This is a genomic window from Aestuariivivens sediminis, assembly GCF_022662105.1.
GTDB lineage: Bacteria > Bacteroidota > Bacteroidia > Flavobacteriales > Flavobacteriaceae > Aestuariivivens > Aestuariivivens sediminis.
In genome coordinates, this window is record NZ_JAKMCP010000001.1 from 749,729 (window position 1) to 807,399 (window position 57,671).

At 35.9% G+C, this 57,671-nt stretch carries 60 protein-coding genes (2 of these 60 running past the window's edge); 22 read left to right on the forward strand and 38 right to left on the reverse strand.

Annotated elements, in window-relative coordinates:
- From MR054_RS03170 to MR054_RS03180, 3 genes are all read right to left on the reverse strand, one after another.
- Window positions 1-411, reverse strand: the 5' portion of a protein-coding gene (locus MR054_RS03170; RefSeq protein ID WP_242156140.1) for a zinc metallopeptidase. 285 nt of this gene lie to the left of the window's left edge; the window shows 411 of its 696 coding nt (coding positions 1-411); its start codon is at window positions 409-411; its stop codon lies off the left edge, out of view.
- Window positions 412-487: 76 nt separating this feature from the next.
- Window positions 488-748 (reverse strand): SemiSWEET family sugar transporter, encoded by a 261-nt coding sequence (locus MR054_RS03175; RefSeq protein ID WP_242156142.1) that lies wholly within the window; start codon window positions 746-748, stop codon window positions 488-490.
- Window positions 749-797: 49 nt separating this feature from the next.
- Window positions 798-3,752 (reverse strand): leucine--tRNA ligase, encoded by a 2,955-nt coding sequence (locus tag MR054_RS03180; protein ID WP_242156143.1) that lies wholly within the window; start codon window positions 3,750-3,752, stop codon window positions 798-800.
- Between the two features lie 152 nt (window positions 3,753-3,904).
- On the opposite strand from MR054_RS03180, the gene MR054_RS03185 reads away from it, so the two are divergent.
- The 3 genes from MR054_RS03185 to MR054_RS03195 all read left to right on the forward strand — a co-directional run bounded on the left by MR054_RS03185 (window position 3,905) and on the right by MR054_RS03195 (window position 6,180).
- Complete coding sequence (locus MR054_RS03185; protein WP_242156145.1) at window positions 3,905-4,822, forward strand: DMT family transporter; 918 nt, start codon at window positions 3,905-3,907, stop codon at window positions 4,820-4,822.
- Window positions 4,823-4,909: 87 nt separating this feature from the next.
- Window positions 4,910-5,788 carry a cell division protein FtsX gene (locus tag MR054_RS03190; protein ID WP_242156147.1) on the forward strand — a complete coding sequence of 293 codons (879 nt, stop codon included), beginning with the start codon at window positions 4,910-4,912 and terminating at the stop codon, window positions 5,786-5,788.
- 137 nt (window positions 5,789-5,925) lie between these two features.
- On the forward strand, window positions 5,926-6,180 hold the full coding sequence (locus tag MR054_RS03195; protein WP_242156149.1) for a DUF3098 domain-containing protein: 255 nt from the start codon (window positions 5,926-5,928) through the stop codon (window positions 6,178-6,180).
- A 125-nt stretch (window positions 6,181-6,305) separates the two neighbouring features.
- Here the strand turns inward: MR054_RS03195 and MR054_RS03200 are convergent, their stop codons facing one another.
- Window positions 6,306-7,430 (reverse strand): glycerate kinase, encoded by a 1,125-nt coding sequence (locus MR054_RS03200; protein ID WP_242156151.1) that lies wholly within the window; start codon window positions 7,428-7,430, stop codon window positions 6,306-6,308.
- A gap of 45 nt (window positions 7,431-7,475) precedes the next feature.
- Between MR054_RS03200 and MR054_RS03205 the strand changes: the two genes are divergently transcribed.
- From MR054_RS03205 to MR054_RS03220, 4 genes are read left to right on the forward strand one after another with little or no spacing between them, the layout of a single operon-like run.
- A complete protein-coding gene (locus MR054_RS03205; protein ID WP_242156153.1) occupies window positions 7,476-8,810 on the forward strand; it encodes a GntP family permease in 1,335 nt (444 codons plus the stop codon).
- Between the two features lie 57 nt (window positions 8,811-8,867).
- The gene (locus MR054_RS03210) at window positions 8,868-9,662 is read left to right on the forward strand and encodes an undecaprenyl-diphosphate phosphatase (protein ID WP_242156155.1); all 795 of its coding nucleotides are present in this window, start codon (window positions 8,868-8,870) and stop codon (window positions 9,660-9,662) included.
- Window positions 9,663-9,677: 15 nt separating this feature from the next.
- Window positions 9,678-10,394: a tRNA pseudouridine(55) synthase TruB gene (gene truB / locus MR054_RS03215; protein WP_242156157.1), complete on the forward strand. Its 717-nt coding sequence runs from the start codon at window positions 9,678-9,680 to the stop codon at window positions 10,392-10,394.
- Between the two features lie 53 nt (window positions 10,395-10,447).
- Window positions 10,448-11,164, forward strand: a complete 717-nt coding sequence (locus MR054_RS03220; RefSeq protein ID WP_242156159.1) for a hypothetical protein — start codon at window positions 10,448-10,450, stop codon at window positions 11,162-11,164.
- On the opposite strand, the gene MR054_RS03225 is transcribed toward MR054_RS03220, so the two are convergent.
- A complete protein-coding gene (locus MR054_RS03225) occupies window positions 11,148-11,765 on the reverse strand; it encodes a thioredoxin family protein (RefSeq protein WP_242156161.1) in 618 nt (205 codons plus the stop codon). The genes MR054_RS03220 and MR054_RS03225 overlap by 17 nt on opposite strands.
- Before the next feature lie 93 nt (window positions 11,766-11,858).
- On the opposite strand from MR054_RS03225, the gene MR054_RS03230 reads away from it, so the two are divergent.
- Window positions 11,859-12,425: a DNA-3-methyladenine glycosylase I gene (locus MR054_RS03230; RefSeq protein WP_242156162.1), complete on the forward strand. Its 567-nt coding sequence runs from the start codon at window positions 11,859-11,861 to the stop codon at window positions 12,423-12,425.
- 8 nt (window positions 12,426-12,433) lie between these two features.
- Here MR054_RS03230 and MR054_RS03235 read toward each other — a convergent pair whose 3' ends face one another.
- The 6 genes from MR054_RS03235 to MR054_RS03255 all read right to left on the reverse strand — a co-directional run bounded on the left by MR054_RS03235 (window position 12,434) and on the right by MR054_RS03255 (window position 16,582).
- Window positions 12,434-13,534: a Gfo/Idh/MocA family protein gene (locus tag MR054_RS03235; protein WP_242156164.1), complete on the reverse strand. Its 1,101-nt coding sequence runs from the start codon at window positions 13,532-13,534 to the stop codon at window positions 12,434-12,436.
- Window positions 13,535-13,626: 92 nt separating this feature from the next.
- Window positions 13,627-13,893, reverse strand: coding sequence for a family 16 glycosylhydrolase (locus MR054_RS16780; protein WP_420868310.1), 267 nt, complete (start codon window positions 13,891-13,893; stop codon window positions 13,627-13,629).
- Window positions 13,872-14,276, reverse strand: coding sequence for a LamG domain-containing protein (locus MR054_RS16690; protein ID WP_276520138.1), 405 nt, complete (start codon window positions 14,274-14,276; stop codon window positions 13,872-13,874). The genes MR054_RS16780 and MR054_RS16690 overlap by 22 nt, the downstream gene beginning before the upstream one ends.
- 315 nt (window positions 14,277-14,591) lie before the next feature.
- Window positions 14,592-15,215, reverse strand: coding sequence for a leucyl/phenylalanyl-tRNA--protein transferase (gene aat / locus MR054_RS03245; protein ID WP_242156167.1), 624 nt, complete (start codon window positions 15,213-15,215; stop codon window positions 14,592-14,594).
- Between the two features lie 87 nt (window positions 15,216-15,302).
- Window positions 15,303-15,680, reverse strand: coding sequence for a DUF3127 domain-containing protein (locus tag MR054_RS03250; protein ID WP_242084501.1), 378 nt, complete (start codon window positions 15,678-15,680; stop codon window positions 15,303-15,305).
- A 32-nt stretch (window positions 15,681-15,712) separates the two neighbouring features.
- Window positions 15,713-16,582: a flavin reductase family protein gene (locus MR054_RS03255; RefSeq protein WP_242156359.1), complete on the reverse strand. Its 870-nt coding sequence runs from the start codon at window positions 16,580-16,582 to the stop codon at window positions 15,713-15,715.
- Window positions 16,583-16,712: 130 nt separating this feature from the next.
- Between MR054_RS03255 and MR054_RS03260 the strand changes: the two genes are divergently transcribed.
- Entirely contained in the window at window positions 16,713-17,864 is a 1,152-nt protein-coding gene (locus MR054_RS03260) for a sensor histidine kinase (protein WP_242156168.1), read from the forward strand.
- Window positions 17,865-18,210: 346 nt separating this feature from the next.
- On the opposite strand, the gene MR054_RS03265 is transcribed toward MR054_RS03260, so the two are convergent.
- Both MR054_RS03265 and greA read right to left on the reverse strand, forming a co-directional pair.
- Window positions 18,211-18,600: an HIT family protein gene (locus MR054_RS03265; RefSeq protein ID WP_242084057.1), complete on the reverse strand. Its 390-nt coding sequence runs from the start codon at window positions 18,598-18,600 to the stop codon at window positions 18,211-18,213.
- Between the two features lie 124 nt (window positions 18,601-18,724).
- Complete coding sequence (gene greA, locus MR054_RS03270; protein ID WP_242084055.1) at window positions 18,725-19,198, reverse strand: transcription elongation factor GreA; 474 nt, start codon at window positions 19,196-19,198, stop codon at window positions 18,725-18,727.
- 259 nt (window positions 19,199-19,457) lie between these two features.
- On the opposite strand from greA, the gene MR054_RS03275 reads away from it, so the two are divergent.
- Window positions 19,458-19,880 carry a hypothetical protein gene (locus MR054_RS03275; protein WP_242084053.1) on the forward strand — a complete coding sequence of 141 codons (423 nt, stop codon included), beginning with the start codon at window positions 19,458-19,460 and terminating at the stop codon, window positions 19,878-19,880.
- Between the two features lie 37 nt (window positions 19,881-19,917).
- Here the strand turns inward: MR054_RS03275 and MR054_RS03280 are convergent, their stop codons facing one another.
- The 8 genes from MR054_RS03280 to MR054_RS03315 form a co-directional block, all read right to left on the reverse strand.
- On the reverse strand, window positions 19,918-22,065 hold the full coding sequence (locus MR054_RS03280) for a TonB-dependent receptor (protein ID WP_242156169.1): 2,148 nt from the start codon (window positions 22,063-22,065) through the stop codon (window positions 19,918-19,920).
- A gap of 353 nt (window positions 22,066-22,418) precedes the next feature.
- A complete protein-coding gene (arfB, locus tag MR054_RS03285; RefSeq protein WP_242156170.1) occupies window positions 22,419-22,829 on the reverse strand; it encodes an alternative ribosome rescue aminoacyl-tRNA hydrolase ArfB in 411 nt (136 codons plus the stop codon).
- 76 nt (window positions 22,830-22,905) lie between these two features.
- Window positions 22,906-24,459, reverse strand: coding sequence for a DUF4301 family protein (locus MR054_RS03290; protein WP_242156171.1), 1,554 nt, complete (start codon window positions 24,457-24,459; stop codon window positions 22,906-22,908).
- Window positions 24,446-25,036: an AAA family ATPase gene (locus MR054_RS03295; protein WP_242156172.1), complete on the reverse strand. Its 591-nt coding sequence runs from the start codon at window positions 25,034-25,036 to the stop codon at window positions 24,446-24,448. Before MR054_RS03295 ends, MR054_RS03290 begins: the two co-directional genes overlap by 14 nt.
- Window positions 24,988-25,629 (reverse strand): nicotinamide riboside transporter PnuC, encoded by a 642-nt coding sequence (pnuC, locus tag MR054_RS03300; RefSeq protein WP_242084047.1) that lies wholly within the window; start codon window positions 25,627-25,629, stop codon window positions 24,988-24,990. The genes MR054_RS03295 and pnuC overlap by 49 nt, the downstream gene beginning before the upstream one ends.
- Window positions 25,613-25,873, reverse strand: coding sequence for a thiamine-binding protein (locus MR054_RS03305; RefSeq protein ID WP_242156173.1), 261 nt, complete (start codon window positions 25,871-25,873; stop codon window positions 25,613-25,615). The genes pnuC and MR054_RS03305 overlap by 17 nt, the downstream gene beginning before the upstream one ends.
- A gap of 83 nt (window positions 25,874-25,956) precedes the next feature.
- Window positions 25,957-26,691, reverse strand: a complete 735-nt coding sequence (locus tag MR054_RS03310; RefSeq protein ID WP_338081497.1) for a phosphoglycerol geranylgeranyltransferase — start codon at window positions 26,689-26,691, stop codon at window positions 25,957-25,959.
- An 8-nt stretch (window positions 26,692-26,699) separates the two neighbouring features.
- On the reverse strand, window positions 26,700-27,332 hold the full coding sequence (locus tag MR054_RS03315) for a 4'-phosphopantetheinyl transferase family protein (RefSeq protein ID WP_242084045.1): 633 nt from the start codon (window positions 27,330-27,332) through the stop codon (window positions 26,700-26,702).
- 132 nt (window positions 27,333-27,464) lie between these two features.
- On the opposite strand from MR054_RS03315, the gene ahcY reads away from it, so the two are divergent.
- Window positions 27,465-28,781 (forward strand): adenosylhomocysteinase, encoded by a 1,317-nt coding sequence (gene ahcY, locus MR054_RS03320; RefSeq protein ID WP_242084044.1) that lies wholly within the window; start codon window positions 27,465-27,467, stop codon window positions 28,779-28,781.
- Between the two features lie 148 nt (window positions 28,782-28,929).
- Window positions 28,930-29,394 carry a DUF1569 domain-containing protein gene (locus MR054_RS03325; protein ID WP_242156174.1) on the forward strand — a complete coding sequence of 155 codons (465 nt, stop codon included), beginning with the start codon at window positions 28,930-28,932 and terminating at the stop codon, window positions 29,392-29,394.
- 291 nt (window positions 29,395-29,685) lie between these two features.
- Here the strand turns inward: MR054_RS03325 and rpmA are convergent, their stop codons facing one another.
- From rpmA to MR054_RS03340, 3 genes are all read right to left on the reverse strand, one after another.
- Window positions 29,686-29,946 carry a 50S ribosomal protein L27 gene (gene rpmA, locus MR054_RS03330; protein ID WP_242084040.1) on the reverse strand — a complete coding sequence of 87 codons (261 nt, stop codon included), beginning with the start codon at window positions 29,944-29,946 and terminating at the stop codon, window positions 29,686-29,688.
- Window positions 29,947-29,971: 25 nt separating this feature from the next.
- Window positions 29,972-30,517 carry a 50S ribosomal protein L21 gene (gene rplU, locus MR054_RS03335; RefSeq protein ID WP_242084039.1) on the reverse strand — a complete coding sequence of 182 codons (546 nt, stop codon included), beginning with the start codon at window positions 30,515-30,517 and terminating at the stop codon, window positions 29,972-29,974.
- A 100-nt stretch (window positions 30,518-30,617) separates the two neighbouring features.
- Window positions 30,618-31,067 carry a DUF4199 domain-containing protein gene (locus MR054_RS03340; protein WP_242084038.1) on the reverse strand — a complete coding sequence of 150 codons (450 nt, stop codon included), beginning with the start codon at window positions 31,065-31,067 and terminating at the stop codon, window positions 30,618-30,620.
- A 263-nt stretch (window positions 31,068-31,330) separates the two neighbouring features.
- On the opposite strand from MR054_RS03340, the gene MR054_RS03345 reads away from it, so the two are divergent.
- Window positions 31,331-31,711: a heavy-metal-associated domain-containing protein gene (locus tag MR054_RS03345; protein ID WP_242156175.1), complete on the forward strand. Its 381-nt coding sequence runs from the start codon at window positions 31,331-31,333 to the stop codon at window positions 31,709-31,711.
- 103 nt (window positions 31,712-31,814) lie between these two features.
- On the opposite strand, the gene gldD is transcribed toward MR054_RS03345, so the two are convergent.
- The 4 genes from gldD to mutY form a co-directional block, all read right to left on the reverse strand.
- A complete protein-coding gene (gene gldD, locus MR054_RS03350; RefSeq protein WP_242156176.1) occupies window positions 31,815-32,405 on the reverse strand; it encodes a gliding motility lipoprotein GldD in 591 nt (196 codons plus the stop codon).
- Window positions 32,406-32,460: 55 nt separating this feature from the next.
- Window positions 32,461-33,789, reverse strand: coding sequence for a gliding motility-associated protein GldE (locus MR054_RS03355; protein ID WP_242084036.1), 1,329 nt, complete (start codon window positions 33,787-33,789; stop codon window positions 32,461-32,463).
- A 38-nt stretch (window positions 33,790-33,827) separates the two neighbouring features.
- Window positions 33,828-34,274 (reverse strand): single-stranded DNA-binding protein, encoded by a 447-nt coding sequence (locus MR054_RS03360; RefSeq protein ID WP_242084035.1) that lies wholly within the window; start codon window positions 34,272-34,274, stop codon window positions 33,828-33,830.
- Window positions 34,275-34,470: 196 nt separating this feature from the next.
- Window positions 34,471-35,511: an A/G-specific adenine glycosylase gene (mutY, locus tag MR054_RS03365; RefSeq protein ID WP_242156177.1), complete on the reverse strand. Its 1,041-nt coding sequence runs from the start codon at window positions 35,509-35,511 to the stop codon at window positions 34,471-34,473.
- Window positions 35,512-35,634: 123 nt separating this feature from the next.
- Here mutY and MR054_RS03370 point away from each other — a divergent pair, with 123 nt between their 5' ends.
- Entirely contained in the window at window positions 35,635-35,943 is a 309-nt protein-coding gene (locus MR054_RS03370) for an HU family DNA-binding protein (protein WP_338081509.1), read from the forward strand.
- A 385-nt stretch (window positions 35,944-36,328) separates the two neighbouring features.
- Window positions 36,329-37,873, forward strand: a complete 1,545-nt coding sequence (locus tag MR054_RS03375; RefSeq protein WP_242156178.1) for an Rne/Rng family ribonuclease — start codon at window positions 36,329-36,331, stop codon at window positions 37,871-37,873.
- 56 nt (window positions 37,874-37,929) lie between these two features.
- Here the strand turns inward: MR054_RS03375 and MR054_RS03380 are convergent, their stop codons facing one another.
- The 4 genes from MR054_RS03380 to MR054_RS03395 form a co-directional block, all read right to left on the reverse strand.
- Window positions 37,930-38,694 (reverse strand): carbonic anhydrase, encoded by a 765-nt coding sequence (locus MR054_RS03380; protein WP_242156179.1) that lies wholly within the window; start codon window positions 38,692-38,694, stop codon window positions 37,930-37,932.
- A 230-nt stretch (window positions 38,695-38,924) separates the two neighbouring features.
- Complete coding sequence (locus tag MR054_RS03385; protein ID WP_242156180.1) at window positions 38,925-39,965, reverse strand: NADP(H)-dependent aldo-keto reductase; 1,041 nt, start codon at window positions 39,963-39,965, stop codon at window positions 38,925-38,927.
- Between the two features lie 240 nt (window positions 39,966-40,205).
- Window positions 40,206-41,165, reverse strand: coding sequence for an OmpA/MotB family protein (locus MR054_RS03390; RefSeq protein ID WP_242084028.1), 960 nt, complete (start codon window positions 41,163-41,165; stop codon window positions 40,206-40,208).
- 32 nt (window positions 41,166-41,197) lie between these two features.
- Window positions 41,198-41,983 (reverse strand): exodeoxyribonuclease III, encoded by a 786-nt coding sequence (locus tag MR054_RS03395; RefSeq protein ID WP_242084027.1) that lies wholly within the window; start codon window positions 41,981-41,983, stop codon window positions 41,198-41,200.
- Between the two features lie 177 nt (window positions 41,984-42,160).
- Between MR054_RS03395 and MR054_RS03400 the strand changes: the two genes are divergently transcribed.
- Entirely contained in the window at window positions 42,161-45,583 is a 3,423-nt protein-coding gene (locus tag MR054_RS03400; protein WP_242156181.1) for a hypothetical protein, read from the forward strand.
- On the opposite strand, the gene MR054_RS03405 is transcribed toward MR054_RS03400, so the two are convergent.
- The 4 genes from MR054_RS03405 to MR054_RS03420 form a co-directional block, all read right to left on the reverse strand.
- Window positions 45,580-46,503, reverse strand: a complete 924-nt coding sequence (locus tag MR054_RS03405) for a M28 family peptidase (RefSeq protein WP_242156182.1) — start codon at window positions 46,501-46,503, stop codon at window positions 45,580-45,582. The genes MR054_RS03400 and MR054_RS03405 overlap by 4 nt on opposite strands.
- Before the next feature lie 82 nt (window positions 46,504-46,585).
- Window positions 46,586-47,326 (reverse strand): succinate dehydrogenase/fumarate reductase iron-sulfur subunit, encoded by a 741-nt coding sequence (locus MR054_RS03410; RefSeq protein WP_242156183.1) that lies wholly within the window; start codon window positions 47,324-47,326, stop codon window positions 46,586-46,588.
- Between the two features lie 8 nt (window positions 47,327-47,334).
- Window positions 47,335-49,347: a fumarate reductase/succinate dehydrogenase flavoprotein subunit gene (locus MR054_RS03415; protein WP_242156184.1), complete on the reverse strand. Its 2,013-nt coding sequence runs from the start codon at window positions 49,345-49,347 to the stop codon at window positions 47,335-47,337.
- An 11-nt stretch (window positions 49,348-49,358) separates the two neighbouring features.
- A complete protein-coding gene (locus tag MR054_RS03420) occupies window positions 49,359-50,021 on the reverse strand; it encodes a succinate dehydrogenase cytochrome b subunit (protein WP_242084022.1) in 663 nt (220 codons plus the stop codon).
- A 180-nt stretch (window positions 50,022-50,201) separates the two neighbouring features.
- On the opposite strand from MR054_RS03420, the gene MR054_RS03425 reads away from it, so the two are divergent.
- Window positions 50,202-51,494, forward strand: a complete 1,293-nt coding sequence (locus tag MR054_RS03425) for an aminopeptidase P family protein (protein WP_242156185.1) — start codon at window positions 50,202-50,204, stop codon at window positions 51,492-51,494.
- A 76-nt stretch (window positions 51,495-51,570) separates the two neighbouring features.
- Here MR054_RS03425 and MR054_RS03430 read toward each other — a convergent pair whose 3' ends face one another.
- Window positions 51,571-52,893: an aspartate kinase gene (locus MR054_RS03430; protein ID WP_242156186.1), complete on the reverse strand. Its 1,323-nt coding sequence runs from the start codon at window positions 52,891-52,893 to the stop codon at window positions 51,571-51,573.
- 182 nt (window positions 52,894-53,075) lie between these two features.
- Between MR054_RS03430 and MR054_RS03435 the strand changes: the two genes are divergently transcribed.
- The 3 genes from MR054_RS03435 to MR054_RS03445 all read left to right on the forward strand — a co-directional run bounded on the left by MR054_RS03435 (window position 53,076) and on the right by MR054_RS03445 (window position 54,834).
- Window positions 53,076-53,732 (forward strand): hypothetical protein, encoded by a 657-nt coding sequence (locus MR054_RS03435; RefSeq protein WP_242084019.1) that lies wholly within the window; start codon window positions 53,076-53,078, stop codon window positions 53,730-53,732.
- The gene (locus MR054_RS03440; protein ID WP_242156187.1) at window positions 53,729-54,505 is read left to right on the forward strand and encodes an alpha/beta fold hydrolase; all 777 of its coding nucleotides are present in this window, start codon (window positions 53,729-53,731) and stop codon (window positions 54,503-54,505) included. Before MR054_RS03435 ends, MR054_RS03440 begins: the two co-directional genes overlap by 4 nt.
- Before the next feature lie 62 nt (window positions 54,506-54,567).
- Window positions 54,568-54,834 carry a hypothetical protein gene (locus tag MR054_RS03445; protein WP_242156188.1) on the forward strand — a complete coding sequence of 89 codons (267 nt, stop codon included), beginning with the start codon at window positions 54,568-54,570 and terminating at the stop codon, window positions 54,832-54,834.
- 292 nt (window positions 54,835-55,126) lie between these two features.
- Here the strand turns inward: MR054_RS03445 and thiL are convergent, their stop codons facing one another.
- Entirely contained in the window at window positions 55,127-56,173 is a 1,047-nt protein-coding gene (gene thiL, locus MR054_RS03450) for a thiamine-phosphate kinase (RefSeq protein ID WP_242084016.1), read from the reverse strand.
- Between the two features lie 166 nt (window positions 56,174-56,339).
- On the opposite strand from thiL, the gene MR054_RS03455 reads away from it, so the two are divergent.
- Complete coding sequence (locus MR054_RS03455) at window positions 56,340-57,596, forward strand: choice-of-anchor B family protein (RefSeq protein WP_242156189.1); 1,257 nt, start codon at window positions 56,340-56,342, stop codon at window positions 57,594-57,596.
- A gap of 8 nt (window positions 57,597-57,604) precedes the next feature.
- Window positions 57,605-57,671: the beginning of an autotransporter outer membrane beta-barrel domain-containing protein gene (locus MR054_RS03460; RefSeq protein WP_242156190.1), read on the forward strand. Its footprint extends 1,274 nt past the window's final position; only the first 67 of its 1,341 coding nucleotides appear in the window; its start codon is at window positions 57,605-57,607; the stop codon falls past the right edge of the window.

The window sequence follows — 57,671 nt, forward strand, 5'->3', positions numbered from 1 at the left end:
TACCAAACCCCCTATAATCAACCATTGGGACATACCGGAAGACACACTAACCACAGGTACTAAAGTAGACCGCATTTGCAGCCAGCTATAAGCTTTAGCATGTTGCACTGCATGACCACATTCGTGTGCTGCAACTGCTGCTGCCGCAGCATTTCGCTGATTATAAACTGCTTCACTTAAATTCACGGTCTTATTTTTCGGGTTATAATGATCCGTTAATCGACCCGGTGTCGAAATAACCTCAACATCATATATCCCGTGATCGGATAACATTTTTTCTGCAATTTCGCGACCATTCATTCCGTTGCGTAAATGAATTTTTGAGTATTTTTCGAATTTTCGTTTTAACTTACTGCTAACAGCCCAACTTACTAGGGCGATGGCTCCAATTATGATATAATATCCTAACATATTTCTTAATTTTAAACTGTATTCATAATAACAATAACCGCACCAATAAAAAAGGGTGAAAGTTTGTCAGTACTTTTTATTTATTACTATACCTTATTTTGAAATAAATCAATAAAAATGATGACATTAATGTTATCCCATTAGCAAATATCATGGCTAAACTTGGTTTTAAAATACCGTAAACCAACCATGCCATTATACCAATAAAAAACAGGAACAACATAGGCAAGGACAAACCACTAACGTCTTTGGTTATCCATGTTTTGTACACTTGAGGTAAAAAAGCAGAGGTGGCTAACACGGCTGCAATAAATCCGATAATTTCTATATCATTCATGGATGATTTAACTTTTCCTTACAATCCTTTGGTGATTAATTAAAAACCCTTAACCTACTATATTAACAATTTTTCCGGGAACAACAATCACTTTTTTAGGGGTACGCCCATTGAGTTGTTCCTGTGTCTTTTCATTTGCTAAAACGACTTCTTCAATGGCCTCTTTACTCATGTCCAATGGCAATTCCATAGTAAAGCGCATTTTTCCATTAAATGAAATCGGGTAATTTTTAGTGCTTTCCATTACATGGCTTTCATCAAATTTTGGAAAAAGGGCCGTTGAAATAGACTCTTTATGACTAAGAGCCTCCCATAATTCTTCAGCTATATGTGGTGCATACGGTGAAATTAATATCAGTAATGGTTCCAAAATGTCTTTACTGTTACACTTTTGGGCAGTCAGTTCATTAACAGCAATCATGAAGGTGGATACTGTAGTGTTAAACGAAAAATTCTCGATATCTTCCTGTACCTTTTTAATGGTTTTATGGAGCGTCTTCAAACTCGCTTTTGATGGTTCTCTATCTTTTACTTTAAATCCCTGGTCATCGAAATATAATTTCCATAGTTTTTTTAGAAAACTGTGCACCCCTGAAATCCCTGCCGTGTTCCATGGTTTATATTGCTCTAACGGTCCCAAGAACATCTCATATAAGCGTAGGCTATCTGCTCCATATTGTTCACATATTTCATCCGGATTAACAACATTATATTTGGACTTGGACATTTTTTCCACGTCTCGCTTTACTTTAAATGTCCCATCTTCTTCAGTAATAAAATCTGCATTTTTGAATTCTGGTCGCCAGATTTTAAAAGCCTCAATATCCAGCTCATCCGAAGCATTTACTAAAGAAACATCAACATGCATTTCATATAAATCAAGAAACTTTGCATCTTTCAAGTTAGTATCACCAAGATGTTTTTCAACTATCTCCTTATAGTTAACAACATCTTTTTCCTGAATTGCAACATAAAATTTTTGATTTAATTCAGGTGAACTAATAATAGTGTAATGCACAAATGCACTCGTTCCCAAAATCATCCCTTGATTAATCAGTTTTTTGGCATATTCATCGTGTGGGACTAACCCTAAATCAAACATAAACTTTTGCCAAAATCGGGAATACAATAAATGTCCCGTGGCATGTTCACTCCCTCCAATATATAAATCGACCTGCCGCCAATAGTTAACGGCCTCCTGCGAGAAGATTTCCTGCTCATTATGAGGGTCCATATAACGGTTAAAATATTGTGAACTTCCTGCCCATCCCGGCATAGTGTTCAACTCCAAAGGATAAACACCGTTATGCGACTCCATGTCAGGCGCTCCTCCCTTTGTTGAAATGATAAGATCATTAGAAACAACTTTGTTGTTTTTAGTGTCCCAGGACCAAAATGTCGCATTCCCTAGTGGGGGTTCTCCCGTTTCAGTAGGGAGATACTTTTCAACTTCAGGTAAGGTTAATGGTAAGTATTGCTCATCTATCATTTGCGGCATGCCATTGACGTAATACACAGGAAAGGGTTCACCCCAGTACCGCTGACGGCTAAATACGGCATCACGCAATCGATAATTGATTTTGCCTTCTCCATGCCCTATCTTTTCAAGTTCTTCAATCACTTTTCGGGTTGCCTCTTTAAAATTTAAACCGTTTAGGAAACCACTATTGGCTATAATGGTACGCTCTTTATCTGCAAATGCTTCTTCAGAAATATCGATATCCTTAAAAATATTGGGTATTGGAATATTAAAATGCTTTGCAAAATCATAATCCCGTTGATCACCACATGGTACACTCATGACCGCTCCGGTTCCATAACCCGCCAATACATAATCCCCAATCCAAATGGGAATGGGTTCCTTTGTAAAGGGGTGTTCGGCATAAGCGCCTGTAAATACCCCTGTTATGGTCTTCACATCGGCCATTCTATCACGCTCACTGCGTTTTGCTGTTGCCTCAATATAGGCCTCAACTTCAACTTTCTGTTCAGGAGTAGTTATCTGGGAAACAAGTTCATGCTCTGGTGCCAAGGTCATAAAGCTCACGCCAAAAATAGTATCAGGTCTCGTAGTGAATACCGCTATTTTATGAGAGCCATTGATTGGGTGCCGAGTAGCATTTGGAATGACATTAAACGTCACACTCGCACCAACTGATTTCCCAATCCAATTCCGCTGACTTTCTTTTAGAGAATCGGTCCAGTCTATAGTTTCCAACCCTTGAAGCAACCGTTCAGCATAGGCCGAAATACGCATGCTCCATTGGGTCATTTTTTTACGGATAACAGGATGCCCACCACGCTCGGAAACACCATTGACAATTTCATCATTTGCCAATACAGTTCCCAAAGCAGGACACCAGTTTACTTCAGTTTCCGCTAAATAAGTCAATCGGTATTGTAATAATATTCGCTGCTGTTCTTCAGAGGAAAAAGCTTTCCAATCTTTAGCGGTAAACAATGGCACATTATCATCGCAAGCAGCTTTAACAGTAATATTACCTTCTGACTCGAAAATGTTGATCAATTCTGAAATATTCTCAGCTTTATCATGCGCCTTATTATACCATGAATTGAACAATTGAATGAAAATCCATTGAGTCCATTTATAATATTTAGGATCTGAGGTCCGTACTTCACGTGACCAATCGAACGAAAAACCGATCTGGTCCAATTGCCTACGATATGTTTTAATGTTTTCTTCGGTGGTAATAGCAGGATGCTGTCCTGTTTGTATGGCATACTGCTCCGCAGGGAGACCAAAACTATCATAACCCTGTGGATGCAACACATTAAAACCTTGATGGCGCTTATAACGAGCATATATATCGGAAGCAATGTATCCCAAAGGATGTCCTACGTGCAATCCTGCTCCACTCGGATAAGGGAACATATCTAATACGTAATATTTAGGTTTATCGGAATTATTTTCAGCTTTAAACGTTTGGTTTTTAGCCCAGTAATCTTGCCATTTCTGCTCGATTGTGTTAAAATCGTATTTCATCCCTTGTGTTTATACTTTTTGAAAGCGCAAATTTAAGGTTTAAATACCAACTGGAAAACCTTTGGTTTTATTTAATGGATCGATTGTATGGTTAAAACTCAATTTATTCAAGAATAGCACTATTTTTGCTTTATCTTAAAACCCTAATCCTGTTGATTTCTAAGACCCACAAAGCTCATATGGCCCTGTTTGGCGCCAATCTTATTTACGGTATTAACTATATTGTCGCCAAGGGTATTATGCCCGATAAAATTGGCCCCTCAGCTTTTGTATTTATTCGTCTTTTTTGTGGTACAATCCTGTTTTGGATCGTTAAATCATTTATAAAAGAAAAAGTCGATCAAAAAGATATGCTTCGCCTCGTAGTTTGCGGTTTTTTGGGAGCCGCGACTAATCAACTGTTATTTTTTAATGGCCTAAGCCTTACCTCGCCGGTGGACGCTTCTATAATCATGACCTCGACACCAATATTGGTCTTAATATTTAGTGTTCTTGTTTTAAATGAAAAAATTACTTCCGTAAAATTATGGGGAACCGCTTTAGCTGCCACAGGTGCTATAGTATTAATTCTGTATGGGAGCCGTCCTCCTGGAACTGGTTCTCTTTTAGGCAATATTCTTGTGTTTTTAAATACAATGGCTTATGCTCTCTATTTGGTAATCGTTAAACCTCTTATAACAAAGTACAACCCTTTAACCTTAATAAGTTGGATATTTCTATTCGGTTTTATTTTTATGCTTCCGTTTGGCTTACATGAATTTATCTCAACAGATGTTAATGCGTTTACCTTGAACACCTTTTTAGCTATTGGATTTGTGGTTATCTTCACAACTTTTTTTGCATATCTTTTCAATATTTATGCTCTTAAATTTGTGTCGCCCTCAGTGAATAGCAGTTATATCTATTTACAGCCTGTAGTAAATTTTGTCATTGTGAGTTTATCTTCCTTCCTATTGGTCGATAACACTTATGCACAAGACATCAATTTAGTTAAAATCCTAAGCTGTATTTTGGTTATTTCCGGTGTCTATTTAGTCAGTAAAACTAAAACAGCCGAAACATCACATTAGGTAATTACAACAATTCTAAAAGTTTAGACGTTGTAACATGAAAGAAATTGGAAACTTTATTACTTTTACGCACAAACGCAACATTTTATGAGTTCATCTTTTGAAAGACACCAAAAGCGTCGACTTATTTCTTCCTATTTTTCTGTAGTGTTGAGTATTGCTCTGGTTCTATTTTTATTGGGTTTGTTGGGCATGTTAGTATTGAATGCCAAAAAAGTGTCAGATCATTTTAAAGAACAGGTGGTGGTGACTATATATTTAAAAGATACGGCCAGAGAGGTAGAAACCAATCAGCTTGAAAAAAGTTTGGCAATGGCAGAATATGTAAAATCAACCGAATATGTTTCCAAGGAGCAGGCCGCCGAATTTATGAAAGCTGAAAATGGGGAGGATTTTATGGATTTTGTAGGCTATAATCCGTTGCAAAATTCGATAGATGTGCATTTGAAAGCCGATTATGTCACTTCTGAACATCTTGAGATTATAGCAAATGACGCCCTAAGTAAAAATTTTGTTGATGAAGTAACTTATGATAACGATTTGGTTAATTTAATGAACAATAATGTTAAAAAAATTAGTTTTTGGGTTTTGGTGATCAGTAGTGTTTTTACTTTAATAGCGGTTTTATTGATTAACAGTTCCATCAGGCTTTCTGTATATTCCAAACGTTTTACCATAAAAACGATGCAAATGGTTGGGGCCACCAAACAATTCATTCGTAGACCTTTTGTTTGGAAAAGTGTTCGCCTGGGTATCATTGGTGCTTTTTTGGCTTTATTGGGAATGGGAATTGTGCTTTACTATTTAAACAGAACTTTTACCGAATTAGGGTTATTAAACAACCCCATATTGGTGGGATTACTTTTTATCCTCATTTTTATATTGGGAATTATAATCACCTGGGTGAGTACACACTTTGCCACACAACGTTTTTTGAATTTAAAGACAGATGACCTTTATTATTAGTTTTTGTCAATACATTCACAGGATAGGCCTTCCAAAGGAATTATCGAGGTAAAGTTCAATTTTTTAAATATTCTAAGCCCATTAACACTTCTATTATAAATAAATCTGTTAATTTGCAAGCCTAGTCATATAAAACTATGGGAGAAAAAAAACGTAAGGAACACTCAAAACCAGCATTTGTATTTGGTAAGAAGAATTACAGATTCATGTTTATTGGTTTGGCCTGTATTGCCCTGGGATTTATTTTAATGTCTGGCGGTGGTAGCGACGATCCCAACGTTTTTAATCCTGAAATTTTCTCCTGGCGTCGCATCCGTCTCGCCCCTACTTTAGTACTTATTGGGTTTGGGATTCAGGTTTATACCATTCTTTTGAATCCGGATAAAAAATAGAGCTTTCCCTTTATGATCATGTTGAAGTGCGGTCCAATTTAGACCGCTAAAAATTGGGATGCCTTTTTGTTCTTTAATGCTGTTTGACATGAAGGCTTCGACTATATTTCAAAAGATAATTCAACTTAAAATACCTTTTTTGCAAACTCACTTGCCATTTGTTTTATATAATAATAAGTGTTTTCCATGGCATCATCTAGATTTTTGGCATAATTCATTACTGCATCAATATAGTGTATTCCAAGATGTTTTGTGGCCATGCGATTTAATTCTACGACACCACAAAATGCAGCAAGTTTAATTTGTTTCGAATTTGCCGACGTCCTTACCCCCTGTATGGTTTTTCCCGATAAGGTTTGTAAATCTAACTTGCCTTCACCCGTAATAATCCAATCGGCATCTTTTATGGACTCATCAAAACATGCGAGGTCCTTTATCAGTTCAATTCCCGATTGTAAAGTGCCATTTAAAAAAACTTTTGACGCCACGCCCATGCCTCCAGCCGCTCCGGCACCTTCAATAGATTGGACGTCCACATTAAATTGTCGCTTTAGAACCCTGGAAAACTGTTGCAGGCCGTGATCCAACATTTTAACCTCATCTAAGGTTGCCCCTTTTTGTTTCGCATAAACTTTTGCCGCACCATATTCACCATATAGCGGATTGGTAACATCACAAGCTATTTTAAAGTTAATTGTATGTAATTTTGAGTCTACATTAGTTGAATCAACTTTGTTAACCAAGAATAAGTTAGCTCCTATTGGCTTAAGTTCATTATTAGATTTATCCAGAAAACGATAACCTAATGCCATTGCCATTCCCATACCGCAATCGTTGGTTGCACTTCCCCCTATTCCCAACAGAATTTTGTTTGCCCCTCGTTCCATGGCATCCCGTATCAATTCCCCCGTTCCAAGAGAGGTAGCATTTTTACAGTCAAATTCTTCCGGCTTTAGAATCTTCAACCCCGATGCTTCGGCCATTTCAATAAAGGCTGTGTTTGTTTTTTCTGCATACAGATAGGATGCCGTAACCGGTTGAAAAAAAGGATTGTTTACCTGAACCTGTATGGGTTCACCTTTTAAATAATAATTCACGACTTCAATAGTACCATCACCTCCATCAGCTAGAGGCAATTTTATAACATCGACATCTGAAATCACAGTACGAATACCATCTTCAACAGCTTCACAAAATTGAAGTCCTGTTATAGAGCCTTTAAACTTATCGGGAGCCAGTACAAATCGCATTGATCATATTTATTAGTACTTTTAGTCCTGTCAAATATAGGAAATATGAAGATCTTAATTGCATTAGTGATGGTTGTAATAGTGATGGTGGTGGCAGCCTCAAAGTACAAATTTCATCCGTTCTTGTCGTTATTGTTAGCTGCCATCGTCATGGGATTTGTTGGTGGACTAAACGAAGAAGAAATAATAACTTCCATAACGTCGGGTTTTGGTAAAACTTTAGGAAGCATAGGCATTATCATTGCTTTTGGATCCATTATTGGTGCTTATTTAGAAAAAAGTGGAAGTGCCAAAACCATGGCGCATTGGGTATTAAAAACCATTGGAAAAAGTCGCTCGATTTTAGCCATGAATATCACTGGCTTTATTGTTTCGATACCCGTCTATTGCGATTCTGGATTTATCATTTTGTCTTCATTAAACAAAGCGATAAGTAAACACACCAAAATACCTGTTATAGTTTTAGGGGTTTCATTGGCTGCAGGTTTGTATACAGCACATGTTTTTGTGCCTCCAACACCAGGTCCACTAGCCGCCACTGCCGCATTAAATGCGAATTTAGGTTTGGTTATTCTTTTGGGACTTATTGTGGCGTTTCCGGTATCATTAGTCGGTTACTTTTGGGCTAAATATGTGCAGAAACACTTCATAGACATTCCTGATGATGCGGATAAAAATAATACGCTTTCAAACTCTAAAACAGAAAACTCATCTCATACGATACCCGCATTTTTACCAATACTAATCCCGATCATTTTAATTGCTTTAAAATCGCTTTCGGAATTACCGGCACAGCCGTTTGGTGAGGGTATGGTTTCAAAACTTGTGAACTTTTTAGGGAATCCTTTAATGGCTTTATTAATTGGGGTCTTTCTTTCCTTTAAATTAAAACCTAAGGTAAAAGAAGCTACTCATTACCATTGGGTGACAAGTGGTTTAAAAGAAGCAGGTATTATTATCTTAATTACTGGTGCTGGTGGTGCTTTTGGTGCTGTTTTACAAGCAACTGCCATTGGTGATATTATTGGAAATACTTTTTCTGATTTTAATTTAGGGCTCTTTTTGCCCTTTTTAATTGCTGCGGTTTTAAAGACATCACAGGGATCTTCGACTGTTTCTATAATTACTACCGCTGCCATTATGGCTCCCATATTAGAATCGTTTGGGCTAAATTCCTCATTAGGAAGAGCATTAACCGTACTCGCTATAGGTGCAGGATCAATGACCGTGTCTCATTTAAATGATAGCTTTTTTTGGGTAGTCGCACAATTTTCAGGAATGGACACCTCAACCGCATTAAAAACGCAAACCATTTCTACCCTGTTTTTGGGTGTTTTTGGAATTTTTATAATTATGATCATCGGTTGGATTTTCATTTGATCCCATTTTTATAATTTCTCATTATGTTTACAAAACCTTATTAGCTATTTTTGCGCCATGGATATAATTGATTCGATCATTCTCGGTATTTTACAAGGACTAACGGAATTTTTACCCGTCTCATCTAGTGGACATTTAGAGCTTGGTAAGGCCATTTTGGGGGATCAATCGGTCCCGGAAGAAAGTTTACTTTTCACGGTGGTATTGCATTTCGCAACAGCTCTAAGTACCATTGTTGTGTTTAGAAAAGATATTTATCAACTTATAAGAGGTGCCTTAAATTTTAATTGGAACGCCGATTTAAAATTTTTTGTAAAGATTGCTGTTTCAATGATTCCTGCTGTAGTTGTGGGTCTTTTTTTTGAAAATCAATTAGAGCAGCTTTTTGGTGGAAATATCTTTCTGGTTGGCTGGATGCTAATGGTAACAGCCATGCTTTTATTTTTGGCCGATAAAGCTAAAAACACCAACAAACCGGTATCCTTTAAAAATGCTTTTGTAATTGGAGTTTCGCAAGCTGTTGCCATGCTTCCCGGAATTTCAAGATCTGGGGCAACAATATCAACCTCCGTGCTATTGGGTAATGACAAAACCAAAGCTGCCCGTTTTTCATTTTTAATGGTAGTTCCACTCATATTTGGTAAGATTGCAAAAGATATTTTGAGTGGAGATATTTCAACCGAAAGTCAAAATTTCACCGCCCTGTCCATTGGCTTTATTGCTGCGTTTATTTCTGGGCTTTTTGCGTGTACCTGGATGATAGCCTTAGTTAAAAAAAGTAAACTAAGTTACTTTGCGGCATATTGTCTTGTTGTCGGTTTAATTGCTGTTTGGATTTCATGGATAAACTGATATAGATCTTGTTTTATGCTTACTAAAGACGACTACCTTTCTGGACAACTAGTGCTTATCGATAAGCCGTTGAACTGGACCTCCTTTCAAGTAGTCAATAAATTACGTTGGGAAATTAAGCACGCCTTCAACCTTAAAAAACTAAAAGTGGGACATGCAGGAACTTTAGATCCTCTTGCCACCGGACTTTTACTGATTTGTACTGGTAAGATGACCAAGCAAATTTATGTATTTCAATCTCAAGTAAAAGAATACACAGGCACCTTTACCATAGGCAGTACAACGCCATCATTCGATTTAGAGACCGGTATAAATAAAAACTTTCCCACCTCACATATTACAGAAGAATTGATTCATAAAACCGCAGAGCAATTTGTTGGAGACATAGAACAATTGCCTCCGGTGTATTCTGCCGTGAAAAAAGATGGTAAACGCTTGTACGAATTTGCAAGAGCCAATGAAGCCGTAGAAATCAATCCGCGAATAGTCAACATTTCAGCATTTGATATTCTAAACATTGATAGACATACCGGACTCAATACTGCCGCATTGAATGTCGATTTTAGAGTAGTATGCAGCAAAGGTACTTATATACGTTCACTTGCGAATGACTTTGGTAAAGCCTTAGAATCTGGAGCACATTTATCGGCTTTACGACGTACCAAAATAGGTGATTTTAAAGTGGAGGAAGCGGCCCCGATAAATGTGTTTATAGATACCCTAAAAGGCTAAAATGCATTATTTTACGTATATTGGCTTACAAAACCAAATCATAATAATGCGATTTGCACCTAACAGATCAACATAAAGCCCTGCTTATAACGTTTCTTATTTCTGGAACCGTTGTCCTCTCTGTCTTCAATTTGAGCCTTAAAAAACAAAATGAACGTGTGGCTGAAAGTTATTATATGATTGAACCTGAGGAAGAACTTACTGAAGAAGAAATTAAAATCCTTGAAGCTATTGAAAGGCTTAATGCTTCTAAAGCCGAAACCAATCAGGCCTTTAATGAATCCCAAGAAAGTAAACAGTTTGCACAGGCCTATAAACCTATTGCTCCACCCGAAGATTACGTGCCCAAAACCAACAGTCACACCGAAGGCCCTAACACAGCTTCTAAAAACTATGAGGAAACTGAAGACTCAAAATTAAAGGATGAGGAGATTTCAAAATTCAGTAAGGTGAAAGACCTCCTCAAACAACAACAGGATAATAGTAACAATGCAAAAAGCACTATTAGTTTTTCGTTAAAAGACCGCAGTAAAGTTTACATCCCAATACCGGTATACTTATGTGAAGTTGATGGTAAAATTGTAGTAAATATTACCGTTAACGCTGAAGGGAACGTAACTGATACCTACGTTAATTCCTCTTCGAATTCAAGCAATCAATGTCTAATTGATCACGCAATAGAATATGCTAAAGAATCCATATTTAGTGCCGATCCCAATAAAGCGTCCCAAATAGGCTCTATTACTTTTTATTTTATAGGCAAAAATTAGAGGAAGTTTCACAAAGCATTTCTGTAATATCATCCAAGATATTTTTACCCTTGTCTTTATTATACCAATGCTGTAAATCTTCTTTAAAATCGGGTGTTAGCTTACCGTTTTTGGAAATAAATCGATTAACAAAATAAGTTGCTTCACTTGGTCGAGGACCATAGGTACTTAACACCTTGCCTGAAGCATCGTCAATCATTATAAGTTTAGGAATAGATCTGTTTCCATAGGTTAAAAAAGCATCCATAAGCTCTGGATTCTCATCTCTCAAAACAAACCTTAAATCAATGTTATTATTTATCTGTGCTATTTTATTTAATACCGGATTAATATGAGCCGAATCCCCACACCAGCTTTCACTTATAACTAACCAGGTCACTTTTTCCTGAAATGAATTGATACGTTCAATGGTCTCTTCTGAAAGTTCAATGGTTTTATCCCAACGTTTCATTCGCCTATCATTAAGCTTAGTGAATTGGATATTAGATTCTGTTTTTTGAAGTCCACTTGTTGAATTATCTATTGCCAATTGTCTCACTAAATCCCTGTAGGTTTCGTAAGACATACTCTTACCTAGGCTTTTTGCTAATAGTGCATCCATTATTTTTTGAATTGATTAAAACAAATTTAATATCTTGCCCTAACCTATAAGATGATATTTATCATGCTTTAAGCATTTACATCACTAAATTCTATGAGTTCAAAACACAAATGCGGCTGGTGCCTCGGAGACCCGCTATATGAAGCATACCATGATAAAGAATGGGGCGTTCCCGTATTCGATGATTCAACATTGTTCGAATTTTTAACTTTGGAAACCTTTCAGGCAGGTTTAAGTTGGATTACTGTTTTACGCAAACGGGAAAACTTTAGAGAAGCTTTTGATGGTTTTAATTACAAAATAATTGCCGGATATAAACCTCCCAAAATAGATGCTTTGTTACTTAATCCAAACATCATAAGAAACAAACTTAAAATACAAGCTACGGTTACCAATGCTCAGGCTTTTTTAAAAATTCAAGAGGAATTTGGTAGCTTTAGTGATTATATTTGGGGATTTATAGATGGGAAGCCCATAAAAAATGTTTTAAAAAGCCATAAAGATGCGCCTGCCAACACGCCTCTGAGTGACACTATTAGCAAAGATTTAAAACAACGGGGTTTCAAATTTGTTGGAACCACTGTAGTTTATGCCCATATGCAAGCCACGGGTATGGTAAATGATCATGAAATAGGATGTTTTAGATATAATGAGGTGTGATTGTTTCATTATTTTATCTTTATCGTTTTTCCCAATTTTGCACTTTTAACGGCTGCATCTAATATTTCTACAACAATAACATTATTTTCAAGTGATGTTAAAGCATACGGATCTAATTTTACTTTCCCCCTGACTACTGACTCCAATAAGGCAAATGGGTCATTAAAGGGTGAAGGACGATCTTCTAGTGTAAAAGTCTCTTGCTCGAATTCATCATACCCTCTTGAATATTTAAGTCGAAGATCGTATTTGTTATCTGCATAAATAACACCATCCAAACCATAAATTTCCATGTCCTTTCTCCCTATGGGCCAATTCCAGGACCCTTGTATAATGGCATTAACATTATTATATGTTAAAATGATAATGGCATCATCATCTACATTAGGATTATTTTCAGGTTGTTGTTGTTGCGTTATGGCAGTTATGGTGTTAGGGCTTTTCCCTTTCATCAACCAAGTTACCAAATTTGCTCCGTAACAGCCAAAATCAGTAATCGCTCCACCACCATTTTGGACTGGATCGGTTAGCCATTCCAAAAATTCCTTATTGACCCCTATTTTTTTAGGTCCTTTATGCCCATCTCGTACAATCACTTTACGCAGAGCTCCGACTCGATTTTCTTGGAGCATTTCATAAGCCTTGTGGTTGGTTGGATACCATGTTGTTTCATAATTAGTAAGTAGCTGAATTTTATGTTTTTGAGCCAGTTTTTCCATCTTCTTAGCATGTTGTAAGTTTACAGCCATTGGTTTTTCTACCATCACGTGTATGCCCTTGGGAGCACAAACCTCAACAACATGTAAATGTTCATATATAGACCCAAAAGCCACAACCGCTTCAGGCTGCATTTGCGCAATCATTTCCTCCAAAGTATCGTATACCATCGACATGGGATAACCATATTGTTCTGAATAGCGCTTAGCGAGTTCTTGGTTGGATTCTGATATCCCCACAATTTTAATGTCATTTCGATTTAAATCAGAAAGTAAACCATGAACATGGGAGTGACTCAATCCCGCTATTCCAATTTTTAAAGGGGGTTCCTGGGCAAATCCCCTTAGCATCATAAGTAGAATAAGTCCGGTAATGCTAATCTTTTTTATCATTTTAATTTGTTTATTAGTCTTGCACAATACGCTCAGATTAGTAAGGTCGAATATGGGAAAATTTTCCAGGAGTTATTTTTTAAACATTTATCTTATTTGGTAAAAAGTTTAATGTTGTCAATCCTCAAATAATTTTGCCATTTAGTTATACCCTCTGGCGATTCCGAGCGTGTGCCATTATTAAGTACAAGATACATATTTTTTGAAGGCCAATCTACAATACCTTTTGCGTCCAAACGACGAACCTCCTTACCATCGATAAACCAAACCGCATATTCCGAAGTCCATAAAAACCCAGATATGTGCCACTCTCGGGCCTTATATTTTTTATTGAAATCTATAATAAATCGGATTTCCACTTATGTTCTGGCCATGAAGAATAGCATAAATGCATGCCCATAAGATCCTGCCCTAAATCACTGCGACAACCAAAGTATTCGAACAAATCCCATTCGGGACACCAACTTAAATCTTCTGGGATTAACCATATGGCTGGCCATACTTTTGTACCAATAGGAAATTTCGCCTTGAGCTCTAAATAGTCGGTATTAAAATAGATTTTATGCATGGACATGACACAACCGGAACTGTAGAGGAATGTTTCTTGTGGACTGGTTCCCACTATTTTACGCTTTTGATTTCGCAATACTAATTCTCCCTCTTCGATATAAACATCTTCATGGGTGAAATAGGCGTCATAGTTACGATTTAGCAGATAGCGCCCTTCTGCCCCGGGAACCATATCTCCAGAAAGTGAATCTTTTCATCCAACTGTCCAATTCATAGGGCTTAATGTGCTAAATGGGTCCTCCCATTTTAGTTTATAGCCTAGATCTGTTACCGCATTAGGTAGCATGGTGGCAGAAAAACTTGTAACTGTTTTATTGGTTTTGCATCCTAGAATGAAACAAAAACAGACTGTAAGAATTCCTAATCCAATACGATTGAACACATGAATTCTTCATTTTGATTAAGTAATTCAAATAATTTCATAGTGGCTTTTACGATCTTAATTTAAGGAATTTTCAAGGGAGTTGATCCCTTTTATAAAGCCAAATTACAGGTATTCCATATAAGCTTCTCTGGATATTTCTTCGGCTCCTAAACTTTCAAGATGACTGGTGTATACCTGACAGTCGATTAGTTTGTACCTGGTGTTTTGAATAAATGTAATAAAGCCTATTTTACTGGCATTGTTTTCTTTAGTGAACATGCTTTCACCGCAAAAAATACCATTATTTAAATCAACTCCATAAAACCCTCCTACTAAATTAGCATTATCCCATACCTCAATTGATTTGGCATAGCCCAATTGGTGTAGATTAATATAGGCATCAATCATACTATTCGTTATCCAGGTACCGGTTTGCCCACTTCGTTTCACTTTAGAACATTCCTTAATTACAACACTGAAGGCTTTATTAATGGTTACCTTGTAAGCGGTTTTTCTCATAACATGTTTCATGCTCCTAGAAACTTTCAACCTGTTTGGGTACAAAACAAATCTGGGATTCGGCGACCACCATAATATGGGATTACCAGCTTCAAACCAAGGGAAAATGCCCGATCTATAGGCCAATACCAATCGTTCAGTCGACAAATCTCCACCAACGGCCAATAGTCCTTCCCGAGTTGCCTCGTTTACTGGAGGGAACCATAGTTCATTGGTTAAATAGGTCATTTTAATTTTTCAAAAAAAAACCTCATAGTTATACTAAACAATGAGGTTAGGTCCATAAAATCACTTCTATCAAAGGTACGACAAATACTAAAATGGTAAATCGTCGTGATCGTCATCATTTAAGTCTTCCACAGGCTCAAAGGCATCAGCCGGCGGAACAGGGGGTAAATTATCGCCAACAGATTCAGGTTGTAATGCCTCTATGCGCCAGCCCTGAATAGAATTAAAATATTTAGTTTCCCCTTGTGGATTTATCCATTCCCTTCCGCGCAAATTAATATTGATTTTTACTTGCTGCCCTACTTGATAATCGTTGAGCAAGTCGGTTTTATCTTGGATAAATTCGATCAATATGTGCTGTGGATATTGCTCTTCTGTGGTTAGTACTATTTCCCTTTTTCTAAACCCATTGGTTCCAAATGTTTGGGTTTCGCCAATCATTTTAATTCTTCCTTGAACTTCCATCATTTAATATTTATATAATTATTTATTTGTTTTTAACTTAATAAGATATTCCAGGCACTTTCTACATCACCATAGCTCAAATAATTTTGTGCCAATTTGTGTTTTTCCACTCTCGTTGCATTCTTGAGGTTAGGATAACGGCGTAACTTATCGGTCATAAACGCTTCCACTTGAGCCTGACTTGGTATACGCTCAACATTGGCTAACATGCCTAAATCGTTACCTGTTAACACCGTGCTTTTTTTTATTTCATCGGGTAATTTATCAACCCCTATTCCCATGGTTGAAAGTGGTTTGGGAATCTGAAAAAATCCTATTTTAGCTCTGCTATAATAATTCCCCCCAGCCCTGGATACCAGATCCAATTTTTCCTGATTTATTGTCAAATCCTCATTTAACACCTCATCATTAATATGAAACTTAACCACCTCACAAATAATCAAATTTCCAGCACCTCCATGTTCTCCTAAAGGAATAATCTCATTTACTTTGCACTCAAATTGTACGGGGGATTCCGCCACTCTATATGGTTTAACTATATCGGACTTCAACATGGTTAAACCGGCCTTTTCAAACTCATTGACACCTTGTGCATATTCAGTACTACTCAATGACATTTGATGAACAATATTGTAATTAACCACATTAATAACGACTTCTTTAGTTGCCTCGGCATTTAGCAGGGTGTGCTTTACAGTATTATCCCTAACACGGCGTGAAGGCGAAAACACCATTATTGGCGGGTTAGCACTAAAGACGTTAAAGAAACTAAATGGTGACAGATTAGGTTTGCCTTGAGCATCAACAGTACTAGCAAATGCAATGGGTCTTGGTGCCACGGCACTCAACAAATAACTGTGTACTTTTTTTGTTTCTAACGTATTGGGGTCAAATGAGGTGATCAATTGTTCCGATGTTCCGAGTTTCAACAAAAGTAACCAATCTGTCATGTAACTAAAAACAGATTTACTAACAACTTGCACAATAATATTAACAGAATTGCATTATATTACATGTTTATAAGCATAGTTAATGATTTTTACCAAGTACAAAAACTCATTGCGCTGGATAATGATAATTGCATCATTTGTCATTGTCTCATTGATTCTTTGGAACACTTATGTTTTTTTTCAAAATTTTAAAGCTGAAGAGCGAAGTAAAATGGAAATTTGGGCCAAAGCTCAAAAGGAATTAAGCAAGAGTACAAACCTTAACGAAGACATCGGAGAACTTTCCATTGAAATTTTACAAAGCAATAAAACAACTCCAATGATTATCGTTAATCAAGACGGAAGTTTTGATTCTAATAACATTTCCCATGAAAAAAGTACCGACACGCTTTACATTAATAAACTTATTTCAAGGTTTCAAAATGAATACCAGCCTATTGAAGTTATTTATAATAATGAGGTCCTTTCGACCATTTATTACGGGAATTCTCCGCTTTTAAACAAATTAAAATATTATCCATTAGCCCTGTTGCTTATTATTATTCTGTTCAGTGCTGTGGTTTATTTCTTTTATCGAAGCAATAAAAATGCAAGTCAAAACAAGTTATGGTCCGGAATGGCCAAAGAAACAGCCCATCAAATAGGCACGCCATTATCGTCCTTAATTGGCTGGGCAGAACTTTTAAAAACCGAACAAGTCAATCCGAGTTATATTACTGAAATTGAAAAAGATGTTGATCGCTTAAAGACCATTACGGAACGATTTAGTAAAATAGGGTCGGTTCCGGCTTTGGAAATTGCCGATATTATTGAAGAAACTACCAATTCTTTTGATTACCTTAAGGTACGGTCTTCTAATCTTGTAGAGTTTGATATGAACATCCCTGACCATGAAATTCCTGTATTTTTAAACAAGCAACTATACAGTTGGGCCATCGAAAATCTCGTGAAAAATGCCATTGATGCCATGAAAGGCAGAGGGAAACTCACTATAGAAATTTCACAAATTGAAAATAATATAAGAATAAAAGTTCGGGATACAGGGAAAGGAATTTTAAAAAAAGATTATAACAAAATATTCGAACCAGGTTACACCACGAAAAAAAGAGGTTGGGGTTTGGGGTTATCGCTCACTAAACGTATAATTGAAGATTTCCATAATGGAAAAATTAAGGTGTTACACTCCGAAATTGGAAAAGGCACAACCATACAGATTTCGTTAAAACAGGCTTAATATGAAAGACCATTTTATACAAATTAAAGAAGTTCCCATTAAAAACAACTGTCCAATTTGCTATAATAATGATGGATTATTTTTAACCTTTAAGCAACGTATTATTCATACTGATCTTTATAAACATATAACTTCTGAGATTAGTCATGATCTCAAATGTAAAACGTGCAATAGTGCTATTTACCCAGTGCAATGGACTGATGAATTCGAACAGGTTTTTGAATATCACAAAAAAGCATTAACGCCATATAAATCTTCCGTAAAATTAAAAAGAGCGTCATGGATTCTGTTGACAGCCTTGCTCCTAGTGATCGTTTCAATACTAACTTTAACGATTTACCATAGACTATAAGTGTGATTTTATGGCATTGGCTGTCTCCTCAAAAGCCTCAGGTGTTAAAGCCGTCTTATTTATAAACCGGGCATCTTCCATAGTATGAAGCGGTATTAAATGCACATGCACATGGGGTACTTCCAATCCAATCACACTAACGCCAATGCGTTTACACGGTATGGCCTTTTCAATTGCTTTGGCAATTCGACGTGAAAATGACATTAATCCGTTGTAAGTGGCTTCATCTAAATCAAAAATCTTATCAACTTCTTGCTTTGTAACACATAAGGTATGACCTCTACTATTGGGATTAATATCCAAAAATGCAAAAAACTGATCGGTTTCAGCAATTTTATAGCACGGAATTTCACCATTAATTATCTTGGTAAAAATTGAAGCCATATTTTTTAAAATGTTTTCGTGAGTGTTGTAAATATAAAAAGATTACCAATTAAAACTCAAGATTCATAGGTAATAATAGCAATAGGTGTTACTCCTCCTTTATATAGTACATGATTAAGGCGAATTATCTTGAAATTTCTATAATATCAAACTTCATAACGCCATTAGGGACTTTAATTTCGGCAACATCACCAACAGATTTTCCCAGAAGTCCTTTTCCAATCGGTGAACTAACGGATATCTTACCAGAAGCCAAATCTGCTTCACTTTCGGCTACTAAGGTATAAACCATCTCCATACCATTAGTTTGGTTCTTTATTTTTACTTTAGACAGCACCAATACTTTGGAGGTATCTAACTGCGATTCGTCTATTAATCGTGCATTGGCCAAAGTTTCTTCCAACTTTGAAATTTTCATTTCTAAAAGTCCTTGTGCCTCCTTAGCAGCATCGTATTCAGCATTTTCACTTAAATCTCCCTTATCCCTGGCTTCGGCAATAGCTTGTGAAGCCTTCGGGCGCTCAACATCTTTAAGTTGATTTAACTCATGTCTTAATTTTTTTAATCCTTCGGCTGTGTAATAAGATACTTTACTCATAACTTCATTGTTTTCATAATAAAAGATGCTGAAACCTATTTCGACTATAATGAGCACAGGAGTTCAGCATATAAAAAAATCTCGTATATACGAGACTGTCTTACAAAAATACAAAATTTAATTATATAACGTATACATGCCACCAAGTACTTTATCCTAGACCTGATATAAAAAATAAAAATAACCTGAGGAAAAATACATAATATTTATAGTAATTTGCGTTTTATAATTAATTACGATTTAATCCCCAAAAGGTATTATGAGATTGTCAATTTCGGTATTGGTGTTTTTCTTATTCGGTTGTAGTGTTTCCAAAGAAAATGAAAACTGCAATTTTTTGTTGGATATTGGTGTTAACGAATCCATAAACTTGAGCTACCCTACTTACAGTCTTCTGCAGTTTGCCGGTAACTCGGTTTATGTCCCCGGCATTGGAAATGGAGGAATAATCATTGCAAGCACTGGAGCTGACTTTTATGCATGGGATGCCAGTGACCCCAATCATATTCAAAGCAGTTGTTCCATTCTTGTTAATTCAGGATTGAACGCTACCTGCGGCTGTGATGATAAGAATGAATATAGCTTAGTTAATGGGCAACCCTTAAATAACGGCGCTCTGTTATGTGGTTTACGAAATTATCGCGTGGAACAAAGTGGTAATACATTAAGAATATATAATTGACCCTGACAGACTATTATAGGCCTGTCAGGTATTTTGATTAAAATTTCAATGTAGCTCCCAACAAGAAGTTGGTGGTAGCTTGAGGGTAATATCCGGTGCCTTCTATCGTGATTACTTGATTTGGATTAGACCACGTATCCTCATAAGTATAATAATACCCATTTGAAACATACTTCTTATTGAATATGTTATTAACTAATCCGGAAATCATGATCGACTTAAACAATGCATTTGGTTTAATTTCGTATGAAATATTAAAATCATTTACAAAATAACTATCTAACTTAGATATGTTAGAATCTACATTACTCATATACTGTTCACCTACATATTTACTTAAAAGAGAAAGCTGTAAGTATTTTACAGGTTCAACGTTAATTATATTTCCTATAACCACTGCCGGTGAAAATGAAATATTTGTATTTCCTAAATCTACCAATTCTCCATCAATTGAAGCTCTAAAATTTTTATTCTTATTACTGCTTAACGCGAGATTGGTTGATGTATTTAAGACATCGTTAAATCGAATACGGGCATCAACTTCAAGCCCAATTCTATAACTTTTTCCACTTGTATCTCGTATTGGACTTCCAACATCATCAAGTTCACCGGTTAAAACCAACTGGTTTTGATAAAACATATAATATACATTAGTATTCAAAGCCAGTTTACCGGAATGGTATCGCCATCCCAATTCAATATCATTTAGCGTTTCGTTTTCTGTAACACCAGCCTTAAAATCATCACGATTGGGCTCCCGATTAGCTCTGGCATAGGATCCATAAAAGCTAGACGCCTTAGAAAATTTATAGGTTAATCCAATCTTTGGATTGAAAAAATCAAACCTGGCATCTGTTACAAAATTAACCCTGTCAGAATTTATTCCATTTGTTTTATATCGTACAAAGCGACCCTGTAAATCTATAAACCCATTTAGTTTATTGGCCAACTTAATAGTTGCTTTGGAAAATACACTAAAATCATTTTTATTAGAATCGCCTGAATAATACCGATCCCTAATGTTGGTGTTTGGCTCTAAATTGCTCCCCCAAATGACTTCACCAAAATGATCGCCGGTATAATTACTTAAGGACAATCCAGTAATGATTTCAAAACCATCCTTTTTATAGGTCATATTTATATTGGCTACATAATAGTTGTTGTCCAACCATCGGCGCACAATAACATCCGATCCATCTACTATCAAATTATTAAAATCTTCGGCGGATTCACCTGGTTTAAATTGTTCAAAAAAACCTCTGCCTTTAGTATAATTAAGGCCGACATTAGCAGACCATAATTTGCTTAATCGCTCATTCCAATGCAATTGGTAATGGTCTTGCCAATAATTATCAGTTTCATTTTCATAGGTGTATGGATTTTGGCGCCGATCTTCTTGAAGTTGCTCGGTGGTTAATCCATACCATGCCTGGTAGGTTTGTTCTTTATTTCCAAAGCTTAACGCTTTTATTAAGGTGTTATCATCCTTATAAACTCCCTGAAGGAAATATGATTTTAAGTCAGTAAATGCACGATCTACATACCCGTCGGAATAAATTTTTGAAAAACGTCCGGAAAATTCAATGCTTCTACCTTCCTCATCATTCAAAATGGAACCAGAACTCATTTTTAAGGTATGTTTTCGCGTATTGTAACTGCCAAAACTATTTGAAATTTCGGCATAAGCCTTCTCAGAGAAGGCATCAGTTAACAGGTTCAAACTTGCACCGAAAGCTCCGGATCCATTAGTTGAAGTACCAACACCCCGCTGTAACTGTAAATTCTCTGTGGATGATGCAAAATCTCCTAAGTTTACCCAAAACGTACCCTGACTTTCCGGGTCGTTATATGGAATTCCATTAATAGTAACATTAACTCGGGTCGCATCCGTACCACGAACACGAATTCCAGTATATCCTATTCCCGATCCAGCATCGCTGGTGGTTACTACCGATGGCAGATAGTTTAATAAAATTGGTAAGTCTTGCCCCAAATTACGCTTTGTCAATTCTTCTTTGGTCACGTTTGAATGCGTAATAGGTGAATCGGCACTTACTCGTATGGCATTTACCAGTACGGCATCCAATTTTTCTGTTTTTGTCGAATCTTGCTGTACTTGACTAGGTTGTGCCTTAGCACTAATTGATAGCACCAGAAGTGTTAAAAAAAGAAATAAATTTTTCATTTCGAAATAAATTAAATTTAGATCGAATAAAAAGAGGTAATTATTCTTTTGTTGTTAATAATAGATTTTGATAAATATGGTTTAGAAGACCTTTCGACTGGCTCAAGGTAACAATCTAAATCATGTAACATATCTTAATGGCGGATACCGCCTTCCTTAGCAGCATTACCCGCTCAGGTTCAATGGGTATGATCTCAGCCTTTTGGAAGTTACAAGTAAAAAGTTCACGGTTAAAAGTCCAAGGGCCGTTAACCGAAACTTAATGCCTACTAACTTTTTTAAGCACCCCTTTGTGAGAACGGAACAAAAGTAATTAACACTTATCAATTGACCATGAAGATTTGAAAATAATTCTAAGAAAGTTCCGGTGGTTTTCTGTTTGCTTTTTTATCTGAAAGTTGACGCTTACCTTTTAATCGTTTTTCAATAGCAGCTTTTGGTACTTTGGTAGAAACTCTTTTTTTTGGAACTTGTAATGCATTTTGTATTAATTCCAAAAAGCGATTAATGACCAATGCTTTGTTATCATGTTGACTTCTGCTGTCATCACATTGTAAAATCAATACCCTTTCCTTAGTTAATCTGTTTTTAAGTTTTTTTAAAAGCTGTGCTCGTTGTTTCTCGTTGAAAGCCAAGGAAGCCTCCAGATTAAAGCTCAATTCAACTTTTGAGGATACCTTGTTAACATGCTGTCCACCACTTCCAGAGCTTCTAATAAACTTAAAAGCTAATTCTTGCAAAACGATTTGTTGCCATAAATCCACAATTATTAATTTAAGTATTTCCTATTAATACACTTTGCGGTCAAATAGATTTAAATATACGATTAAACCAAACCGTTTATCGATACTGATGTGGTGCTTTTAATAAATCATTAACCGTTTTAACCGGGTTAAACGTTATTAGGGGTACTTCAATAAAAATAGAATTCCAATGGGCCATACTTCCATTCCATAGTCCCGGTCGTTCTAATACCTTAATTTCTTCATCAAATCTCGATTTAACGGTAACAAAATAAGTGTCATTGTCTACAAAATTCTTGAGATCAAACACCTCCCCTTTATAGTTTTTAATGCCACAAACAAAATCCGTTGGATTAAAATGTGTTGCATTTTTAACAATCTCTTTTTGCGTATTATCTTTCAAGTCTATTTGGGCAAATTCAACTATTTGTAACGTAATATCTCCACTTTTATCTTTCACCCAAAATGGACCACCTCCCGGCTCCTTTTCATTCTTTACTATACCTCCAACACGTATGGGGCGATTCAGTCTGTTTTTTAATAACGCTATTTTATTGATCGTCGAAAGACTGGAATATTGATGACTTATTTTTTGATTAAAGGTTTTTGTTAAAAATTCAACTATCTCGACACAAGTTTCATTATCGGCATGCCCTTCATCAATGGCACGTAAAAACTCAAAAGTCTTGTTTTGGGTTTCAACCAAAACCCCAGCTAAAACCTTTTTATATTTTGCCAATTCCTCATGATGTTTTGATACCGTAACATTATCAATATTTTTAATAAATATAATATCGTAATCTAAAGCATTTAAATTTTCCAAAAGAGCGCCATGTCCTGATGCTCTAAATAACAGTTTACCATTAGGGTCCCTGTAAAGCTCATCGCGTAAAGTCAGGGTAATGGTGTCTGTCAATATTTTTTGATTGGAGAAGGATACGTTGAATTTTGTTTTTGTTTGCTCTTCAACATCTTCCTCTATAAACTTAAATTCATCATCGAACCGCTTATTATGATTGGGTGAAATTGTAAAATGTACATTCGCCAATTCTTTTGAAGCCGCATACAAGGATGCCTCAAACAAATGTTCCTCAAAAGCTGTGGCGACATGTTGCTCGTACCTATGAAAAGGCAGCAGTCCCTTGGGATAAGCACTATAATTTAACCGGTCTTCACTAAGCATGGTTTTAATAAATTCCAAACGTTTTTCATCATAAGACAGGTCATTAAAATTAGAAATATACTCGTGTAATTTATGGACTACTTCCTCAAAGAAAGGCAACTTTTCCAATCCTGCAAAAAAAATGGCGAGGCCTGAGTTTTTATGTTTGTTGATATAAGCATTTATAGTGTCGTTTTCTGGATCGAAATTTTTTAAAAACTGAAATAAGACTTTAAACATTCTTGTCGCTGCACCCGATGCCGGAACAAATTTAACGATCGACAAATTATTAAGATGATCCTCATAAACTTCTACGAAATGATTCTGTTCTTTCGTTGATAATCTTATGATCCCATTACCAACAGTCGCCGCTTCAACCAAGTTTGTATAAGAAATACCTTTTTTAATTATATCACTTTGGTGTTTAACTTGCTCAACGGTTAAACCGTTTTCTCGGATTTGAACTAAGTCTTTATCAGTCAATTTCAATACCTCGTCTTTTTAATAACACATCAATATGTTTTATGGCTTCGTTTAAGCGCTTTTTCTTATCCCCTTTGAGAAGAACATACGGTCTATTTTGCCGGATCAGTTCATCTTGAAATGCCTTAAACATGGCCATTCTATGATTCGGTTTATCTCTTAAATCATCCGCTTCCCAAGGGGTGTCAATATATGTTAAAAAATATAAATCATAAGTGTTTTCCAATGCATATTTTTCCAGTATTGGATCGCAGCTACCCAGATAATAGGCTTCAGAATAGACCTTGGTTTCTAATAAATCAGTATCGCAAATCAAAACGGTGTCTGTTTTTTTGGCTAATTTGTTTTCCAATCGCATTTGGCCTTTTGCAATTGGCAATAGATCCTTAGCTTCACAGGTTTGGCGTTCGTTGTTCCATTTGTTTTGAAGATACTCACGTGCATATTCCGGCACCCAAACCGAATTGTAATGTCTTGCCAATTGTCTGGACAGTGTTGTTTTTCCTGTCGATTCAGGTCCAAATAAAACCACCTTTAAGCAGTTTGCCTCAATGTCTCTTGATTGTTTAAGTTCCTCTTCCATGCTAAATACCCTTGTATGGCCAATATTGTAAAAATAAGATACTGTAAAGATAACATTCCCCAACCCCTATAAGCATAAAGAGGTATTGTAATAATGTCTGCTAATATCCAAAGTGTCCAGTTTTCCAATTTTTTATTGGCCATGAACCACATGGCTGTAAAAAATATGCCTGACGTAAAAATATCTATGTAATTTGATGCGGTGATAACTGTTCCGTAGGCCCTATAAACAAGATAGGTCACGATCATTGTTAATAAGAACATCCCAAACCCTATAATTTTTTCTTTCGTATTTGTTCTAGAAATTGGCACTACAAATTTATCTTCCTTCTTTCTTGACCAATTCCACCAACCATAAATACTCATAACCGAATAATAAAAATTCATCATCATATCTCCCATTAATTCGTCCTTAAAAAAAATATAAACAGTTATTATTGTAGCAACAAGCCCTGTTGGATAAACTAAAATATTTGCTCGCTTTGCATAAACGACACTTGCTATACCAAAGAAAAATGCTATGGATTCCAACACGATTAAATGCGGGGATCTGTTATAGTAGGGTTCTAAAAAAAAATCAAAAATGGGGTTCATAATCGCGTCGGTCAGATTTTACAATTTTCATATACAAAAGCCCGCCTTCAATAAGCTCGAAGACCTCCTTTATCTCTGTAGTTAGAAGTTGCATAACCTCATCATAATCCCCGTAAATTTGCGTGCTTAATGGATTTTCCAGAATTTTTAAGTTAGATGATCTTAGTTTTTTAATAAAATGAATAATTGCTGGTTCAAAATCATCCTGCAATGGTGTTAAAGTTAATTCTACTGATATTTTCATTCTCTTCTGAAGCTCCTCAAAAAAATGAGATGCTGTTTTAAATTTAAATTTATTCTTTGCTAAAGCCCTTTCAGCATGATGAACTATTTGCGCAATTCATAAAAAAACGATTCATTTTCCTCAAAGGCCGTACCAATAACAACCATATCGGCTCCAGCATTTAAGGCCTTTTCAAGTTGATCTTTATTTCGAACACCCCCACCCACAATGAGTGGAATATTTAATTCATTTTTTACTGCTGAAATAAGATCCGGAGGCAATGGTTGCTCCGCTCCACTTCCAGCTTCCAAATACATGAATTTCATGCCTAAAAGCTCTCCTGCCCTTGCCGTATTAATTATAAGCTGTAGGTTACTTCTTGATAACGGCTTGGTCTTGGTCACTTGTTCAACCGCCGTTATTTTTCCGCTCGAAATCAAAATATATCCCGTCGGGACAATCTCTAAATCGACTTCCTTTAATCTTGAAACAGCATCGACATGTTTACCGATCAAATACTCCGGATTTCTTCCTGAAATTAATGACAAAAACAACAATGCATCAGCCTTTTCTGAAATCTGCGCGATATCTCCTGGAAATGAGATTACTGGTAAACTTGTATTCTGTTTAATCGCTTCAACAACGCTATCTGTAACTTTATCTTCAACAGTACTGCCTCCAACAAAAACATGAGTAACAATAGATGCCTCTACCTTTTCGAAAAAAGACTTCGTGTTTGCGATATTAAACTTGTCTGGGTCTATTAAAACCGCCAGAAGTTTTTCTTTCGCATAAACAGATTTTATTATATTTTGATAAGTGAAGTCTTTTATAGCCACAAATATTTTTACTTACTTTTTAGAGCATATGCACAAGTAAAACCCTCAAACTCTACATAATGCGTCACATATTTACATTTCCTTCCATTAAAATCTATCCAGGCCGTTGTAAAATCCTCGTCATCCGAAAACGGAATGACCAAACAATGGCTTTTGAAACTTAACCCGGGAGTAGCAAAAAGTTTGTATAATGATTCCTTAACGCACCACAATATGGTTAATTTTTTAATATAGTCCACGGCGCTTTCATTCAAATAATCAAACTCATAATCAACAAACTTGTGTGCTATTAACGATATTTTATCCCGTTGTTTCTCAATATCAATCCCTACCTTCTCATCACTAATAATTACCGCTGAAAACTGAAAGGAATGCGTTATTGAAATGAATTTACCATCCATGAGATGTGGTTTCCCATTGGTATCATAATACAAATCGACATCTGAATATCCTAATGACCTAAGCAAACATCTTACACTTAAAAACCCGCGTTGGTGAATCTCACTCTTCATTCCAGAGACCCTTATTTCATTTTCTGGTTTTAACTGTATCGCATTTTTTAAATCCTTATAAGATTCTGTAATCTTCCAGATTTTAACAGTAGTTTGTGAGTTTACAGCAATAGTTTTAAATAGAGGCATTTAATTATCTGAAAGTTATTGGTTATCTTTGCGTCCACTAAAAGCAGATACTTTTGGTAAGCGAATTTAATTATTTAAATGCAAAACCCAAAAGGGTTTTACTCTTATAAAACCTAAAAAACAAAAATTACTATGAGTACTAAAACTGTAGCATACATGCCCAACAAAGTAAAGGATATATCGCTTGCAGCATGGGGAAGAAAGGAAATAGAACTCGCCGAAGCCGAAATGCCGGGATTAATGAGTTTACGTGAAGAATATGGCGCAATAAAACCATTAAAAGGCGCAAGGATTGCAGGGTGTTTACATATGACCATTCAAACAGCGGTTTTAATTGAAACCTTGCAGGCATTAGGTGCTGAAGTGACTTGGAGTTCTTGTAACATTTTCTCTACTCAAGACCACGCCGCTGCTGCCATAGCCGCCTCAGGAACAGCTGTTTATGCCTGGAAAGACATGACCGAAGCTGAATTCGATTGGTGTATCGAACAGACTTTATTTTTTGGAGAAGACAGAAAACCTCTTAACATGATTTTGGATGATGGCGGTGACTTAACCAATATGGTGTTGGATAAATACCCAGAACTTGCATTGGGAATTAAAGGCTTGAGTGAAGAAACCACAACAGGGGTACACAGACTCTATGAGCGTGTTAAAAATGGAACTTTACCAATGCCCGCCATAAATGTCAACGACAGTGTAACTAAAAGCAAATTTGATAATAAATATGGATGTCGCGAAAGTGCTGTAGATGCCATTCGTAGAGCGACCGATATCATGCTTGCAGGAAAACGTGTTGTAGTTTGTGGTTATGGTGATGTGGGTAAGGGGACAGCGGCTTCATTTAAGGGAGCTGGAAGTATAGTTACCGTTACTGAAATCGATCCTATTTGTGCTCTGCAAGCAGCCATGGATGGCTTTGAGGTTAAAAAACTTGAAACCGTTGCGCCACATGCCGATATTGTGATTACTACAACAGGAAATAAGGATATTGTTACAAGCGAACATTTTAAAGCTTTAAAAGACAAGGCTATTGTATGTAATATTGGGCATTTCGATAATGAAATTGATATGGCATGGTTAAACAAAAATTATGGACATACCAAAAACACCATTAAGCCACAAGTCGATAAATACACTTTGAATGGTAAAGATATTATTGTTCTGGCAGAAGGCAGGTTAGTAAACCTGGGGTGCGCTACTGGTCATCCAAGTTTTGTTATGAGCAACTCATTTACCAATCAAACCCTGGCTCAAATTGAACTTTGGAAACATAATGACAAATATGACAATCAAGTGTATATGCTCCCCAAGCATTTGGATGAAAAAGTAGCCAAATTACACTTGGCTAAAATTGGCGTAGAATTGACCGAGCTTCGCGATGATCAGGCGGAATATATTGGCGTTAAAGTTGAAGGCCCATTTAAACCAGAATATTACAGATACTAAAATGTTGTACTACTCAGAGGCTCTATAAGTGAAATTCAACATGTATGCATAATTAAAATCCCACACAGGAATGTTTGGGTTTTTTTGTAAATTTAATTTTCTAAAATAGACTACAATCCCCCTTAAAATGTCAAACTCCATTAAACGGATGAATACCTTAAATCTGCTTTTAGATCAACTGGAGGCCTACATTTCACTTAAGGACAAAAGAAATGAAATGGTTTCAAAGGCCTCTGTAGGTTGGCAGATAGATCACTCATTAAAAGTTTTTATTGCCGTTTGCAATTGGATTGAAAATTCTAATCCTGCCGATTACAAAAAACAGTTTAATTTTTGGCGACTTATATTATTCCCGTTAGGGTATATTCCAAGAGGTAAAGCCAGATCGCCCAAATCGGTATTGCCTCCTGAGGTTATTACAACAGAGGACTTAATTAATCAATTAAAAATTGCAAGACACCATGCTAAACGATTAAAATCTCTTCCGCAAAACGCTTATTTTAAACACTTTATTTTTGGCATGTTAACCTCAAAACAAACTCTTCGATTTTTAGAAATGCATACTAATCATCATTTAAAAATTATAAAGGATATTTTAAAGCCTGAAAGGTGATTCATATTTTTCTAAGCTAAAACTTATAATTACTCTACAATCCGCATCAAGATAGATAACTTAGGCACTCATCCCATGACCAATAACATGTCGACTTGAATGATATCTTTACTTAAAGCAGTTGTGACTTTTGAAGTCCCCTGTGACCAACTCCTGGGGATAAAATCCTCTTTTTAAACAAGTGGTGTTTCTGAATATCATTGGATATATCCTGATTGCAGTTAAAGGGGGTGAAAACAAAAAACCCTTACTGAAACAGTAAGGGTTTTTTGTTAAGAGAAGAATCGTTTCTTAAGCCTCAAAAGGCTCAATTGAAACATATGATTTATTGTCTTTTTTCTTAGTAAATTTTACGATGCCATCTATTTTAGCATGTAATGTATGGTCTTTACCAGCGTATACGTTTTCTCCTGGATGATGCGTATTGCCTCTTTGTCTCACGATAATGTTTCCTGCTATAGCAGCTTGACCACCAAAAATCTTAACCCCTAAGCGTTTCGATTCTGATTCTCTACCGTTTTTCGAACTTCCAACTCCTTTTTTATGTGCCATTGTATTTCGATTTTATAATTTTATATTAACTTAAAGCAGCTATTAATTCAGCTTTCTTCATGGAAGAATACCCTGATATTTCCTTTTCTTTTGCCAGTTCTCTCAATTTAGCAACAGTTAGTTGACTCAAATCTTGATGCGTGTCTTCCTTTTTGGGCATCTCTGCTTTTGACTCTGATTTCACTGTAGCAGAGGTTGTTGAAACATCGGCTTTTGAAGCAGCCGCTTTGGTGTCTTTGCTTGAAGAAGGTTTAGCTCCGGAAGCAACAATACTTTCAATTACAATTTCAGTTAATGCTTGACGATGACCATTCTTAACACGGTAACCTTTACGTCTTTTCTTTTTGAAAACAATAACCTTATCACCTCTAAGGTGCTTTAGGACTTTTGCACTAACTTGTGCTCCGTCTATAGCTGGGGCGCCTACAGTTACCTTGTTATCATCACTAACCAAAAGAACATTATCGAAAGCTACTTTCTTACCTTCTTCTGAGTGTAAACGATTAACAAAAACTTTTTGGTCTTTTTTAACTTTAAATTGTTGCCCTGCTATCTCTACAATTGCGTACATAGCGTAACGTTTTTATTAATTAAGTATATTAAAATTGAGCCTGCCTATCGGAAGGCGGGTGCAAATATACTGCTAATTAATTAATCTACAAACGTTTTCTTTATTTTGGAATGATGTTTTTACTTTTTTTGAAAAGTTGCATAATGGTAAGTGTACAAATTACTGTTGTTGCAAAACCCATAATAGCAACAACAGCTGTGACCATGCCTACATTAGTATCAAACCCCCCCTTGATTGTTTTTAACAATTGAGGGATAAAATCGGTATTTAATTCACTGGCATATAACAGGAAAAAAGCCGTGAATGACACTGTAGCTACGCCACCAGTTATTAGTCCTGTTTTAAACCCTTCGCCATACGAAAATGCCTCTAAATATTGTAACTTATAAACCCTAATCGCCTCAAAAATACCAAACGCCGTAATAACCGCATTGAAAAAGCTAAAAACCGGATTGACATGTTTATGCAATAAGGACAATAATAAAAAATAAGCAATTAAAACTGCACTTGTAACTAAGCCAAAACGAATAGGAAGGGTTAATTGTTTCATCTTTTATTTTTATTATTTAATAAGTCAAATTTAATTTTAAACGAATCCTTTCGATTGGTATGGAAATTTTGCAATCACAATCATTTCAAATTTAAATCGAATTAATCCATTTAAATTTCGTGAAAAATCATGAATAAAACAATTTTTAAAATGGACATTGTATTTTCACTTAATTTTGAAATCCTAAAATTTAACTTAGAAAACAACCTAATATCAATAGTATTTATTTAGTAACTTTGTTTAAAATTGAATCAAAATAGTCTATGAAAACTTTTAAAAACATAATTATTTGTACTGTTTTAACCCTTTTATTCGCAAATTGTAAACATGAAGCTAAACCTGAAGTCAAAACTGTTACCACAGAAACTGTAAGTGCTTTGGACCAAAATATGAGATATGCTAAGGCTGAATTTACCGTCGAAGGTATGACCTGTGCTATAGGATGCGCTGCAACTATTGAAAAAAAAATAGCCAAAATGAATGGTGTTACTTATGCAAAGGTTGATTTTGAAAAAAAATTAGCTATGGTAGAGTTTAACGAATCTCTCGTAAACCTAGATTTAATAGAAAAAACGGTAACCAGTGTTGCGGATGCCTATAAAGTCACTGATATGAAAACTGTTGGTCATTTTTCAGTCAAATAACCATGAAGTTTTTTTTTGATAAAGCTGAGGATGTCGAAGGGTTATAGGAAAAGCATAAATGCTTTATTCAGGAACCTGTCATATTTGAATTCTGATGGTGTTTTTATTTCCACCTCACTGTTTCCATAATGTGCTTAATATCTTGTTTCAAATAGTGCGCTGCTGGAAGAATGGAATCATAATTAGGTTTTGCATAAAAATAAAGGGAACCTGTTAAAAAATGATCGGTACTATCCGTCACGTAAAATTGGGACTGAGAGGCGGCATTCCCCCCAACTTCATATAGCGTACCATAGACTTTTCTCGAATTATCAACAAATGCCTGTTCTTTAATTTCATCTGCTTTTATGGTATGCTTTTGAGTAAAGTTTTGGGCATCTTTCAAAAAAGCAATCAAATTTTCCCTGCTGCCTTCAATCGCTTTATAGGTTAAATAAATCGTGCCTTTCATAGTCGGGTAGCCCAAATCAATACCATAACTTGGGGTGGTCCCTTCCACCTTTCTTACGTGTTGTTTTGTTGACAGATTATTTTTTTCAAATGTAAAAGGCAAATCAATCTCAGCTTTAATATATTTGGCTTCAGGATATTCTAAGCGCAAATAGGCTCTTGGTTTGGGAACAGCATTTTCTCCACAAGATATGAATACCAAGCTATTTATGATTAACAGTCCTTTAGACAAATGGTGACACATTATTTTTATAAACATAGAAATTAAATGTTCCTGTTTCAGTTGTACTATCTGTGCGCTAATTTATAGTGAATTTCAAAAGTTTAATACGCTTTTTATCTAAAGCCTCTATAGTAAAAACGTAATTTCCAAAATTTATTTTGCTATTCAGTTTTGGGAAACTCCCCGAAATCTCCAGTACAAAACCGGCAATAGTCTCAGCCTCTCCTTTATGATTCTCAAAAATTGATTCATCCTCAATTTTTATAACCTTATAAAAATCTTTCAGAGCTGTTTTACCATCAAAAACAAAATTATGGTCATCAAGTTTAGAATAAGTCAGATCCTCATCATCAAACTCATCACTTATGTCTCCTACAATTTCTTCAATAATGTCTTCCAATGAAATTAAACCGGAAGTGCCTCCATACTCATCAACAACAACTGCCAGATGCACTTTCTTCTCTTGAAATTCCGCCATAAGGTCATCGAGCTTTTTATTTTCCGGCACAAAAAAGGGTTCCCTAATTAACTTTGCCCAATCAAACTGCTTTCTATCAATATACGGAAGTAAGTCTTTAACATAGAGTATCCCCTTAATGTTATCCATATTATCTTCAAATACTGGAATTCTGGAATATCCGTTTTCGATTATTTCAGGCATAATCTCGGTGTATTTTGACTCAATATTTAAGGCAAAAATATCTATACGAGGTCTCATGACCTGTTTCGTATCCGTATTACCAAACGACACGATCCCTTTTAAAATTTTTTGCTCCTCTTTAGTCGTATCATCTTCACTAGTAAGCTCCAAGGCTTGCGACAACTGATCCACGCTCAAGTTGGACTTCTTTTTTCCAAACTTATTATGAATTGCCAGAGTTGTACTTCTCATGGGTAAACTAATTGGAGAAAAAAACACATCTAACACACGGAGTGGATAAGCCATAAAACAGGCAAATTTAAGCTTATTTCTACTGGCATAAATTTTAGGTAAAATCTCTCCGAATAAAAGGATTAAAAACGTTACTAGAAGGACTTCCAAAAGAAATTTTAAACTTATATTTACGAGAACCAAGTCAAAAATTAAATCAACTTCACTAAAAATGGTCTCTCCTAAATAGGCAAATAATATAACAATGGCTATATTGATAAAATTGTTGGCCACTAAAACGGTAGCTAAAAGCTTTTTGGGACGTTCTAAAAGACCGGCAATTATTTGAATGCGTTTGGGGTTGTCTTCCATGCCTGCATCAAGGTCTGTTCGATTAAGAGAAAACAGAGCCACTTCGGCACCAGAAATCAAAGCAGAACAGATTAACAAGACAATTAACAATAGAAAACCAACTGCCATGGAAAAATCAATGGCTAAGAACAATGGCAAACAACTCGAAGGATCGGGATCCAAACAAACAAGATATTAGTTAAACAATAAATAACTTTCTTTTAAAAAGGAAGATCATCATCCTCATCACCTATGGGTTCTATGTTGGAATCCTGAACAGATTCCTGTAGTGGATGAGCCGTTTGAGTAGCTGCTTGGGCTTCACTCTCTGCTTTGGTTGTTAAAAACGTAAAATCGGTACATTGTATTTCAGTTGAATACCTGTCGTTCCCTTTCTCATCTTGCCACTTTCTGGTTTTCAAACGCCCTTCAATATAAACTTTATCTCCTTTGCTCAAATATTTCTCACAAATCTCAGCTCCCTTGTTACGCACCACTATATTATGCCATTCCGTATTGGTAATACGCTCATTGGTTTGCCTATTGGTATAGGTTTCATTGGTCGCCAATGGAAAACGGCCCACACAACCACCTCCCTCAAAATAATGCATTTTTACTTCATCTCCCAAATGCCCAATTAGCATTACCTTATTCAGTGTTCCAGACATAAATTCGTTTCGTTTTAAAAAGCAAAATTAGGTATTTGCTTTTGTATTTTTTTAAAATTAATAAAAAAATATGATTGCCGGCCTATGTCTTTTGAAAAAGTAAAATTAATTAGCTGCACCTACCTTGGTTTTTCAGATTACCTAAGACTTGCGGCCGTCCTTTTTGAAATAAAACCCAAACTCATACATTTTATGATTAAAATTTAAAATGGCCCATAAAATTTTCAATTAATACTGGAACGGCATATTTATGTATTTCCTTCGCTGTGATTCCTTCGACTCCTAACTCCAAAACATGAACAATCCAAAATTTGGTAAATAAATGTTGATGAGATAATTTATGAATGATCATCGCGTCATTGTACAAACTTAAATCAAAAGCATTGTCTTTTACTAGTTTATGCCCTTTAAGTATTTCCGTTAATTCATTAATGTTAATTTCTTTTTGGGTTTCAATTAAAGGGAATTGATATAGGTTTTGCCAAATGCCCCTACCCGTTCTTTTTTCCAAAATAGTTTTCCTGTCATTAGACAAAAACACCAAAAAATTAAAATACTTCTTTTTAACCTTTGGAGTTTTTATTTTAACAGGTAAGGTATTAACCTTACCACTATTAAAGGCAATGCAGTTGTCCTGCAATGGACAACTCAAACAATCAGGGTTTTTAGGTCGACATTGTCTCGCCCCAAACTCCATAATTGCCTGATTAAACAGGGCAGGATTATCCTTAATGATCAATTCCTGAGCTAATGCTTTAAACGCTTTATTACCTGAAGAGGTATTAACCGGGGTATCAATACCGAAATATCTCGATAAGACCCTAAACACATTACCATCAACAACGGCTTCAACTTCATTAAAGCATATCGAGGCTATAGCACTTGCTGTATAATCACCAACGCCCTTTAATTTTAAAAGGTCTTTATAACTGTTTGGAAAAATACCGTTAAGTTCATTTGCGATATATTTAGCCGTAGCATGTAAATTTCTGGCTCTTGAATAATAGCCCAAACCCTGCCATAGTTTTAAGACTTCACTTTCTTCCGCCCCGGCCAAGTCAAAAATAGTGGGATAATGGGCAATGAAAGATTCATAATAAGGCAACCCTTGGGCCACCTGGGTTTGTTGCAAAATAATTTCGGACAACCAGATATAATATGGATTAGTAGTTTCCCGCCATGGCAGGTCACGCTTATTAACTGAGTACCAATGTGTTAAAATAGAGGAAAATGGCATGAACAAAAAATCTAACAATGGCTAAAATAAACCTTTATAATCTTAAATTTTAATGAATTAGGTTTGAAATATTGAATTTTAAATTCCTATATTTGCATCCCTTTAAAAACCATAATAATAACTATAAAACAAAATATTAAAATGACTAAGGCTGATATAGTAGCAAAAATTTCTGAAAAATTAGGAATTGAAAAAGGTGATGTTCAAGCAACTGTTGAAACATTCATGGAAGAAGTTAAAACTTCTTTAGAAAGTGGTGATAATGTTTACCTAAGAGGTTTTGGAAGCTTCATCATAAAGACTAGAGCTGAAAAAACAGGAAGAAACATTTCCAAAAATACAACTATTAAGATACCAGCTCATAATATTCCTGCATTTAAACCCGCAAAAGTTTTTGTGGAAGGCGTTAAAACCAATGTGGAAGTTAAATAAACGCATTAAAAGAATTATTAATTATTAAAGATACTATTTATGCCAAGTGGTAAAAAGCGCAAAAGACACAAGGTAGCGACGCATAAACGTAAAAAACGTAGACGCGCTAACCGTCACAAAAAGAAAAAATAAATCGAAAAGTAGTTAGATTAACTACTTTTTTCGATTTTAAAGTACGCAAACGTTCTTTGAAATGAGCTTATCCATATAAATGAGCTCCATGGATTAAAAATCCTGTGAAAATAACACCTGAATGTATTTATGATTTTTTATTGTACTAATACCAAGGTGTTCATCTGAATGCTAAACTTTTCTAGCGTTTCAGATACAAAATATTGTATAATCCATCTGTCACGAACAAACGTGGTGGATTAAAATTAACCAAATGGAAAAAGAATTGATCATTCGATCTAGTTCCAACGATGTTGATTTTGCCTTATTAAAAGATGGAAAACTAATTGAATTACAGAAAGATGAAGATGGTAACAACTTTTCTGTTGGCGATGTGTTTATAGCCAAAATACGGAAAGCTGTTCCAGGACTAAATGCTGCATTTGTTAATGTAGGCTATGAAAAAGATGCTTTTTTGCACTATCATGATTTAGGGCCTAAATTACCTTCCCTTTTAAAATTCACCAAACGTGTAAGCACAGGTAAACTAAAAGATTTTTCTTTGAAAAATTTCCCATTTGAAAAAGATATCGATAAAAATGGTAAAATTGTTGATGTCTTAAAATCTAATCAATCGCTATTAGTGCAAATCGTAAAAGAACCTATATCCACTAAAGGGCCAAGGATAAGCTCAGAGCTTTCCATTGCCGGTAGATATATTGTTTTGGTCCCTTTTTCAAACCGTATTTCCATATCACAAAAAATAGAGGATAAAGACGAAAAAGACCGACTAAAACGACTGGTAAAAAGTATAACACCAGCTGGTTTTGGTATTATTGTTCGTACTGTAGCAGAAGGCAAAAAAGTAGCTGAACTAGATAAAGATTTACAACATTTGCTGAACCGTTGGACAGCAATGTGTAAAAAGCTACACAAAGCACATCACCCTAGTAAAGTCCTAGGAGAAATGAATAAGGCCTCGTCCATTTTACGAGACATATTCAATGACTCTTTTACGGGCATTACCGTGGATGAAGAAGTGCTTTACTATCAAATAAAAGATTATGTGCAGGAAATTGCACCAAAAAAAGAATCAATAGTAAAATTGTATCAATCTAATGTTCCCATTTTTGAAAAATTTGGGATTGAACGGCAAATAAAGACCTCATTTGGCAAAACCGTTTCTATGGCAAAAGGTGCCTATTTGGTAATAGAACATACCGAAGCACTACATGTTATAGATGTAAATAGCGGCAATCGATCCAATAAAGCCAATAACCAAGAGGAAACGGCCCTGGAAGTGAATTTAATTGCTGCCACGGAAATTGCACGTCAGTTACGTTTACGTGACATGGGTGGGATTATTGTGGTCGATTTTATTGACATGACCAATGCCGAAAACAGGCAAACCCTGTTTAATCGCCTTCGTGATGAAATGAAGGACGATAGGGCCAAACACAAAATATTGCCCCCGAGTAAATTCGGGTTGATACAAATAACAAGACAGCGTGTACGACCAGAAATGAACATTAAAACCCGCGAGGAAGATCCTAACGGCATTAATGGCTCCGAGGTTGAAGCCCCTATAGGCATAGTACAAAAAATAACGCACGATCTTGAACGACTCTTTAAAAAAGACTATAAAAAGGTGACTTTAAACACACACCCCTTTATAGCAGCCTTTTTAACTAAAGGTTTTCCATCTGTGCGTTCAAAATGGTTTTTTGAACACAAAAAATGGGTTAAAATTTTACCAAGAGATGCTTACACATACCTTGAGTACCACTTTTTCGATAAAGATGGTAATCAAATTAAATAATTTAAAAAACCCTTTGCTTGTACAAGCAAAGGGTTTTTTATTGATATAAGCATTTACTAATAATGGTATAACACCCTTCTTTCATTTAAAGGCTGATCATTTCTGTAATTATTTAGAGGCATATTATTTTTTAACTTTAGTACCTCTGCCTCAGATAAAATAATGGGTTCTTTAAAAACAATCCAATTCACATTTTCCGTACAGGGTGGTGTCGTTAAAGACCCTTTGTACGCATAGTATTTAATACCCTTTAGAAAAAGACTTGATAAATCTATTTTTTGATGTATTTCTTTCGAATCACCTGTTTTCAAAGGCAAGAAACTCTCAAAAAACTCAAATAAATCGCTCTCAATCCCTTCTTCTCCGAACACTCCTATAACTGCTATTTCTCCTGTATTGCTAACATGTACAAGATGCAATTCTATTGGATAAATAACACCATTTATTTTATGCTCTGACGGTTCATGAAAATGAATTTGTTTTAAAAAATAAGTCTTGTGCATATATTTTATGGAATCTCCCTCCTCGAAGTTGAATTGTATGGAGTGTCCATTATTATCTACCTTACTAATATGTGTTGTTGGTGTATATAATATGCTCAAATTGTCACCCACTTTAACAGAATCCACATCTTTGTGTATAATATTTATGGGGGATTGGTATGTCCCATCACAGTCTGAGTCTTTTTCTATTTCCATCCAGTGATCCGGGGATGTTTCACCGGAGTAACTCCAATGTTGCTCTTTATGTTCCTGATCTAAAGGCAATGGTTCTTTTGAGTTTTTGCAAGTCACTGTGAGACATAACAATATGCTACTCAAAAAAAATATTTTAAGTTTCATAATAAATCTGATTTATAATTCATCCTGCAAATTAAATTATAACACCTTATTAAAAACTTACTTTTGTCAGTTTTTGTGTTTTTGTCAATAAAAAATATTTTTTATTGACATTTCAATGCCCCATTTAACCTCTAACTTTTCTAAACGAAAGAGGATACTTTAAATAACCAATTATTATTGGAGATCCTATTGTAAATTACGACAATTAATTATGGTGCCGGATTTGGAATACTATCGTGTATGGCATTGATTTGGGCATTTAATTCGTCACTTAAATTTATGTGAATACTATCAATATTCTCTTTAAGTTGCTCTAAGCTAGTGGCTCCGATTATATTACAAGTTAAGAATGGTTGTTGGTTTACAAAAGCAAGTGCCATCTTCGCTGGACTTAAACGGTAATCTTTTGCTAATTTCACATATCTTTCGGTAGCCCTTCGGGTACGCTCACCACTATAGCGCTTCAATTGAGGAAATTGGTTCAACCTGGAATACGGCGTCGCAGTTCCATCGGTGTATTTTCCCGTCAGCATACCAAAAGCCAAAGTTGAATACGCCAACAGACCTACATTTTCACGAATGGCCACTTCGGCCAAATCACCTTCAAAAGTTCGGTTTAATAAGGAATATGCATTTTGTATCGTAATCATTCTGGGCAAATTATGGCTTTTATGTTCTTCAAGATATCGCATGACACCCCAGGCTTTTTCATTGGACAACCCCACATGCCTTATCTTTCCTGCTTTTATATGTTTCTCAAGGGAATGGAGAACGTCGTTAAAATTATCCTGCCACTCATCAGTTGGATCGTGAACATAACCCAGCTTTCCAAAGGTATTGGTTAATCGCTCTGGCCAATGCAATTGGTACAAATCAATGTAGTCGGTTTGTAAACGTTTTAATTCCTTATCAATGGCCTCTTGTATAGATTTTGGGCTAAAGCCTGTTTTCCTAATATGTGCCACATAATCACTCGTACGACCCACTATTTTACTTGCAAGGACCACCTTATCCCTATAACCTGTTTTTTTCAACCAAGTCCCAATAATTTCACTGGTACGCCCTTGCGTTTCTGGTGTGGCGGGCACGGGATACAGTTCCGCCGTATCCATAAAATTAATTCCTTGATCGAATGCGTAATCCAATTGTTCATGACCGTCAACCTCCGAATTCTGACGACCCCAGGTCATGGTTCCCAAACATAATTTACTGACTTTTATATTAGTATGTGGTAAGATGGTATATTTCATTAAATATTTTGATTTAATAACAACAAACGTTTAAAGATAAAAAAACCTTTAAAAGCGTCATGCCTTTTAAAGGTTTTATAAAATAATATAAGCTTGAATACTGTATGTTCTGGTAAAGTATTGCGTATTCCTAAAGGGGAATAACTAAGCGTCCATTAAAATCATAGTCAAAAAAAATAGTCTTATCAAATGGTATTTTCAAGAACCACAGTCCTCAATATGTAAAAATCTAATGATCTTCTAATTATCCTTTAACAACCGTGTCAATTCATCTAGTTTTGGAGTTAGAATAACTTCAATACGACGATTTTTTGCTCTACCTTCTGGCGTGTCGTTAGTGGCTATTGGGGCATGCTCACCCCGACCAGCAGCCGTGAGATTTTCTGGGTTAATATGGTTATTTTCTCTTAAAATATCAACAATAGCAGTGGCGCGTTTGGTGGACAGATCCCAATTGCCCGTTAAGGGTCCAGAACCTTGATAAGGTACATTATCGGTGTGACCTTCAATAAGCACAGCAATATCCGGGTTGTCGCCAAGTACACTTCCTAACTGCATTACGGCCCTTCGTCCTTCTGAACCTACGGCCCAGCTTCCAGATTCAAACAACAGCTTATTTTCCATAGATACGTATACTTTTCCGTTGCGTTGCTCCACGGTTAACCCTTTCCCTTCAAAATCCGTTAAGGCTCTGGAAAGCGCATTTTTTAAAGCAGACATGGCCGCATCTTTTGCAGCTATCACATTTTCAAGTTCTGCCACTCTATTAGAACGTTCTTCAAGTTCTCGTTTTATCTTTTCCAACCGTGCATTTTCAGCGGCCAAGGCTTGCTCCTTAGCCTCCAATTGAGCCAATAATTCCCTGTTTTTTTGAGAGTTAGCCGCTATAGCAGCGGAACTGTTTTTCTCTAAGGCATCATAAGAATTGTTTAAGGCTTCATAATTAGCCTTTAAAGCACTGTAATCGGCTTGTAATTTATCGCGCTGTGCTACAGCTTCTTCATAGGCTGATTTAAGTTGCTTCAATTCGTTTTCTGCTGCATTTTTAGCGCTGTTCAGTAACTCATTTTCATCCGAAAGTTTACGATTCTCTTTCTTTAAATTTTCATATTTTGCCTCTAGGTCTTTGTAAATTTTTGGCGAAACACAGCTTGTCATAAAAGCTATGGTTAAAACGGTAAGTAAGGATTTTTTTATCATTTTTTTGGGTTCAATAATAGTGTTTATTTGTTTTATCGATCAATTTCAACTAAAATCGGACAATGGTCACTATGGACTGCATCCGATAGTATAACGGCTCTTTTTATTTTTTCTTGTAAAGGTTTGGCGACCATTGCATAATCCAGTCGCCACCCTTTGTTATTAGCCCTTGCATTGGCCCGGTAACTCCACCAACTATATTGCTGTTTATTAGGGTTTAAAAAGCGAAATGAATCAATAAAACCGCTATCTATAAAATTCCCTATCCACTCCCGTTCTACCGGTAAAAATCCTGAAACATTTTTTAATCCTTTGGGATTATGAATGTCTATTTCTTCATGGCAAATGTTATAATCACCACAAATAATAAGGTTGGGAATATCTATTTTTAGGGTATTAATATAGTCTTGAAACAGAGCCATATATTCTAGCTTATGGTTTAATCGGGCATCGTTGGTTCCTGAAGGCAAATACAAACTCATGACCGAAACACTTTCAACCCCTGCGGAATGGACGTGAAAATCGGCTCGCAAATTTCTGCCTTCGACATCCATGGATTCAAATCCTGTGCCATACTCAACATGATCTGGTTTTATTTTGCTCAAAATGGCAACTCCACTATACCCTTTTTTTTCAGCACTAAACCAATATTGATAAGAATACCCCGCCTCCGTAAAAAGATCCAGGTCCAATTGTTCCTTTAAGGCCTTTATTTCCTGTAAACAAATGACATCCGGATTGGCTGCCTTTAACCAATCTAAAAACCCTTTATTTAATGCTGCACGAATACCATTGACATTGTATGATATAATTTTCATGAATAATAAAACTTTTAATTTAAACCTTTCGGTTTTTGAGTCAGCAGGCCTTTTGGAAAAACCTTTGTTAATTTCAGCTAAAATAAATAATACGTTACTTTTACACTATTAATGACCATAAGAGTTTTAATAAAAACTATTAACAATAAAAGGTTAAACTGTTTGTTTAAATACGTGATGAAATACACATTTACTTTTATGGCATTCTGCTTTGTGGTCTCAGGATATTCACAAGACGGGAACTCCAATTACAGAACCATAAAGGTTGCGGTGAGTGATACCATTCAAATGGATAGCGTGAGCATAAACCCAAATTGGTTTTTCATTAAAGAAAAGAATGGTTCCCCTATAGATTCTTCATATTACAGCACCAATTTTTCAAAGGCTCTTTTAATATTCAAAAAACCTGTTCCAACCGACACAATCTTTATTAATTATTTAAAATTTCCGGAGTTTCTAACTAAAACATATAAACAATTGGATGATAACCTAATTGTTGAAAGCACGGATAACATTCAAAAACTCTATAAACTTTCCGAAACCAATCGCAATTCAAATTTTATTCCTTTTGATGGCCTGACCACTTCCGGAAGTATTACGAGAGGAGTTACCATAGGCAATAATCAAAATTCGGTATTGAACAGTGAACTCGATTTACAAATTACTGGAAAACTCAATGACAAGGTCTCATTGAGAGCTTCTATTCAAGATGCCAATATTCCATTACAAGAAAGTGGTTATTCACAGCGATTGGACGAATTTGATCAAGTTTTTATTGAATTGTTTAGCGATAAGTGGAATATTCGTGCCGGCGATATTGATTTACAGAACACGACCTCTTATTTTGCTAAATTTTCCAAAAGGGTTCAAGGTTTATTTGTCAATACAAATTTTGGCGAGGACCCCGTAAAGAACAATGTGTTTGCGGCGGGGGCACTGGTAAGAGGCCAATTTACGACCAGTCAATTTACAGGTCAAGAAGGGAATCAAGGTCCTTATAAATTACAGGGATCAAATGGTGAATTGTTTGTCCTTATTGTTTCAGGAAGTGAAACCGTTTATGTAAATGGTGTCCCTGTTAAGCGGGGTGAGGATCAAGATTATATCATAGATTATAATGCCGGTGAACTCTTGTTTAATTCCACATTCCCAATTACTTCCGAAATGCGTATCACTGTTGATTATCAGTTTAGCGAACGTAATTATTCTCGTCTGGTAGCTTATGGTGGTGGTCATTATAAAGACCAAAAGCTTGAATTTGGGGTTTCGGTATATTCTGAGAATGATGCCAAAAATCAACCCCTTCAACAAAATCTATCTGAAACACAAGTACAACTGTTATCTGAAGCCGGTGATGATAGAAGTTTAATGGTTGCTCCTTCTGAAGTTCAGGAAACTTATAGCGACAACAGAATTTTATACAAAAAGGAATTGATAGAAGGTGTTGAAGCCTTTGTGTTTTCGAATAATCCCGAAGATGAATTATATCGTGTAACATTTAGTTTGGTTGGTAATGGCCAGGGTAACTACATTTTAAGCAGTACAAATGCCATTAACAATATTTATGAATTTGTAGGAAGTGGACTTGGCAACTATGCTCCTATTGTTCAATTAATTGCCCCAACAAAACTACAGGTAGCTGTTTTAAATGGTACGTATCAACCCAGTGACAAAACCCATATAAGGTTTGAAGCTTCGGGGAGTAAAAACGATTTGAATCTTTTTTCTACAATCGATGATGGCAATAATGATGGATTTGCCGGAAAATTTAAAGCAGAACAATCCTTAATTAAACAGGATAGTGCTTGGACCGTTAATGCTTTTGTTGATGTCGATTATATTGATGCCAATTACAGGACTATTCAGCGTTTATATAAAGCAGAATTTAACCGTGATTGGAATTTGGACCAACGTACTGGTAATGAAATTGCTGGTAATCTGGGAAATCAAAAACTAATTTATTCGGGTGTTAGAACGCATCACCCGGAAAAGGGATCTCTGGATTATCAATTTGAGCATTTAAATTTTTCAGATGGTTTTAATGGCAACCGACATGTATTTAACGCCAGTTTATTATTGAATAAATTTCAAATTGCTTCAAATCTTAGCCTTTTAAATGCAAATTCAAGTATTCATTCATCTACTTTTTTAAGATCTTACAATCGGATTAGCTATAGTCTAAAAAAAGGCTGGTTAGGCACCAAGTTTGGGCATGAAGATAATGAACAAGAGGAAATTTCAACACAAACTCTTACCCCTTTAAGTCAAAAATACACATCCTATGAGTTTTATACTGGCGTTGGAGATAGTACGAAGGTATATGCAGAAATTGGCTATAAATATCGCATTAACGACAGCATTAGAAACAACCAGTTACAAAGGGTGAACACATCCAATACTGTTTATTTAGATTCAAGACTTGTTCAAAACAAAAATACCAACTTGGCGCTGTACATAAATTATAGAACTTTAAAAGATGAAGAAGACCACAAAAAAGATGAGCAATCTTTGAACTCTCGTTTGCAGTACCACCAAAAGCTATTTAAAAACCTTATTCAATGGAACACCATTTTTGAAACCAATTCCGGGACCTTGCCACAACAAGATTTTACGTATGTTGAGGTTGAACCCGGACAAGGTTCTTACACCTGGATTGACTACAATAATAACGGCATTCAGGAACTCGAAGAATTTGAAATTGCCCAATTTCAAGATCAGGGTAAGTTTATTCGTGTTTTATTGCCAAACCGTGTTTTTATTAAAACCCATCAAAATAGATTTAGTCAAACGTTGACCATAAACCCTTCACATTGGGCAGTTGATGCCAGTCAATCTAAAAAATTTTGGTCGCATTTTTACAACCAAACCAGTTATTTAATAGATCGAAAGATTGAACGAGATGACACTGATTTTAATCTTAATCCTTTTAAAACCAATAGCAACAATCAGTTAGGTTTACAGTTAAATTTTAGAAATGTTCTGTTTTTTAACCGAGGTAAACAACGTTACACCAGCTCTTACACCTTACTTTCAAATAAATCACGAAACATTTTATCCATTGGTTTTATTGAAAACAATTTAAGAAGTCATCAATTTAATTTCACTCATAAAGTACAAGAAAACTGGCTCATTACACTTACCTCAGCTTTTGAAAACAATGAAAGCCAGAGTGAAAACTTTCAAAGTAAGAATTACAATTTTGATGTAACTAAATTTAGTCCAAAATTATCTTACCTTTTTGGGGATAATTCCAGATTAGATGTATTCTATCAATACGCCAATAAAGATAACATCATAGGCAATCAAGAAACCTTGCAACAACAAAAATATGGGATTTCTTTTGCGTTTACGAAAAATGAAAAAGGGGCTGTCAATGGTGAATTCAATTATTTTTCGAATACCTTTACTGGAAATCCAAATTCACCAGTCGCCTATCAAATACTTGAAGGGTTACAGCCGGGCACTAATTTCACATGGACTCTACTGGCACAAAAAAAAATAACCAGCTTTTTGGATCTTAATCTAAGTTATTTTGGCAGAAAAACTAAAACCAGCAGTACCATCCACACCGGTAGTATTCAGTTAAAAGCATATTTCTAAAAAGACATTAAATCCAATTTTTTAAAAATAGCTATAATCTGAGAAACCGCCTTACCATAAAATTCTGGTTGTATTTTTTCAAAATCATCAGTTGGTTCATGATAATCTTCATGATCTTCTACCCCAAAATATAAAAAAGGGATTCCTTTTTCATAAAAGGAGGCGTGGTCCGATGAATACAACCAATTATCCTTTCCATCGTGACCATCGTGACCCATTACAAGATTGAGCTTTGTACAACACGACGGTTCCTTTTTGAAAAACAGTGATTTAAAGTTAATATGCGTATTGGAACCCACAACATACAGCTCTTCCTTATCACTTCGACCAATCATATCCATATTAATATTTAAAACGATATTTTTAACAGGAACAATAGTATTATTCGTAAAATACTTCGACCCTTTAAGCCCTAATTCTTCCCCGTCAAAAGCGGCCAGAATAACTGAATGTCTGGGTTGGTAGGTATTAAAAAATTCAGCAAAACTAAAAAGGGCTGAAACGCCAGATGCATTATCATCAGCGCCATTATATATCAGGCCATTTCTAATCCCTTCATGATCATAATGTGCACTCACAACGATATACTTGTTTGATTTAGAAGTTCCTTTAATAAGTCCCAAGACATTAACCCCTTGATATTCTATTTGATTTTTTGAAAACAGGAAGGATTGTTCATAAGTCTTTCCTAAAGGTTTAATCTTTAAGCCTTTTAAGGTATGCATAATATAGTTTCTTGCCTTAGAAGCCCCTTTTGTTCCAGTACGTCTACCTTCAAATGCATCAGACGATAAATTCTTGACGTGTATTAACATCTCCTCTTTATTAAAGAGTTTGGTATTAAATACAGCTTCTTGGGCGTAACCGGTTGTATTACCCACCAAGGATATAAAGGAAAGAATTAAAACAATTTTTATCATGTTCAGTTGTACAGCCCCAAAGCTAACAAAAAAGACCCATATCTCGCGATACAGGTCTTCTAAGTTCTTTTTTTAATTGAATTTAAACAGAGGCCTTTATTAACTCCCTATTCATTCTTGCAATGTTATCTAAAGAAATCCCTTTAGGACATTCCACCTCACAAGCACCTGTATTAGTGCAGTTTCCAAAACCTTCCAAATCCATTTGCTCTACCATATTCCTCACACGATCTGCTGCTTCAATTTGTCCTTGGGGCAATAAGGCATATTGGCTAACTTTGGCACCAACAAATAACATCGCACTTGAATTTTTACAAGTTGCTACACAAGCACCACAACCAATACAAGTAGCTGCATCCATAGCCTCATCTGCGGCATACTTTGAAATAGGAATGGCATTGGCATCTTGTGTATTCCCTGAAGTATTCACAGATATATAGCCTCCTGCTTGTTGAATACGTTCAAAAGCACTTCGGTCTACAACCAAATCCTTAATTACGGGAAAGGCTGCTGCCCGAAATGGTTCAATAGTAATGGTATCGCCATCTTTAAAGGTGCGCATGTGTAATTGGCAAGTGGTTATGGCCCTATCAGGTCCATGGGCTTGCCCGTTAATGTACATGGAACACATCCCACAAATTCCCTCACGACAATCATGGTCGAATACTACGGGTTCTTCACCTACATCAATAAGCTGTTCGTTTAACACATCCATCATTTCCAAAAAAGACATATGCTCTGATATATCCGTAACATTATAATCAACCATTTGCCCCTTAGAAGAAGCGTCCTTTTGTCTCCAAATTTTAAGTGTCAAATTCATAGTCTTTCTTATTTATATGAACGTTGTTTTAATTCTATGTCCTTAAACTCTAATTGTTCTTTATGTAAGACGGCATCTGCTGGTTCTCCTTTGTATTCCCAGGCTGCAACAAATGCAAAATCTTTGTCATTCCGTTTTGCTTCCCCTTGCTGTTCTCCACTATCTTCAACGGATTCTTCTCTAAAGTGTCCGCCACAAGATTCTTCGCGCATTAAGGCATCTTTAGCAAATAATTCTCCTAATTCTAAAAAATCTGCAACTCGACCAGCCTTTTCTAATTCTGGATTCATTTCATCAGCATTTCCCGGTACTTTTACATCTTTCCAAAATTCTTCTCGAATTTGCTTAATTTCGGCCATGGCCTCTTTTAAGCCTTTTTCGTTTCTCGACATACCTACTTTATCCCACATGACTTTTCCTAAGCGCTTGTGGAAGTAATCAACCGATTTTGACCCTTTGTTATTGACAAAGTAATCAATTCTGGTTTTAACTGTTTTTTCTGCTTCTTCAAACTCAGGGGAATTTGTTGGGATTTTCCCGGTTCGAATATCTTGAGCCAAGTAATCTCCAATGGTATAAGGTAATACAAAATACCCATCGGCCAGTCCTTGCATTAATGCAGATGCTCCTAAACGATTGGCTCCATGATCGGAGAAATTGGCTTCTCCAATACAATAACACCCTGGAATAGTGGTCATCAAATTATAATCTACCCAAACACCGCCCATAGTATAATGTGTAGCCGGATAAATCATCATCGGAGTTTTGTAAGGATTCTCGTCTACAATCTTCTCATACATTTGAAATAAGTTACCATACTTCGCTTCAATTATTTTTTCACCAAGCGCTGTAATCTTTTCCTTAGAAGGATTGGAGATATTATGGATTTTCACCTGCTCTTTTCCATAGCGCTCAATGGCAGAGGCAAAATCCAGATACACTGCTTCACCGGTAGCGTTCACACCATAACCAGCATCACAGCGTTCTTTAGCTGCTCGTGAAGCTACATCACGAGGCACCAAATTTCCAAATGCGGGATATCGTCTTTCTAAATAATAATCCCGCTCGTCCTCAGAAAGCTCGGTTGGTTTTTTACGCCCTTCTCGAATAGCTTTTACATCGTCTAAATGTTTTGGCACCCAAATGCGGCCATCATTTCTGAGCGACTCCGACATTAAGGTTAATTTAGACTGATAATCTCCGGAACGTGGAATACAGGTTGGGTGTATTTGAGTATAACAGGGATTCGCAAAATAAGCTCCTTTTTTATGGATTTTCCATGCGGCAGTCACATTACTCCCCATGGCGTTGGTTGATAAGAAATAAACATTTCCATACCCGCCAGATGCAATTACAACCGCATGTGCTGAATGACGTTCAATTTCTCCGGTTACCAAATTCCTAGCAATAATACCCCGTGCTTTCCCGTCGACAATAACGACATCTAACATTTCGTGACGATTGTACATTTCAATCTTACCACGCGCTATTTGTCGGTTCATTGCAGAATATGCCCCCAACAATAGTTGCTGTCCTGTTTGTCCTTTGGCATAGAATGTTCTAGAAACTAAAACCCCTCCAAATGAGCGATTATCTAAAAGTCCTCCATAATCACGTGCAAACGGCACCCCTTGAGCCACGCATTGGTCTATAATATTGGATGACACTTCAGCCAATCGGTACACATTGGCTTCACGAGACCGGTAATCACCTCCTTTTACCGTGTCATAAAACAATCGGTACGTTGAATCGCCATCACCCTGATAGTTTTTTGCAGCGTTAATTCCGCCCTGGGCGGCTATTGAGTGTGCCCGACGCGGGGAGTCTTGATAAGCAAATGCCTTAACATTATATCCCAATTCTGCCAAAGTTGCCGATGCTGAACCACCTGCCAGACCCGTTCCAACAACAATAATATCTATATGACGCTTGTTTGCAGGGTTTACAAGGTTAATTTTATTTTTATAGTTTGTCCATTTATCTTGAATTGGACCTTCTGGTACTTTCGAATCTAATGCCATATCGCTATTGATTAATGGTGATTAAAATGATGATAAAGCGCAATAATTATAAAACCTAACGGTATAATAATCGAATAAGCCTTACCTAATTTCTGAAGTGCTCTTTTACGACCTGCAGTAGACCCAATGGACTGAAAAGCAGAAGTAAACCCATGAGCTAAATGAAGCCCCAACAAAACAAAGGCTACCGAATAAAATACTACCCTCCAAATGGGGACAAATTTTTCCGTCAATTCATGATAATAACGGCCTGGATCTGTCGGCGCTATGTTAATGTATTTTACATTGATTTCATGGACCCAAAAATCGGCAAAATGTAAAACTAAAAAAGCAAGGATAACAAGACCACTATAAATCATGTTTCTACTCATCCAAGTAGAATTTGCAGCACCATTGTTTTTATAATATGGGACCCCTTGTGCTTTTTTGTTTTTTAATTCCAATACAAATCCCATAATGAAATGATATATAATTGCAAAAATTAACACCGGCTGCATCACAAATTGTATGAGCCAATTTGTCCCCATAAAATGGGAAACTTCATTAAAAAGTTCAGCACTAAAAACCGACAAAATATTAATCGCAAAATGCTGTAACAGGAATATCATAAGAAAGAATGCTGAAAGCGCCATCGCTACTTTTCTCCCAATTGAAGATTTAAAAAATCGGCTCATTATTTTAAAGTTAGTTTTTTAAAGTTGCACAAAGGTAGTTATGGGCACATTTATAGGCAAATAACATATATCATGTTTTTACTATTTAGAATGATTCTTAAATAATTCCTTAATATTTACCTGGAATATTGTTTTAATAATGACAGTTTACTTAATTTTATGGACTTAAATGATTTTCCTATGAAATACCATCCCATAACTAACACCCTTTTCATAAAAAACCGAAAAAACTTTACGGCAAAAATGAAACCAAATAGTTTAGCGGTTTTTAATTCAAATGACATTTATCCCATAAGTGCGGATAGCACCCTACCCTTTGAACAACATCGCGATATTTTTTATTTGAGCGGTGTAGATCAAGAGGAAAGCGTTTTGGTTTTATTTCCAGACTGCCCCAAGGAAAAGCATCGCGAATTATTATTTTTAAAGGAAACCAATGAGCATATTGCTATTTGGGAGGGTGAAAAATTAACTAAAGAAAAAGCCTTTGAGGTAAGTGGAATAAAAACGGTATACTGGCTAAAAGATATGGAAAAAATCATGTTCGAACTTATGACTCAATGTGATACCGTTTACATCAATACCAATGAACACTATCGCGCTTCGGTAGATACAGAAACTCGTGAGGCCCGATTTACCAAATGGTTAAAGGAAAAATATCCGGCCCATGCCGTAGCTAAAAGTGCTCCCATACTACAACGTTTACGATCCGTTAAGGACGCTTTAGAAATAGATCTGATACAAAAGGCCTGTCATATTACCGAAAAAGGATTTAGGCGAATTTTAAATTTTGTAAAACCCGATGTTTGGGAATTTGAAATTGAGGCAGAATTCATACATGAATTTTTAAGAAATCGTTCAAAGGGTTTTGCCTATACCCCAATTGTTGCTTCTGGATATAATGCCAATGTTCTGCATTACATTGAAAACAATAAACAATGCAAATCGGGTGATTTAATTTTGTTGGATGTTGGTGCGGAATATGCCAACTATTCCAGCGATATGACACGGACCATTCCCGTCTCTGGGCGCTTTACTGATAGACAAAAAGCAGTATACAATGCCGTCAACACTGTAAAAAAAGAAGCCACCAAAATGCTGGTTCCGGGCACGGATTGGGCCGAATACCACAATGAGGTAGGGAAATTAATGACAAGCGAATTGCTTAACTTGAAGCTATTGGACAAAGCGGATGTACAAAATGAAAATCCCGATTGGCCGGCGTACAAAAAATACTTCATGCATGGCACAAGTCATCACATCGGGTTGGACACGCATGACTATGGCATTTTAACCGAACCGATGCAAGCTCAAATGGTATTCACTGTAGAACCTGGTATTTACATCCCAGATGAAGGGTTTGGCATACGCCTGGAAGACGATGTGGTAATTCAAGAGCAGGGTGAACCCTTTAATTTAATGGGAAATATTCCCATTGAAGCAGATGAGATTGAAGCCATCATGAATTCATAAAGAATGATAAATAAAAGTAAAGGGGGCGATCTTACGATCGCCCCCTTTTATCGGAACAAAACTAAGTTTCGGTAATTTAAAGAGTGACTAATTCAAATAAATAATCGTTTAGTTTGTTCAGCGTAGTAATTTTATCTTTTGAATGAATTAAAAGGGATATGTTGTTTCGGCTGCCTCCATAGGAAATCATTCTAATTTTCACATCCTTCAAAATCTGAAATAGTTTAAACGTGCTTTCATGATTTACAATAGAATGCCCTACCAGACACACAATGGTCTGATCGGTATCCACTTCAATAGACGCGAACTGTTCCAATTCTGCAACGATACTATCCAAATTTCTATCATCATCAATGGTTAGTGAAACCGCTACTTCAGATGTTGTAATCATATCTATCGAAGTTTCGTGTGTTTCAAAAACTTCAAAGACCTTTTTCAAAAATCCATGAGCCTGCAGCATACGCCCCGACTTGATCTTAATGGCGGTAATTTGGTCTTTAGCAGCTATGGCTTTAATGCCATTTTCAGAAGTGTCTCCTGAAATTAAAGTCCCAAAGGCATCAGGGTCCATAGTATTTTTTAGACGCACTGGAATACCATCTTGACGCACCGGTAAGACCGTCTGTGGATGAAGTATTTTTGCACCGAAATAAGCCAGCTCGGCAGCTTCATCAAATGACAGGTTTGAAATAGGATATGTATTATCAACATATCTGGGATCGTTGTTATGCATCCCGTCAATATCTGTCCAAATCTGGACCTCCTCGGCCCGAATTACAGCTCCGATAATAGTTGCAGTATAATCGCTGCCACCACGCTGTAAATTTGAAACTTTGTCGGCTTCATCTAAACAAATAAACCCCTGTGTAATGTAAATATCTACATCGGAAATGGCTTCCCATGTCAATTTAAATCGATCTTTAATGTAATTTAAATCAGGTTCTTTAGACGTATTAATCTTCATGAAATCTAAAGCCGGAAGCAAAGCAGAACGAATCCCTTCCTGTTTTAAATAGGCATTGAACATATAAGTTGAAAGCAACTCTCCCTGGGCTAATATTTCATTTTCTAAGGTTATTGAAAATTCAGTGTACGTTGATTCCAATAAAAAATTAAAAATTTCTGTAACGTAATGCTTGACATCACTATTTAATGCCTCATCTAAAAGAAGCCCATCAATTGTAGCAAAATAAGATTCGTGTAATGAATTTATTTTTTCTATGGCCTCGTCCGGAGTATTATGTCGTATCGCGTTCGCTATGGAAACCAAAGTGTTTGTGGTGCCGGACATCGCAGACAACACGACAATCTTTTTGGATCCATCTGCTATAATATGCTTTACATGTTGCATATTTTCAACAGAACCAACTGATGTGCCTCCAAACTTTAATACTTTCATTATATCATACGGTTTTGATGATACCACCCTTTTTGAACAGCTAAAATTTTGGCCTGAGGGTCTACATTTCTATCATATTTTGTTGCAAAAATATAAGCCAGATTCACATATCAACTATTTATTAAAAAAAAGATTTATATTTACACAAAATGTTAAATAATTAACAGTTATTTTTTAAAATCATGAAAACCGTTTCTAACTGTGTTGAAGATATCCTCATTTCCCAACCCTATCTTGAAGAGGCTTTGTCCAGAAACATTATTAATTTTAGTGCCTTGGCCATTGAGCTCACTGAACCCATCAGTGAAATGCTAAAAAAAGAGGTGAAACCAGGTGCAATTATGATGGCACTTCGACGGTATAACCCACCACCATCGTTATCAAATTCAGTTAAAATGAAACGGGTCATCCAGAACTTGGGTGATATAACAGTTCGATCAAATCTAACAGATTTTACGGTAAAAAATTCAGATACCTTAATTGAAAACCATGCAAAAGTATTAGATCGCATTAATCAGGAATCCAAACTTTTCTACACGTTTACCCGTGGTATTCATGAAAGCAATATTATTATTTCCAGCAGTTTAAAGGATTTTGTCATAGAACATTTTAAAAGAGAATCCTTTTTGGCTGTTCAAGATGGCCTGACAGCCATAAGTATAAATTTACCTGAAGACAACTCGAAAATTGCAGGTTTGTATTATCACTTTTTTAAGCGATTGGCATGGGAAGGTGTCGTGCTTTATGAAGTGCTATCAACCACGAACGAATTTACTATTTTAGTTGAAGACGATTTTGTTGACAAAGCCTTTACAGCCATTAAAAAAGTGAAATCGTGATTATAAAATATAAAAACACGTCTATTTTCTGTACTGATTCCGGTCAAGGACCTCCCCTTATATTACTCCACGGATTTTTAGAAAATGCTGCCATATGGTCGCCCTTCATCACTGAACTATCAAAAAATTACAGGGTTATCTGCATCGACTTACTTGGCCATGGACAATCAGGATGCATTGGTTACATCCATACTATGGAAATGATGGCTGAAGCTGTTAGAGCCGTAATAGAATTCCTTAATTTAAAAAAATGCTCTTTTGTAGGCCATTCTATGGGAGGATATGTTTCCTTAGCTTTTTTAGAATATTTTCCTGATCAGGTTAAAAGTCTACTTTTAGTTAATTCAACTTCATTAGAAGATAACGACGAAAGAATACAAAATAGAAATAGGGCCATAGCAGCCGTTAAGAAGGACCACAAGACATTTATACGAATCGCCATTTCCAATTTATTTAATCCTGAACATAAAACAACATTTACAAGAGCAATTGAAAACATAACACAAGAAGCATTAAAAACTCCTGTTCAGGGAATTGTAGCAGCACTGGAAGGCATGAAGTTACGAAAAAACAGGACTCAAGTAATAAGGCAATTTGAAGGTAAAAAGGTGATCTTTATTAGTAAAAAAGACCCTGTACTAAATTACGATTCACTCCTAAATGAAGCCAAAATTGCACAGCTTAAAATTGTTGAATTTCCTGATGGACACATGAGTTTTATTGAAAATGAAGCCTTATTCTTTCAAAATTTAATGCATTTCATCGAATATTAAGTATATTTTAACGAATTTTTCAATTTTTTTTTCTATGTTTATACTCCCTTAAAATTAAAATCATGGAAAGAACTACAGCGAAACCCACTTTTTTTTCGAAAATGTATTGTAATCTTTTTGGACATGATTATCACGTAACCAAAAAAGTTACGCGTCACGTAAAAGAGTACAAATGCTGTCATTGTAAAAAGGAATTAACAACAAACAGCAACGGGAAACTCACAGAACTCACTTCTACTTTTAAAGACATTAATAATGTTCTGGAGTTTATGTACCATAAGAAACTTAGCAGAGTTCAGCAAAAAATGTACAACACGAGCGCAGCATAGACCACTTTGAAGGTTTCACATTTTTTTTTACCTTTAGCTCCCTTTCTTTGTAAGAGTTAATAGCAAAAAATATGAGAAACATTTATTGCTCCTTCTTTGGGCACGAATTCAAAATAACAAAACATGTTACACATTATGTTAAAGAATTTAAATGTACACAGTGTAACAAGCAATTTACTACAGATCAATCTGGAAATATAACGGCTCTTACCCCGAAACACAGAGAAATCAATGCCGTGTTAGAAAAAATACATCATAAGAAACAAAAAAAGAAAAACTTACAACTCATCCCTTAACTGCTAAAATTTTTCCATCCTTGAGCTTTCAAAGCAATTTTTGTTTCGGCTCTGGTAATTAAATATATCCCATTTTCTTTTTTCGTTATATGTCCAATAACCGTAAAATTCGGATTAGCTTTTAATTTTGGATAATCCTTTTGAGAAATGGTAAACAAAAGTTCATAATCTTCTCCTCCATTTAAAGCCACCGTAGTACTGTCAATATTAAATTCTTCACAAACAGAAATTACCTGTGGATCTAACGGTATTTTAGACTCGTAAAGATCACATCCAACTTGGCCCTGTTTGCACAAATGTAATATTTCAGATGAGAGCCCATCACTTATATCAATCATTGCTGTAGGTTTTACATTCAAATCTTCTAATAATTGAATAATATCCTTTCTTGCTTCAGGTTTTAATTGTCTTTCAATAATATAATTATAGCGGTCTAAATCAGGTTGGTTATTAGGGTTAACCTTAAATACTTCTTTTTCACGTTCCAAAACTTGCAATCCCATATAGGCCCCACCCAGATCTCCAGTAACGACCAGCAAATCGTTGGGTTGCGCCCCGGATCTGTAGACGGCCTTACCTTCCGATAACACCCCTATGGCTGTGACAGATATCAACAATCCTGAAGTTGAGGACGTCGTATCTCCTCCTACTATGTCTATATTGTATATTCTTGCCGCAGTTTCAATGCCCGCATAAAGCTCTTCTAATGCTTCCACAGGAAATCTATTGGATACCGCAATAGAGACGGTCACTTGTGTTGCCTTGGCATTCATGGCATACAAATCCGATAAATTGACCATTACGGCTTTATAACCCAAATGCTTTAAGGGCATGTAGCTTAAATCAAAATGAACGCCTTCAACTAATAAATCCGTAGAAACAGCAATGCTTTTATTGTCATGATACAGAATGGCGGCATCATCTCCAATGCCTTTTATAGTCGACTCCTGTTTAATTTGAAAATTTTGGGTAAGATGGTCGATAAGTCCAAATTCCCCTAAATCACTTAATGGTGTTCTCTGTTGATTTTTATCTTCGATCATGATGCAAAAATAAGAAGCTATTGTATTAAATGACCTTTTTAAGGGTAATAATTGTTTATAAGAAATACATTTTCAACTAAAACAAAATTAATTTTTTAACGTTAAATTCGATGTACTACGGGGCTTATAAAAAATTATCAATTACATTTGAAATAAAATACTGCTTATGAAGTCTGCCAAAAATAAAATCACAACCATTGGTTTTGCTGTACTTATGGTTGTATTTGCTTGTTTTCAATCTTGTAATGATGAACCTGTTGAACCGGTAATCGACACACAAGAACCTTTATTCCCTTGTAAAAATGGATTTGCTGATATATACCCCTGTAATGGATACGATTTAATAGCCCATATCCCTTTGACCACGTTCAATGCCGTAAGTGGAAATGACTCATGGGGGTGGACAGATGTTACTAATGGCAAAGAATATGCCTTAATGGGACTGGATAACGGTACGGCCTTCGTAGATATTACCAATCCCGACAACCCTATTTATCTCGGAAAATTGCCTACGAATTCCTCAAGTACGACCTGGCGCGATATTAAAGTTCATGACAACCATGCTTTTATTGTTGCCGATAATGCCGGCGCACACGGCATGCAAGTTTTCAATTTAACACGTTTGCGTAATATTGTAAATCCTCCTGAGATATTTTCTGCCGATGCAACCTATAACGACGTTGGAAGCTGCCATAACATAGTTATAAATGAAAATGAAAATATAGCCTATTTGGTAGGCTGTGAATCCTATAATGGTGGTATTGTTTTTATTGACATTTCCAATCCACTAAATCCTGTTGGAATTGGTGGTTATGGCGATTTAGGTTATACTCATGACGCCCAGGTGGTGACTTATACTGGACCAGATTCAGATTATAGTGGAAAGAATTTGTTAATTGGAAGTAACGGTAATTATCTGGGGACTAACACGGTAGTGATTTTAGATGTTAGTGATAAATCCAACCCCCAACTCATTTCCCAAGTAAGTTATCCAAACCCCGGTTATGCTCACCAGGGCTGGTTTACCGAAGATATGTCTCATTTTATTTTTGGCGATGAACTGGACGAGCAGTTTTTCGGAAACAATACGGCAACTTTTATATTTGATTTTAGTGATTTAGATGCGCCTGTGTTATCATCAACCTATTATGGCCCAACATTGGCCATAGACCATAACGGATATGTGAACGGCAATACCTTCTATCTATCAAATTACAACGCTGGATTACGGGTGCTGGATATAAGTAACATTGGAGCAACAACAAATGCCATGGCTGAAATTGGATTTTTCGATACCTATCCGGAAAACAATAATGCAGGTTATGATGGCGCGTGGAGCGTATATCCCTTTTTTGAAAGCGGAAACATTGTTATAAGTGACATTGACCGTGGGTTATTTGTGGTTAAAAAAAGTGATTTATAAACCTTAATATGCCCTTTATTATACCCAAATATTATCTCCTAATATTATCGCCATTCATAGTTTTCAACTGTTCTT

Excerpts from the sequence above, each read along its gene's own strand:
- MR054_RS16690 (WP_276520138.1), bottom strand. The coding sequence starts at position 14,276 with ATGGTTCCCGGGGCAGAAGGGCGCTATCTGCTAAATCGTAACTATGAC.
- MR054_RS03425 (WP_242156185.1), top strand. The coding sequence starts at position 50,202 with ATGAAATACCATCCCATAACTAACACCCTTTTCATAAAAAACCGAAAA.
- MR054_RS03410 (WP_242156183.1), bottom strand. The coding sequence starts at position 47,326 with ATGAATTTGACACTTAAAATTTGGAGACAAAAGGACGCTTCTTCTAAG.
- MR054_RS03375 (WP_242156178.1), top strand. The coding sequence starts at position 36,329 with ATGGAAAAAGAATTGATCATTCGATCTAGTTCCAACGATGTTGATTTT.
- MR054_RS03435 (WP_242084019.1), top strand. The coding sequence starts at position 53,076 with ATGAAAACCGTTTCTAACTGTGTTGAAGATATCCTCATTTCCCAACCC.
- mutY (WP_242156177.1), bottom strand. The coding sequence starts at position 35,511 with ATGCCATTTTCCTCTATTTTAACACATTGGTACTCAGTTAATAAGCGT.
- MR054_RS03190 (WP_242156147.1), top strand. The coding sequence starts at position 4,910 with ATGAGTTCATCTTTTGAAAGACACCAAAAGCGTCGACTTATTTCTTCC.
- thiL (WP_242084016.1), bottom strand. The coding sequence starts at position 56,173 with ATGATCGAAGATAAAAATCAACAGAGAACACCATTAAGTGATTTAGGG.
- MR054_RS03235 (WP_242156164.1), bottom strand. The coding sequence starts at position 13,534 with ATGATAAAAAAGATTAGCATTACCGGACTTATTCTACTTATGATGCTA.
- MR054_RS03430 (WP_242156186.1), bottom strand. The coding sequence starts at position 52,893 with ATGAAAGTATTAAAGTTTGGAGGCACATCAGTTGGTTCTGTTGAAAAT.
- MR054_RS03455 (WP_242156189.1), top strand. The coding sequence starts at position 56,340 with ATGAAGTCTGCCAAAAATAAAATCACAACCATTGGTTTTGCTGTACTT.
- MR054_RS03275 (WP_242084053.1), top strand. The coding sequence starts at position 19,458 with ATGAGATTGTCAATTTCGGTATTGGTGTTTTTCTTATTCGGTTGTAGT.
- MR054_RS03250 (WP_242084501.1), bottom strand. The coding sequence starts at position 15,680 with ATGGAAGTTCAAGGAAGAATTAAAATGATTGGCGAAACCCAAACATTT.
- MR054_RS03175 (WP_242156142.1), bottom strand. The coding sequence starts at position 748 with ATGAATGATATAGAAATTATCGGATTTATTGCAGCCGTGTTAGCCACC.
- MR054_RS03315 (WP_242084045.1), bottom strand. The coding sequence starts at position 27,332 with ATGCCTCTATTTAAAACTATTGCTGTAAACTCACAAACTACTGTTAAA.
- MR054_RS03360 (WP_242084035.1), bottom strand. The coding sequence starts at position 34,274 with ATGTCTGGAACACTGAATAAGGTAATGCTAATTGGGCATTTGGGAGAT.
- gldD (WP_242156176.1), bottom strand. The coding sequence starts at position 32,405 with ATGTGTCACCATTTGTCTAAAGGACTGTTAATCATAAATAGCTTGGTA.
- MR054_RS03280 (WP_242156169.1), bottom strand. The coding sequence starts at position 22,065 with ATGAAAAATTTATTTCTTTTTTTAACACTTCTGGTGCTATCAATTAGT.
- MR054_RS03305 (WP_242156173.1), bottom strand. The coding sequence starts at position 25,873 with ATGAAAATATCAGTAGAATTAACTTTAACACCATTGCAGGATGATTTT.
- MR054_RS03340 (WP_242084038.1), bottom strand. The coding sequence starts at position 31,067 with ATGAAACAATTAACCCTTCCTATTCGTTTTGGCTTAGTTACAAGTGCA.
- MR054_RS03180 (WP_242156143.1), bottom strand. The coding sequence starts at position 3,752 with ATGAAATACGATTTTAACACAATCGAGCAGAAATGGCAAGATTACTGG.
- MR054_RS03205 (WP_242156153.1), top strand. The coding sequence starts at position 7,476 with ATGAAGATCTTAATTGCATTAGTGATGGTTGTAATAGTGATGGTGGTG.
- pnuC (WP_242084047.1), bottom strand. The coding sequence starts at position 25,629 with ATGAACCCCATTTTTGATTTTTTTTTAGAACCCTACTATAACAGATCC.
- MR054_RS03445 (WP_242156188.1), top strand. The coding sequence starts at position 54,568 with ATGGAAAGAACTACAGCGAAACCCACTTTTTTTTCGAAAATGTATTGT.
- MR054_RS03230 (WP_242156162.1), top strand. The coding sequence starts at position 11,859 with ATGAGTTCAAAACACAAATGCGGCTGGTGCCTCGGAGACCCGCTATAT.
- MR054_RS03400 (WP_242156181.1), top strand. The coding sequence starts at position 42,161 with ATGAAATACACATTTACTTTTATGGCATTCTGCTTTGTGGTCTCAGGA.
- MR054_RS03420 (WP_242084022.1), bottom strand. The coding sequence starts at position 50,021 with ATGAGCCGATTTTTTAAATCTTCAATTGGGAGAAAAGTAGCGATGGCG.
- ahcY (WP_242084044.1), top strand. The coding sequence starts at position 27,465 with ATGAGTACTAAAACTGTAGCATACATGCCCAACAAAGTAAAGGATATA.
- MR054_RS03295 (WP_242156172.1), bottom strand. The coding sequence starts at position 25,036 with ATGGAAGAGGAACTTAAACAATCAAGAGACATTGAGGCAAACTGCTTA.
- truB (WP_242156157.1), top strand. The coding sequence starts at position 9,678 with ATGCTTACTAAAGACGACTACCTTTCTGGACAACTAGTGCTTATCGAT.
- MR054_RS03210 (WP_242156155.1), top strand. The coding sequence starts at position 8,868 with ATGGATATAATTGATTCGATCATTCTCGGTATTTTACAAGGACTAACG.
- MR054_RS03415 (WP_242156184.1), bottom strand. The coding sequence starts at position 49,347 with ATGGCATTAGATTCGAAAGTACCAGAAGGTCCAATTCAAGATAAATGG.
- MR054_RS03405 (WP_242156182.1), bottom strand. The coding sequence starts at position 46,503 with ATGATAAAAATTGTTTTAATTCTTTCCTTTATATCCTTGGTGGGTAAT.
- MR054_RS03265 (WP_242084057.1), bottom strand. The coding sequence starts at position 18,600 with ATGGCTTCAATTTTTACCAAGATAATTAATGGTGAAATTCCGTGCTAT.
- rpmA (WP_242084040.1), bottom strand. The coding sequence starts at position 29,946 with ATGGCACATAAAAAAGGAGTTGGAAGTTCGAAAAACGGTAGAGAATCA.
- MR054_RS03385 (WP_242156180.1), bottom strand. The coding sequence starts at position 39,965 with ATGAAATATACCATCTTACCACATACTAATATAAAAGTCAGTAAATTA.
- MR054_RS03395 (WP_242084027.1), bottom strand. The coding sequence starts at position 41,983 with ATGAAAATTATATCATACAATGTCAATGGTATTCGTGCAGCATTAAAT.
- MR054_RS03200 (WP_242156151.1), bottom strand. The coding sequence starts at position 7,430 with ATGCGATTTGTACTGGCTCCCGATAAGTTTAAAGGCTCTATAACAGGA.
- MR054_RS03195 (WP_242156149.1), top strand. The coding sequence starts at position 5,926 with ATGGGAGAAAAAAAACGTAAGGAACACTCAAAACCAGCATTTGTATTT.
- MR054_RS03325 (WP_242156174.1), top strand. The coding sequence starts at position 28,930 with ATGAATACCTTAAATCTGCTTTTAGATCAACTGGAGGCCTACATTTCA.
- MR054_RS03260 (WP_242156168.1), top strand. The coding sequence starts at position 16,713 with ATGATTTTTACCAAGTACAAAAACTCATTGCGCTGGATAATGATAATT.
- greA (WP_242084055.1), bottom strand. The coding sequence starts at position 19,198 with ATGAGTAAAGTATCTTATTACACAGCCGAAGGATTAAAAAAATTAAGA.
- MR054_RS03390 (WP_242084028.1), bottom strand. The coding sequence starts at position 41,165 with ATGATAAAAAAATCCTTACTTACCGTTTTAACCATAGCTTTTATGACA.
- MR054_RS03225 (WP_242156161.1), bottom strand. The coding sequence starts at position 11,765 with ATGGATGCACTATTAGCAAAAAGCCTAGGTAAGAGTATGTCTTACGAA.
- MR054_RS03345 (WP_242156175.1), top strand. The coding sequence starts at position 31,331 with ATGAAAACTTTTAAAAACATAATTATTTGTACTGTTTTAACCCTTTTA.
- rplU (WP_242084039.1), bottom strand. The coding sequence starts at position 30,517 with ATGTACGCAATTGTAGAGATAGCAGGGCAACAATTTAAAGTTAAAAAA.
- aat (WP_242156167.1), bottom strand. The coding sequence starts at position 15,215 with ATGACCTATTTAACCAATGAACTATGGTTCCCTCCAGTAAACGAGGCA.